Origin of the sequence: Rhodococcus sp. ARC_M6 (assembly GCF_022810305.1) — a bacterium.
Lineage (GTDB): Bacteria > Actinomycetota > Actinomycetes > Mycobacteriales > Mycobacteriaceae > Rhodococcus_F.
This window is the reverse complement of record NZ_JALGQH010000030.1, coordinates 1-56,430: the sequence shown is the minus strand read 5'-3', so window position 1 is coordinate 56,430 and position 56,430 is coordinate 1. Positions and strand designations below refer to the sequence as shown.

The 56,430-nt window shown below is 61.0% G+C and carries 56 protein-coding genes and 2 tRNA genes (1 of these 58 only partly in view); 36 read left to right on the top strand and 22 right to left on the bottom strand.

Annotated elements, in window-relative coordinates; all coding sequences use genetic code 11:
• Positions 1-769 carry the 3' portion of a cholesterol oxidase substrate-binding domain-containing protein gene (locus tag MTX36_RS24055; RefSeq protein ID WP_243622149.1) on the top strand. The gene continues 974 nt to the left of window position 1, outside the view, so the window shows 769 of its 1,743 coding nt (coding positions 975-1,743); its start codon lies off the left edge, out of view; the stop codon is at positions 767-769.
• Between the two features lie 50 nt (positions 770-819).
• On the opposite strand, the gene MTX36_RS24050 is transcribed toward MTX36_RS24055, so the two are convergent.
• The 5 genes from MTX36_RS24050 to MTX36_RS24030 form a co-directional block, all read right to left on the bottom strand.
• Positions 820-1,335, bottom strand: coding sequence for a pyridoxamine 5'-phosphate oxidase family protein (locus MTX36_RS24050; RefSeq protein WP_243622148.1), 516 nt, complete (start codon positions 1,333-1,335; stop codon positions 820-822).
• Positions 1,335-2,180 (bottom strand): heme ABC transporter ATP-binding protein, encoded by an 846-nt coding sequence (locus tag MTX36_RS24045; protein ID WP_243622147.1) that lies wholly within the window; start codon positions 2,178-2,180, stop codon positions 1,335-1,337. The genes MTX36_RS24050 and MTX36_RS24045 overlap by 1 nt, the downstream gene beginning before the upstream one ends.
• Positions 2,180-3,184, bottom strand: coding sequence for an iron ABC transporter permease (locus tag MTX36_RS24040; protein ID WP_243622146.1), 1,005 nt, complete (start codon positions 3,182-3,184; stop codon positions 2,180-2,182). Before MTX36_RS24040 ends, MTX36_RS24045 begins: the two co-directional genes overlap by 1 nt.
• A gap of 44 nt (positions 3,185-3,228) precedes the next feature.
• On the bottom strand, positions 3,229-4,200 hold the full coding sequence (locus MTX36_RS24035; RefSeq protein WP_243622145.1) for an ABC transporter substrate-binding protein: 972 nt from the start codon (positions 4,198-4,200) through the stop codon (positions 3,229-3,231).
• Positions 4,201-4,409: 209 nt separating this feature from the next.
• Positions 4,410-5,441: an ABC transporter substrate-binding protein gene (locus MTX36_RS24030; protein ID WP_243622144.1), complete on the bottom strand. Its 1,032-nt coding sequence runs from the start codon at positions 5,439-5,441 to the stop codon at positions 4,410-4,412.
• Between the two features lie 168 nt (positions 5,442-5,609).
• On the opposite strand from MTX36_RS24030, the gene MTX36_RS24025 reads away from it, so the two are divergent.
• The 3 genes from MTX36_RS24025 to MTX36_RS24015 all read left to right on the top strand — a co-directional run bounded on the left by MTX36_RS24025 (position 5,610) and on the right by MTX36_RS24015 (position 10,132).
• Complete coding sequence (locus tag MTX36_RS24025; protein ID WP_243622143.1) at positions 5,610-7,181, top strand: acyl-CoA synthetase; 1,572 nt, start codon at positions 5,610-5,612, stop codon at positions 7,179-7,181.
• 60 nt (positions 7,182-7,241) lie between these two features.
• Positions 7,242-8,741, top strand: coding sequence for an SIR2 family protein (locus MTX36_RS24020; RefSeq protein WP_243622142.1), 1,500 nt, complete (start codon positions 7,242-7,244; stop codon positions 8,739-8,741).
• 89 nt (positions 8,742-8,830) lie between these two features.
• Positions 8,831-10,132 carry a wax ester/triacylglycerol synthase family O-acyltransferase gene (locus tag MTX36_RS24015; RefSeq protein WP_243622141.1) on the top strand — a complete coding sequence of 434 codons (1,302 nt, stop codon included), beginning with the start codon at positions 8,831-8,833 and terminating at the stop codon, positions 10,130-10,132.
• On the opposite strand, the gene MTX36_RS24010 is transcribed toward MTX36_RS24015, so the two are convergent.
• From MTX36_RS24010 to MTX36_RS24000, 3 genes are all read right to left on the bottom strand, one after another.
• Positions 10,129-10,452 (bottom strand): hypothetical protein, encoded by a 324-nt coding sequence (locus MTX36_RS24010; RefSeq protein WP_243622168.1) that lies wholly within the window; start codon positions 10,450-10,452, stop codon positions 10,129-10,131. The genes MTX36_RS24015 and MTX36_RS24010 overlap by 4 nt on opposite strands.
• Before the next feature lie 129 nt (positions 10,453-10,581).
• A tRNA-Pro gene (locus MTX36_RS24005) sits at positions 10,582-10,655 on the bottom strand.
• Positions 10,656-10,709: 54 nt separating this feature from the next.
• On the bottom strand, positions 10,710-11,678 hold the full coding sequence (locus tag MTX36_RS24000) for a metallophosphoesterase (RefSeq protein ID WP_243622140.1): 969 nt from the start codon (positions 11,676-11,678) through the stop codon (positions 10,710-10,712).
• Positions 11,679-11,735: 57 nt separating this feature from the next.
• On the opposite strand from MTX36_RS24000, the gene MTX36_RS23995 reads away from it, so the two are divergent.
• Positions 11,736-12,212: a GatB/YqeY domain-containing protein gene (locus MTX36_RS23995; protein ID WP_243622139.1), complete on the top strand. Its 477-nt coding sequence runs from the start codon at positions 11,736-11,738 to the stop codon at positions 12,210-12,212.
• Between the two features lie 69 nt (positions 12,213-12,281).
• Here the strand turns inward: MTX36_RS23995 and MTX36_RS23990 are convergent, their stop codons facing one another.
• A complete protein-coding gene (locus MTX36_RS23990) occupies positions 12,282-14,591 on the bottom strand; it encodes a transglycosylase domain-containing protein (RefSeq protein ID WP_308198247.1) in 2,310 nt (769 codons plus the stop codon).
• 293 nt (positions 14,592-14,884) lie between these two features.
• Here MTX36_RS23990 and MTX36_RS23985 point away from each other — a divergent pair, with 293 nt between their 5' ends.
• Positions 14,885-15,211 carry a WhiB family transcriptional regulator gene (locus tag MTX36_RS23985; protein WP_243622138.1) on the top strand — a complete coding sequence of 109 codons (327 nt, stop codon included), beginning with the start codon at positions 14,885-14,887 and terminating at the stop codon, positions 15,209-15,211.
• Position 15,212: 1 nt separating this feature from the next.
• Here MTX36_RS23985 and MTX36_RS23980 read toward each other — a convergent pair whose 3' ends face one another.
• Both MTX36_RS23980 and MTX36_RS23975 read right to left on the bottom strand, forming a co-directional pair.
• On the bottom strand, positions 15,213-16,367 hold the full coding sequence (locus MTX36_RS23980; protein ID WP_243622166.1) for an ArsA family ATPase: 1,155 nt from the start codon (positions 16,365-16,367) through the stop codon (positions 15,213-15,215).
• Positions 16,368-16,396: 29 nt separating this feature from the next.
• The gene (locus MTX36_RS23975; RefSeq protein WP_243622137.1) at positions 16,397-17,413 is read right to left on the bottom strand and encodes an ArsA-related P-loop ATPase; all 1,017 of its coding nucleotides are present in this window, start codon (positions 17,411-17,413) and stop codon (positions 16,397-16,399) included.
• Between the two features lie 53 nt (positions 17,414-17,466).
• Between MTX36_RS23975 and MTX36_RS23970 the strand changes: the two genes are divergently transcribed.
• From MTX36_RS23970 to MTX36_RS23930, 9 genes are all read left to right on the top strand, one after another.
• Positions 17,467-17,631 carry a hypothetical protein gene (locus MTX36_RS23970; RefSeq protein WP_094270908.1) on the top strand — a complete coding sequence of 55 codons (165 nt, stop codon included), beginning with the start codon at positions 17,467-17,469 and terminating at the stop codon, positions 17,629-17,631.
• Between the two features lie 5 nt (positions 17,632-17,636).
• Entirely contained in the window at positions 17,637-18,107 is a 471-nt protein-coding gene (locus tag MTX36_RS23965; protein WP_243622136.1) for a RidA family protein, read from the top strand.
• Positions 18,107-18,892 (top strand): MBL fold metallo-hydrolase, encoded by a 786-nt coding sequence (locus tag MTX36_RS23960; protein ID WP_243622135.1) that lies wholly within the window; start codon positions 18,107-18,109, stop codon positions 18,890-18,892. The genes MTX36_RS23965 and MTX36_RS23960 overlap by 1 nt, the downstream gene beginning before the upstream one ends.
• A 101-nt stretch (positions 18,893-18,993) precedes the next feature.
• Positions 18,994-20,469 carry a 2-hydroxymuconic semialdehyde dehydrogenase gene (locus MTX36_RS23955; protein WP_243622134.1) on the top strand — a complete coding sequence of 492 codons (1,476 nt, stop codon included), beginning with the start codon at positions 18,994-18,996 and terminating at the stop codon, positions 20,467-20,469.
• A gap of 53 nt (positions 20,470-20,522) precedes the next feature.
• Positions 20,523-21,293, top strand: coding sequence for a 2-keto-4-pentenoate hydratase (locus MTX36_RS23950; protein WP_243622133.1), 771 nt, complete (start codon positions 20,523-20,525; stop codon positions 21,291-21,293).
• Positions 21,290-21,742: a RidA family protein gene (locus tag MTX36_RS23945; protein ID WP_243622132.1), complete on the top strand. Its 453-nt coding sequence runs from the start codon at positions 21,290-21,292 to the stop codon at positions 21,740-21,742. Before MTX36_RS23950 ends, MTX36_RS23945 begins: the two co-directional genes overlap by 4 nt.
• A complete protein-coding gene (locus MTX36_RS23940) occupies positions 21,739-22,260 on the top strand; it encodes a 3-hydroxyanthranilate 3,4-dioxygenase (RefSeq protein ID WP_243622131.1) in 522 nt (173 codons plus the stop codon). The genes MTX36_RS23945 and MTX36_RS23940 overlap by 4 nt, the downstream gene beginning before the upstream one ends.
• A 3-nt stretch (positions 22,261-22,263) precedes the next feature.
• A complete protein-coding gene (locus MTX36_RS23935) occupies positions 22,264-23,277 on the top strand; it encodes an amidohydrolase family protein (protein ID WP_243622130.1) in 1,014 nt (337 codons plus the stop codon).
• 142 nt (positions 23,278-23,419) lie between these two features.
• A complete protein-coding gene (locus MTX36_RS23930) occupies positions 23,420-24,766 on the top strand; it encodes an MFS transporter (protein ID WP_374230529.1) in 1,347 nt (448 codons plus the stop codon).
• Positions 24,767-24,813: 47 nt separating this feature from the next.
• On the opposite strand, the gene MTX36_RS23925 is transcribed toward MTX36_RS23930, so the two are convergent.
• From MTX36_RS23925 to MTX36_RS23905, 5 genes are all read right to left on the bottom strand, one after another.
• On the bottom strand, positions 24,814-25,740 hold the full coding sequence (locus tag MTX36_RS23925; RefSeq protein WP_243622129.1) for a LysR substrate-binding domain-containing protein: 927 nt from the start codon (positions 25,738-25,740) through the stop codon (positions 24,814-24,816).
• A gap of 51 nt (positions 25,741-25,791) precedes the next feature.
• Positions 25,792-27,075 (bottom strand): carboxylesterase family protein, encoded by a 1,284-nt coding sequence (locus MTX36_RS23920; RefSeq protein WP_243622128.1) that lies wholly within the window; start codon positions 27,073-27,075, stop codon positions 25,792-25,794.
• Between the two features lie 354 nt (positions 27,076-27,429).
• Positions 27,430-28,164, bottom strand: coding sequence for an alpha/beta fold hydrolase (locus MTX36_RS23915; protein WP_243622127.1), 735 nt, complete (start codon positions 28,162-28,164; stop codon positions 27,430-27,432).
• Positions 28,165-28,450: 286 nt separating this feature from the next.
• Positions 28,451-29,125 carry a Crp/Fnr family transcriptional regulator gene (locus tag MTX36_RS23910; RefSeq protein ID WP_094270921.1) on the bottom strand — a complete coding sequence of 225 codons (675 nt, stop codon included), beginning with the start codon at positions 29,123-29,125 and terminating at the stop codon, positions 28,451-28,453.
• Between the two features lie 206 nt (positions 29,126-29,331).
• On the bottom strand, positions 29,332-29,595 hold the full coding sequence (locus MTX36_RS23905) for a hypothetical protein (RefSeq protein WP_243622126.1): 264 nt from the start codon (positions 29,593-29,595) through the stop codon (positions 29,332-29,334).
• 80 nt (positions 29,596-29,675) lie between these two features.
• On the opposite strand from MTX36_RS23905, the gene nth reads away from it, so the two are divergent.
• From nth to MTX36_RS23885, 4 genes are read left to right on the top strand one after another with little or no spacing between them, the layout of a single operon-like run.
• Positions 29,676-30,461 carry an endonuclease III gene (gene nth, locus MTX36_RS23900; protein WP_374230528.1) on the top strand — a complete coding sequence of 262 codons (786 nt, stop codon included), beginning with the start codon at positions 29,676-29,678 and terminating at the stop codon, positions 30,459-30,461.
• A 6-nt stretch (positions 30,462-30,467) separates the two neighbouring features.
• Positions 30,468-31,121 carry a TlpA disulfide reductase family protein gene (locus tag MTX36_RS23895; protein ID WP_243622125.1) on the top strand — a complete coding sequence of 218 codons (654 nt, stop codon included), beginning with the start codon at positions 30,468-30,470 and terminating at the stop codon, positions 31,119-31,121.
• Positions 31,118-31,837, top strand: a complete 720-nt coding sequence (locus tag MTX36_RS23890; protein ID WP_243622124.1) for a CoA pyrophosphatase — start codon at positions 31,118-31,120, stop codon at positions 31,835-31,837. Before MTX36_RS23895 ends, MTX36_RS23890 begins: the two co-directional genes overlap by 4 nt.
• Positions 31,834-33,024: a MarP family serine protease gene (locus tag MTX36_RS23885; RefSeq protein ID WP_243622123.1), complete on the top strand. Its 1,191-nt coding sequence runs from the start codon at positions 31,834-31,836 to the stop codon at positions 33,022-33,024. The genes MTX36_RS23890 and MTX36_RS23885 overlap by 4 nt, the downstream gene beginning before the upstream one ends.
• Before the next feature lie 3 nt (positions 33,025-33,027).
• Here the strand turns inward: MTX36_RS23885 and MTX36_RS23880 are convergent, their stop codons facing one another.
• Genes MTX36_RS23880 through nhaA form a run of 3 tightly spaced genes read right to left on the bottom strand, consistent with a single transcriptional unit; the run spans position 33,028 to position 35,715 of the window.
• Positions 33,028-33,960 (bottom strand): alpha/beta fold hydrolase, encoded by a 933-nt coding sequence (locus MTX36_RS23880; RefSeq protein ID WP_243622122.1) that lies wholly within the window; start codon positions 33,958-33,960, stop codon positions 33,028-33,030.
• A 10-nt stretch (positions 33,961-33,970) separates the two neighbouring features.
• Complete coding sequence (locus MTX36_RS23875) at positions 33,971-34,480, bottom strand: phage holin family protein (protein ID WP_243622121.1); 510 nt, start codon at positions 34,478-34,480, stop codon at positions 33,971-33,973.
• Entirely contained in the window at positions 34,477-35,715 is a 1,239-nt protein-coding gene (gene nhaA / locus MTX36_RS23870) for a Na+/H+ antiporter NhaA (protein ID WP_243622163.1), read from the bottom strand. The genes MTX36_RS23875 and nhaA overlap by 4 nt, the downstream gene beginning before the upstream one ends.
• A 252-nt stretch (positions 35,716-35,967) precedes the next feature.
• Here nhaA and MTX36_RS23865 point away from each other — a divergent pair, with 252 nt between their 5' ends.
• Positions 35,968-37,356 carry an MFS transporter gene (locus MTX36_RS23865; protein ID WP_279394956.1) on the top strand — a complete coding sequence of 463 codons (1,389 nt, stop codon included), beginning with the start codon at positions 35,968-35,970 and terminating at the stop codon, positions 37,354-37,356.
• A 52-nt stretch (positions 37,357-37,408) separates the two neighbouring features.
• Here the strand turns inward: MTX36_RS23865 and acs are convergent, their stop codons facing one another.
• Positions 37,409-39,340 carry an acetate--CoA ligase gene (acs, locus tag MTX36_RS23860; RefSeq protein WP_243622119.1) on the bottom strand — a complete coding sequence of 644 codons (1,932 nt, stop codon included), beginning with the start codon at positions 39,338-39,340 and terminating at the stop codon, positions 37,409-37,411.
• Positions 39,341-39,542: 202 nt separating this feature from the next.
• Here acs and MTX36_RS23855 point away from each other — a divergent pair, with 202 nt between their 5' ends.
• Positions 39,543-40,295 (top strand): oxidoreductase, encoded by a 753-nt coding sequence (locus MTX36_RS23855; protein WP_243622118.1) that lies wholly within the window; start codon positions 39,543-39,545, stop codon positions 40,293-40,295.
• A gap of 387 nt (positions 40,296-40,682) precedes the next feature.
• Here the strand turns inward: MTX36_RS23855 and MTX36_RS23850 are convergent, their stop codons facing one another.
• Complete coding sequence (locus tag MTX36_RS23850) at positions 40,683-41,501, bottom strand: HAD-IB family hydrolase (protein WP_243622117.1); 819 nt, start codon at positions 41,499-41,501, stop codon at positions 40,683-40,685.
• A gap of 324 nt (positions 41,502-41,825) precedes the next feature.
• Here MTX36_RS23850 and ssd point away from each other — a divergent pair, with 324 nt between their 5' ends.
• Genes ssd through MTX36_RS23815 form a run of 7 tightly spaced genes read left to right on the top strand, consistent with a single transcriptional unit; the run spans position 41,826 to position 46,442 of the window.
• Positions 41,826-42,929 carry a septum site-determining protein Ssd gene (gene ssd / locus MTX36_RS23845; RefSeq protein WP_243622116.1) on the top strand — a complete coding sequence of 368 codons (1,104 nt, stop codon included), beginning with the start codon at positions 41,826-41,828 and terminating at the stop codon, positions 42,927-42,929.
• Positions 42,926-44,110: a TadA family conjugal transfer-associated ATPase gene (locus MTX36_RS23840; protein WP_243622115.1), complete on the top strand. Its 1,185-nt coding sequence runs from the start codon at positions 42,926-42,928 to the stop codon at positions 44,108-44,110. Before ssd ends, MTX36_RS23840 begins: the two co-directional genes overlap by 4 nt.
• Positions 44,107-44,895: a type II secretion system F family protein gene (locus MTX36_RS23835; RefSeq protein ID WP_243622114.1), complete on the top strand. Its 789-nt coding sequence runs from the start codon at positions 44,107-44,109 to the stop codon at positions 44,893-44,895. The genes MTX36_RS23840 and MTX36_RS23835 overlap by 4 nt, the downstream gene beginning before the upstream one ends.
• Positions 44,892-45,479, top strand: coding sequence for a type II secretion system F family protein (locus tag MTX36_RS23830; protein WP_243622113.1), 588 nt, complete (start codon positions 44,892-44,894; stop codon positions 45,477-45,479). Before MTX36_RS23835 ends, MTX36_RS23830 begins: the two co-directional genes overlap by 4 nt.
• A gap of 56 nt (positions 45,480-45,535) precedes the next feature.
• Positions 45,536-45,739 carry a DUF4244 domain-containing protein gene (locus MTX36_RS23825; protein ID WP_243622112.1) on the top strand — a complete coding sequence of 68 codons (204 nt, stop codon included), beginning with the start codon at positions 45,536-45,538 and terminating at the stop codon, positions 45,737-45,739.
• Positions 45,739-46,095, top strand: a complete 357-nt coding sequence (locus MTX36_RS23820) for a TadE family type IV pilus minor pilin (RefSeq protein ID WP_243622111.1) — start codon at positions 45,739-45,741, stop codon at positions 46,093-46,095. Before MTX36_RS23825 ends, MTX36_RS23820 begins: the two co-directional genes overlap by 1 nt.
• The gene (locus tag MTX36_RS23815; protein ID WP_243622110.1) at positions 46,092-46,442 is read left to right on the top strand and encodes an Rv3654c family TadE-like protein; all 351 of its coding nucleotides are present in this window, start codon (positions 46,092-46,094) and stop codon (positions 46,440-46,442) included. The genes MTX36_RS23820 and MTX36_RS23815 overlap by 4 nt, the downstream gene beginning before the upstream one ends.
• A 4-nt stretch (positions 46,443-46,446) precedes the next feature.
• Here the strand turns inward: MTX36_RS23815 and MTX36_RS23810 are convergent, their stop codons facing one another.
• A complete protein-coding gene (locus MTX36_RS23810; protein ID WP_243622162.1) occupies positions 46,447-48,735 on the bottom strand; it encodes a DEAD/DEAH box helicase in 2,289 nt (762 codons plus the stop codon).
• A 459-nt stretch (positions 48,736-49,194) separates the two neighbouring features.
• Here MTX36_RS23810 and MTX36_RS23805 point away from each other — a divergent pair, with 459 nt between their 5' ends.
• The 8 genes from MTX36_RS23805 to MTX36_RS23770 all read left to right on the top strand — a co-directional run bounded on the left by MTX36_RS23805 (position 49,195) and on the right by MTX36_RS23770 (position 56,155).
• Entirely contained in the window at positions 49,195-49,398 is a 204-nt protein-coding gene (locus MTX36_RS23805) for a cold-shock protein (RefSeq protein ID WP_243622109.1), read from the top strand.
• 188 nt (positions 49,399-49,586) lie between these two features.
• Complete coding sequence (locus MTX36_RS23800) at positions 49,587-50,171, top strand: hypothetical protein (protein WP_243622108.1); 585 nt, start codon at positions 49,587-49,589, stop codon at positions 50,169-50,171.
• Between the two features lie 168 nt (positions 50,172-50,339).
• Positions 50,340-53,267, top strand: a complete 2,928-nt coding sequence (topA, locus tag MTX36_RS23795; protein WP_243622107.1) for a type I DNA topoisomerase — start codon at positions 50,340-50,342, stop codon at positions 53,265-53,267.
• Positions 53,268-53,303: 36 nt separating this feature from the next.
• Positions 53,304-54,533 (top strand): DNA polymerase III subunit delta', encoded by a 1,230-nt coding sequence (locus MTX36_RS23790; RefSeq protein ID WP_243622106.1) that lies wholly within the window; start codon positions 53,304-53,306, stop codon positions 54,531-54,533.
• A gap of 30 nt (positions 54,534-54,563) precedes the next feature.
• A tRNA-Thr gene (locus MTX36_RS23785) sits at positions 54,564-54,636 on the top strand.
• A 121-nt stretch (positions 54,637-54,757) separates the two neighbouring features.
• On the top strand, positions 54,758-55,327 hold the full coding sequence (locus MTX36_RS23780; RefSeq protein WP_243622105.1) for an RDD family protein: 570 nt from the start codon (positions 54,758-54,760) through the stop codon (positions 55,325-55,327).
• 37 nt (positions 55,328-55,364) lie between these two features.
• Positions 55,365-55,790 carry a DUF2752 domain-containing protein gene (locus MTX36_RS23775; protein ID WP_243622104.1) on the top strand — a complete coding sequence of 142 codons (426 nt, stop codon included), beginning with the start codon at positions 55,365-55,367 and terminating at the stop codon, positions 55,788-55,790.
• A gap of 167 nt (positions 55,791-55,957) precedes the next feature.
• A complete protein-coding gene (locus tag MTX36_RS23770) occupies positions 55,958-56,155 on the top strand; it encodes a hypothetical protein (RefSeq protein ID WP_094270944.1) in 198 nt (65 codons plus the stop codon).
• The last annotated feature ends 275 nt before the right edge of the window (positions 56,156-56,430 follow it).

Here is a 56,430-nt window from a genome sequence, read left to right as displayed (position 1 = left end):
CGGGCCGTACAACTATTTCTTCTCCGATGCGATACCCGAAGAAGTGACCACGCCGCTGGGTATGGTGGCCAAGGGACTGCAGGGCGCTACGCCGGTATTCGGAGCATCACAGTTCGGCGCTGTCGCAGCAGGATTGGTGCTCACCGATACCGACGACCTGTGGGGATGGTCCAAGGACGTCCTGTTCTACCTGCGGCACACAACTTTACGCGTCGTAGCCGGGGGCGGCGCCGTTATCACCAAGCGGTCCAACATTGGCCGCGTCATCCACGAGATGACGAGTTGGCTCAACGAGCGGATGACGCACTACGCCTCGCTGGGGCAGTATCCTGTCAACATGCCGTTCGAAGTGCGGTTGTGTGGTGTCGATGATCAATGCGACGTGATGGTCGACAGTGCCGGTGCGCCAGACCTTTCCGCAGTGCGTCCGCGTGCAGATCGCAGTGACTGGGATACCGCGATTTGGATGAACGTGGTGTCGATTCCCGGCACGCCGGGACTGTCCGCGTTCCTGCGCGAGATGGAAAGATGGATGGTGGCAACCTATTCCGGGGATTACGCCACCTTTCGGCCCGAATGGTCGAAGGGATGGGCATTCACCGAAAACGCGGCGTATCAGGACGACGAATTCCTCACTCGCACAGTTCCCGCCACCTTTGAAGCCGGTGGCGACGGAAACTGGGACTTCGCCCTCGCGACCCTCGACAAGTACGACCCGCATCGAATCTTCAGTAACTCGTTCATCGACCAGTTCATGCCCCGAAAATGACTGTTGCCCAGCTCGACGGAGAGCTGGGCAACAGTTCAAAAAATGTTGTGTCAGTTGCTTTCTGCAACGGCAGGCTTCTTGTCGATGACAACATGGTCGAAACGACTGCCGTCGAAGCTCACGTCGAAAGCCTTGCCGAAACCGACAACGTAGCGTCCCTTTTGCGGCGTCAGACGGAAGAGGTGGAAGTCCAGGGTGCGAAGCAGGTCGACCATCTTGGCGTTCGTTCGGGCTCCGAGCCTTTCGAACACATCGTCGTGGCCTTCTTCCACGCACTCCGTGACGATGCAGTCGAAGCGAGCTCGTTCAATGCCGAAGAGATTGGCAGATTCGCTTTCGCCGCCGTGGATCAAGACGCAGGCAGTCTCGGCATTGTGCAGGTAAGTGTAGTGATCCGCGATCTCGCTCACGTAGACGTAGAGCGAATCCTCTTGAATGGCAAAAGGAACGATCGACAGGAACGGTTCGCCGTTTTCGTCCTTCGTCGAGATGACAACGGTTTTGCGTTCGGAGAGAAAGGCGCGGTAGGCGTCCAGAGCCTTTACATGTTCTGCATCGGACAGCATTAGTTCTCCTCGGGTGTGTACATCGGGATGGCGGGCTCGGCGACATTCCATTGCCGTCGAACCAAGTGGATTCGGGGGCGGGCGGTGAGGGGATGCTCCTCCACCTCGGCTTCCATGCCGTACACCTCACGAATCAGATCGGGAGTCAGCACCTCGCCGGGTGTGCCCTCGGCAACAACCTGTCCCGTCGAGAGGGCGACTATGCGATCACTGAACGTCGACGCCTGATTGAGGTCGTGCAGCACCATCAACACGGCAATTCCCAACGTGCGGTTCAACGATGTGACCACCTCGAGAACCTCATGCTGATGAGCAATATCGAGGTACGTCGTAGGCTCGTCGAGGAGCAGAACCTGGGGTCGCTGGGCAAGCACCATTGCGAGCCACGCCCGCTGCGCTTCTCCGCCGGAGAGTTGCGAGACAAGACGATCCGCCAGCTTCTTGAGCTCGGTATGAGCTATCGCCCAGTCGACTGCTTCGCTGTCCTCTTCGGTGGGCCGCTGATACCAGCGATGATGAGGGTGCCGCCCGTAGCCGACCAGTTCGCGCACCGTCATATCCGTCGGCGCCGTGTTCTTCTGGTTGAGCATTCCGATTGCCCGGGCGCGCCGACGCAAAGACCACGACGACATGTCGGATCCTTCGAGGCGAACCACTCCGGAGCGAGGAGCGAGCTGACCGCTCAGCGCTTTCATGACGGTCGATTTTCCCGACCCGTTGGGGCCGATTAGGGTGACAACCTCGTTCGATCCCACCGTCAGCGAAACATTGTTCACCACACGGGTTTCGCCGTAACAAACACTCACGTCGCGCGCTTCGAGCAGAGTCACTGCACTCTCTCGCATCAGATCCCCTGCCTGCGCATGAGGTAGAGAAAGTAAGGGGCTCCAATTGCCGCCATGATGATTCCGGCGGGAATCTCTGTGGGACTGAAAATGGTTCGGCCCATTGTGTCGGAGACCAAAACCAGCAGAGCGCCGACCGCAATACTCATCGGAATGAGCACTGCGTGATTCGATCCCACGATCATTCGGGCGATGTGCGGTACGACCAAGCCCACGAAACCGATGATCCCGACTGCGGCCACCGCGATCGCGGCCAGGAATACGGCGACCAACGACAGCATGATGCGGGTGAGGTTGACGCCTTCACCCAGGTTGCGCGCGACGTCGTCACCCAATCGCATGATGTTTGCCGAACGAATGCACAGAAGAGAGATCAGCAGCCCAATTATGGTGTAGGGCAGGATCATCCAGACCGAGTTCATTCCTTTCGCGGCGAGACTTCCGTTCATCCACTGGATTGCTGCGGGAAGTCGATCGCTGTAGCGAAGCGACAGGAAAGCAATGAACGCACCGGCAAGGGCGTTGACTGCGACTCCGGCCAGAATGATGTTCAGTGGCTTGATCCCTTCACGGCGCCAAGCCAAGGCGTAGACGATTGTTGCAGCAATCGCGCCGCCGGCAAAGGCTGCAAAGGGAATCATCGAGCTGTAACTCGGCGCGGCCAGCAGAATGACGAGAACGAGAGCCGCAGCGCCGCTGGTGACTCCGGTCAGTCCGGGATCGGCCAACGGGTTTCCCATCACCGTTTGAAGCAGTGCTCCTGACACCGCAATGCTGGCCCCCACCAACAGTGCGAGCAGAACGCGCGGCAACCGCACATCCCACAGAATTGTGCTGAGGGAGGCGCTGTCATTGCTGCCCGTCAAAACCGCGATGATCTCGGCGGGGGAAATCTGCACACTGCCGAGGCCGAGGCTGACCAGCGCAACTACTCCGAGCAGGATCCAAGCCGTGGGGAGTGCCCACTTCGCGCGCTGGCGAGTAGGCGCTGACGGACTGCTCACGGGTACGGCAGAGCGAGAGCTCACCGGAGGTGAAGTGGAAGTGGTCACGGGTAAAGCAGTCCGGTGAGTGTGGGGACGGCCTTGTCGAGCTGGCCGACCGAGGTGTAGCCGAAGGTCGCGTAGTCCAGTACGTGAATGCGATCATCGGCGTACGCAGGCAGGCTCTTCCAGGCAGCGTTCTTCGCGACCTCGGCGTCGAAGGCCGCTTGTCCCTCGGCGACATTGCCCGATCGCAGGACCAGGACCACGTCCGGCGCTGCCGCGATGATGTTCTCCAGATTCACGGCACTGTAGGTTTCCTTCACCCCGAGCGCCGACACCGCAATGTTGTCGGCCCCGGAAAGCTCGATGAGGCTACCCATGAACGAGTTGTTGTTCATCACCATGAAGGAATCCGTGGCGCCGATCAGAACCAGAACCTTCGGAGCATCGGTCGCGGCACCGGCTGTTGCAAGCGCTGACTCGTTTGCAGTCATCGATGCGAGAATCTTGTCGGCTTCGGCTTGCTTGTCGAAGGCTTCGCCCAACACCTCGACGGCGAGCTTCAGATCGCCGAAGCTGTCGGTCTCGAGGAACGCAGCCGGCGTGGTGGTGGAGGCCAAGCTGGCTTCGATCGTGCTGCGCGAGGTTTCCGCAGCGATCACCAGATCGGGGGAAAGCTTGATGATCTTTTCCACATCCGGCGCCATGGTCGAGCCGATGCGCGGCACATCGTTGAGAGCGGCGGGAAGCTGCTGCGTCGTCGTCGACGGAACACCGGCGACCGGAATTTCCAGCAAAGTGAGAACCTCAGCCAGAGGAACAGAGGCCGCTACGACGGTTTTCGGCGGAGTTGCGGGGAACTGGGCGACCAACGCATCAACTGCGGCGGCGTTCGCTGCCGAGGATGTGGTTGTGGTCGCCGATGCGGCAGCAGTTTCCGCGGTCACCGGAGTATCGGTTCCGCAAGCGGTCGCTCCGCTGACAAGAGCCAGGCTGACAAGTAGTGACGCTATCGACGCGGGACGGTATCGCACAGCAGTGCACTCCTTGGTGGGAAACGAGGCCAGGAATTAAGTCAGCCTAACCACAGTGAGGTTAGGCTAAACAGAGCGTCCAGTATTGTGCCTTAAATTGTCAAATCGGAAGTAAAGGACAACCGAACGCTGGAACGGTGCTCGCTTCGAGAAAGCACGACCGCCGCTCGACTCCCGAGAGTCGAACGGCGGCCTTGTCTTCAGTGGAGCTACTTGCCGAGCTTTGCCTGCAGGTCGTCGAGAACCAGGCCGGCACCGGTCGGACCGAGGCCCAGGAACCAGGTCTCGTCGCTCACCTCGGTGGCGCGACCTTCCTTGACGGCATTCATGCTCGCCCACAACGGTCCGGCGACCACGGTTGCCTGACCGGTATCGGCTGGTTTCCCGTAGCTGGAGTAGAAGATTCGATCACCCTCGGCTTCGGTGATGGTTTCCGGGCTGACCTCGACTGCGAGTTCGTCGATATCCTGAACGGCCGGGCGGGGGAGTCCGACGTCCTTCAGGATGACACCGATGAAGGACAAGTTGCCGTAGAGGCGCAACTTGCCGGACATGAAGCGGACCAGGGAGATGGTCGGTGAACCGTCGATCGACTCACGAACCTGATCGGCATGTGCCTGGTAGCCGTTGAGGACCTGCTGCGCCTTCGTTTCCTCACCCAACGCGTCGCCGGCAAGGATGAAGTTTTCCTTCCACGGGAATCCGGGACGGATGCTGAACACTGTCGGAGCGATCGCGGACAGCTGTGGGTACAGCTTGTCCTGGCGCAACTTGCTACCGAGAATCAGATCGGGCTTCAGTGCTGTGATGGCCTCGAGATTGAGATTGTTGGTCGTACCCACATCAGGGACACCCACCAACTTGTCGGCGAGGTACGACGGCTGGCCCGCCGCGCTTTCCGGGCTGGCCATGCCTACCGGGGTGATTCCGAGCGAAAGTACTTCGTCCAATTCGCCGCTGTCGAGGACGATGACGCGCGACGGCTTGGCGTCGAGGGTGGTCTCGCCCAATGCGTGCTTGACGGTGCGAGGGAATTCCCCGGGTGCAGCGTCACTGCCGAGCTTCGCCGTTTCCGAGTCGGCGGTGCTGAACAGCTGGCCGCCGGTCGCGACGTCGGTATTTCCGTTCGCGTTGCTACCGGCGTCGGAAGTTCCGCAGGAGGTTGCGGCAAAAACAGTCGCCAGGGCGACCATGGCGATGCGGACCGAACGTCGGTTCCGGAGCGGAGAGCGTAAGTACATTAGGTTAGGGTAGCCTTTCGGCAAAATTGACTCGCAATTGCATCGAGTACATGATTTCTCCCGTTGGTCGGACATCCTGACGCAATTCACCGTCACTGCGTCAGCGAACGTGTTAGCTTCGCGAAAGACCTGTGCAAGTAAGCGAAGACGCATGTAGTGAGGAATCCGATGACCCTGAACGTGGCCGATCTGTTCGAGGCTGTGGCCGATGCAATTCCTGATCGCACGCCGCTGATTCTCGAGGGTCAACGTTTCACCTATCGAGAACTCGAACAACGGGCCAATCGATTGGCGCATCACCTTCAGTCCGTTGGCGTCGAACCGGGACAGCACGTCGGAATTCACATGCGGAACTGTGCGGAATACGTTGAGGCGCTTCTGGCTTGCATGAAGATCAGGGCCGTTCCGATCAACGTCAACTTCCGCTACACCGACGTTGAACTCGAGTACGTCTACACCAACTCGAAGATGGTGGCACTGCTGGTCGAGAGCGAGTTCGCACCGCTTGCGCGGGCAGTCGTAGCAAAATGCCCAGCGATTCAGAACATTCTTGTCGTGGGGGACGAGTATGAGAGCGCCTTGGCTGCGGCGTCGGACGTACGGGATTTCGGTCCTCGCTCCGGCGACGACCATTTTGTCATCTACACCGGTGGCACGACGGGCATGCCCAAGGGTGTTGTCTGGCGCCAGGAAGACTTCTACCTCGCGGCTCTCGGCGGCGCGAACTTCGGTGGTCCGCCGCTTCTCAGTGTCGAAGAAGTGGTCGCTGCAGCCGTTGCGAACACCAATCCTGTTGTGCTCCTGCTTATTCCGCCTCTCATGCACGGCGCCGCCATCTACTCACTTCTCGCAGCGTTCCTGATGGCAGCGCCACGAGTGCTGACGCGAGGCTTCGATCCGGCTGACGTACCCCGTCTCATCGAAGCTGAGAAGATCTCCGGAATCACGGTTGTCGGCGACGCCATCGCCCGTCCCATCGCCGATGCGATTGCGGCATCGGATGGCAAATACGATCTCTCGACGCTGAAGATGATCGGATCCGGCGGCGCACTGTTCTCCTTGAACCTCAAGGAAGAATTGAAGGCCCGGTTCCCCGGGTTGGTCATCAAGGATACATTCGGTGCTTCCGAATCCGGCCATGACGGCGTCCTCGAATTCGGGGAGGACGGAATTCGACGAATTCGCTCCAACCCCAACATGATTCTGGTCGACGAAGAGTTCCGCCGCATCGAGCCGGGATCCGACACCGTCGGCTACATCGCGAGGGTAGGGCATGTTCCTCTGGCCTACTTCGAAGATCCGGTGAAATCAGCCGCGACATTCCCCGTCATCGACGGCGTCCGGATGGCTGTGCCCGGAGACATGGGCACGATCGAAGCCGACGGTTCGATCGTGCTTCTCGGCCGCGGTTCCATGTGCATCAACTCCGGCGGGGAGAAGATTTACCCCGAAGAAGTGGAGCAGGCACTGAAAACCCATCCGGCGGTTTTCGACGCTCTGGTTGCCGGCGCACCCGATGCGCGATTCGGTGAAAAAGTGGCGGCTGTCGTTCAGGTCCGACCCGGTTTCGAAGACGTAGAACTGGGTGCACTGTCCGAGCACTGCCGTATTCACGTTGCGGGGTACAAGATTCCGCGTTCCATAGTTCTGGTTCCGACCATCCTGCGCTCCCCGAGCGGTAAAGCCGACTACCGCTGGGCGAAGGAAACCCTCGCGGGGGAGATTGTCGCCGGCGTGTAACTTCTGCCTAGGAGCTCGTGAAGTACCACTGCATCGAGTGACGGAGTTGGGGAGTCGCGTATGGCTGAGAATGATGCGAGTGCCGGTCATGTGTTTGTAGTCCGAGGCCGACTCGAATCGGTGGACTGGGATGCTGCAGTGGTATCGACGAGTGGCAGTTTTGTGCCACGTGATCATTGGTGGCCAGTCCTCGGTATCACTGGGCCCGTGGACCAGGCGCCGCCTGGCGCCGGTCGAATTCGGTCATTTCCGAAGGATGGGCGCCCCGTTTGGTTGTTGAACGTCGCTTCGCGGATTTCGGTGTCCTGGCTGGTGGACGGTGTTCACGATGTTCTCGACGCGATTGCGGCAACCGGAATCGAGCCCGGTGGTCGTCGAATCAAGCCGCTGATCGCGTTGCCGACCTTTGGCGTGGGATTGGGCGGGCAGGGAATGGTTCGCGGTCAGGTCATCAAGGCATTGGTTGAGGCGGCAACTTCATGTGCGGCGAAGTACGACTTCGATATCGTCTTTGTGGTCGCGAACAATTCCGACTATGCCGCCTATCAATCGGTTCGGCGTGTCCACCTGCGTAATGTCGGTGTGCCACTGCATGTTCAGGAACTTGCCGACAAGTTGCAAGCGGGAGATGTTTCACTGCTACTGGGTGCCGGAGTCAGCATTCCTGCGGGCTTACCGACGTGGGACGGGCTTCTCGAGACGATTCGAAGCGATGTTCTTCCTGAGATGAGCACCGAAGATTTCGCGCTCTTGGGGGTTTTGGATCGCGCGCAACTGTTGTCGAAGTCGATGGAGCCGGACCAACTGGGCGAGCGCGTCGCCGAGTTGACGGGTGATCGGGATGTCAAGCCGACGTTGGCGCACTGCCTGCTGTCTTCCCTTGCAGTCTCGAAAGTTGTTACTACAAACTATGACTCGCTATACGAGAAAGCCTTTGAATCAGCACACGGCGCAGGTTCGATAGCCGTACTCCCTCGAGGTGAGGTTACTGCCGATCGGCCCTGGATTCTGAAGTTGCACGGCGATATTTCAGACCCGTCCAGCATAGTGCTGAGTCGACGAGACTTCGTCAGGTATGACGCTGAACGGCGTCCGTTGGGATCAATTGTTCAGTCCCTCATGGCTACTGGTCACTTGATAGTTGTGGGAGCGTCCATGACAGATGACAACGTGCTTCGCTTGGCTCATGAAGTCCTTGCGCTCAATGAGCGGCATAGTCGTCAGCGCTCGTTGGGGACTGTGATCACGCTGCGGAATGACACGTTGCGGACTGCGCTGTGGCGGGGCGATTTCGACTACGTCGCCGCTTCGAAGGCCGAAGACGATGCCACTGCGGCGCGCGATCTGGAGATCCTACTCGACAGCGTGTCGATTCTGACCAGCGTGGACGCCCCGTATCTCTTGGATACGAACTACCGGGGTTTACTGGACGGCGACGAGGTCAAATTGGCTGACGCATTGCGCGACGCCTCAAAGATCATCGGCAAACTGCCATCCGAAAGTCGAGATCGCTGGCGAACTCTGGAGTCTGCGCTTATCGAGTTGGGCGCTAAACCGTAGGCGGTTTCGTGTAGCTAATTCGCGGTAGCAATGGGGAGCGTTTATGGTCTATTTGCCCCATTGCTGTTTACCGTGTCGGAGATGCAACTATGCCTACGAACCAACTGACTTCGGTTGATTTCGAATTGATTGCTGCCAATGTCGTGAATCGATCGACGGATGTTCTGACGATCTTCTTGTTCGATTCGGGAACTTCGATTCCGTTGGGTAAGTCGGAACTACTCGATTTTCTCGGAGATCGAGCGTCGAAAATTCCTGAATTGCGATGGACGCTGACCAGGGTTCCCGGCAGATTAAATTTTCCGTACTGGATCGACACGAAACCGTTCGACATCGCCGACCATATCGAGGACAACACCGAAATATCTTCGTGGGACGGTACTTTTGAATACTTCAGCGAGATTGCCGCACAGATCGTCGACCCCTACGAAAGTCTGTGGCGTCTGCACGTCGTCCGAGGCATTCGTGACGCGCCTGGTGTGCAGGGCGAGGCCACTGCGGTGATTCTGAAAGCGTCACATGCGATGGGTGACGGTCGTGTGTACAACGTCATTGTTCAGGATCTGTTTTCGTCGAAGCCTCTTCCAGAGTTTGTTCCGGAACTGACGGCGCCGAACCCCTGGTGGTCGTCGGTCAAAGGGTTGCTCTGCACTCCGCGGCAATACATCCGCGCATTTCGCGCGTTACCGGAGACGAGAAAACACGATGCCCCAATTTCTGGCGGCGGGGCTGTGACATTTTCGGGCCAGCGGTCGGCTGCAGCAATCGCGCTTGACCTGAGGCAGATCCGAGACGTCAAGGGGTTCTGGCCCGGAGCGACGGTAACTAGCGTCGCTCAGACGATTATTTCCCTCTCGTTGGAAGAGCATTTCGGCGACAAGAGTCCACGGTCAATGCAAGTGATGGCTGGAGCGCCAGTCGACGCCGATGTGCGCGGCCAGAACCACATGGGTTGCTATCACATCGATTTGGCGATGGACAAAGAAGATCCCGCGGACCGAATCGTTGCCATCACGGAAAATAATGTGAAGGGTAAAGCCGGATTTCCCGATGCTTTCCGAGCGGTACGCGCGCTGCAATACGAACTTCCGGCAATCGCTGTCAACCCGAAGCTGGCGAGCGAGCCAAAATTGGGAACAGTGGCGAGCAGCGTCAATCGCGGCCCGGCCACCATGACTTTGGGTGATTCCACAATCGTGCTGACCGCATCATTTCCGTACGTGTCTCCGCGGAGTCCGTTCAACCACGGAATTTATTCGGTCGGTGATGTGCTCACGATTTCGGTGATGAGCGGCACTCCGGATGCCGGCGATATCCGTGAATATGCGGCGATTCTGGAGAAGAACGCAGCCCGCGTGTTGGCGTGTCTGGAGAAGCAGAAGACTGGCTAAAGCCAGGGCTCGATCGGCTTTTTCACCCACATGATCTTCTCGTCGGGATGCGCTCGCTGCGCTTCCGGCCTATCGGGGTGCGTCGACGCCCATTGATCCTTCTCGTTGACGAGCCCTGCCGCAATGGTCCAGGTCTCGCGGGTGCTCGGGGGGTTCGCGTCCGCCGCCCGAGCGAGTTTGCGCAACCGATCGTCGGGCATGTCCAGCAGTTCGGCGCCGGTGATCCCTCGATCCCACGCAAACTTGGCCAACCCCAGCGCCTTTTCTCGGCGACTGCGGCTGGCTATGTCGTTGTGTGCGAAGTCCTCGTTCTTGCTCACTGTCACCAACTCCTCGAGTGCACGGTAGCGCACCCGAGAATGCACCTCAAAAGTGTTCCAACCGGCGTTCACAACAAAAGAAGGCACCTTCTCCTTGCGGAGAAAGTGCCTTCTTCAAGTTCTTCACTGTCGGGGTGGCGGGATTTGAACCCACGACCTCTTCGTCCCGAACGAAGCGCGCTACCAAGCTGCGCCACACCCCGTGTCGAACCTCGGTTAGCTTACAGCACGAAGTTGGCAGGTATTAAATCCGCTGGTCAGTTGCGTAAAACTGGTGCTTGTGACTGCGCATCGCTGCGTGCGGACGAGTGCTCCGGTTCGCGCCTCGGCGCAGGAATCAACGTCAACAAAGTTGCCTCGGGACGGCAGCAGAATCGCACCGGTGCCCACGGCGACGTTCCGATTCCCGCGGAGACGTGCAATTGGGTGTGAGCGCCCCACTTGGACGGACCCTTGACCCGTGAACGGTCCAACTCGCAGTTGGTCACCAAAGCGCCGTAGAACGGCAGGCAGAGTTGCCCACCGTGCGTATGGCCGGCGAGAACCAAGTCATAACCGTCGTCCGCAAACCGATCGAGTACGCGAGGTTCCGGGGAGTGCGTCAAACCGAGTTTCAGATCAGCCAGGGGATTGGGCGGCCCGGCGATGGTGTCGTAGCGATCACGCTTGAGATGTGGGTCGTCGACGCCTGCCGTAGCGATCTTGATGCCCGATACTTCGAGTTCGCGTCGTACGTGCGTCACGTCGAGCCAGCCGCGTTCGGTGAAGGCCGCCCGCAGGTCTCCCCAGGGCAGCGGATCTCCGGTGATGCGCTTCTTCTTGTCGAAGAGGTAGCTCAGCGGGTTCTTCGGCTTCGGAGCGAAGTAGTCGTTGCTGCCGAAGACAAATAGGCCGGGACGTGCAAGAAGGTCGCCGAGTGCCTGAACAACTGCGGGGACACTGCGCTGATGCGAAAGGTTGTCACCCGTGTTCACGACGAGGTCGGGATCGAGGCTCTCGAGTTCGCGCAACCAGTTCTGCTTCAACCTCTGATTCGGCATCATGTGGAGATCACTGAGGTGGAGAACCCGCAGCGAGGACGAACCCGGTGCGAGTACAGGCATTGTCACCTCACGCAATGCAAAAGCATTGCGTTCGATGCCGGATGCGTACCCGATTCCGAGTGCAGCGACGCCCGCGGCACCAAGTGCGGTGCGGGTCAGGTTGGTGCGGAACTGGTCAGACACCAGTCAAGGATATAACTAAGAGGACGGACGGTGCGGTGTGCGCGTAGCGTTTCACCCATGTCCGACACGACAGCAACGCTCAAAGACACCCTCCGTACCGACATGGTCGCATCCATGAAGGCAAAGGATCCGCTCCGCACCGCCACCCTTCGGATGCTCATGGCAGCAGTCCAGACCGAAGAGGTTGCAGGCAAGGAAGCCCGGGTTCTCACCGACGAAGAAATCATCAAGGTCCTTGCCAAGGAAGCGAAGAAGCGCGGAGAAGCCGCCGAAATTTACACCGAGAACGGCCGCGGTGAACTTGCCGCGAAAGAGCGCGCAGAAGCTCAGATCATCGACGAGTACCTACCGACGCCGTTGACCGACGCAGAACTCGTCGACGTCGTCGATACCGCGATGGCTCAGGTATCCGAGGAACTCGGTGAGCGTCCGGGAATACGTCAGATGGGCCAGGTCATCAAGGCGGCCAACGCTTTGGCCAAGGGCAAGGCGGACGGCGCACGTATCTCTTCTGCCGTGAAGTCGCGTCTGTAAACATCACTTGCAATCGAGAACGGCCGCTTTCCTCCTTGTGAGGAAAGCGGCCGTTCTTGTCAGGCGTGACTACCGAGGTGGTGTCTCTGCTGGTGGTGACTCGGATGGCGGAGCATTCGGGGCGGGCGCTCGCACCGATCCGTCACTGATGTAGATCGTGATCGTGGAACCGGGTACTGCCGAACCGGATGGTGATGCGCTGGTTACCGTGCCGGTTTGCACACTGGAGGCGGTTGTCACCGGGTTGACGGTGAAGCCGGATTCCTGCAGTCGGGACGTTGCTGCAGACTGGCTCAGTCCGACTACTTCAGGGACCTGCCCGTTCTGAGATCCGCGTGCGTACTTCGGATCGATCGGCGGCAAAGCCGTCGGGCCGAAGTTGTTTGCCACCGGCATCATTGCCGCGAACCAACTTCGCGCAGGTTCGGTACCGCCGTACAGGTTGCCGCTGCCACAGGGACGTAGCGGGCTCGAGCAGATTTCACCCGGTGTCGGCGAGTCGCCGAAGATGTAGACGGCGGCGGCAAGATTGTTGGTGAATCCGAGAAATGCCGACGACTTGTGCGTCTCGGTCGTACCGGTCTTGCCGGACATCGGCAGGTTCCACCCGGCACTGCTCGCAGCGCCCGCAGAAGTACCGGCGCCGACGTCGTCACGGCTCAAGGCATTGGCGAGAGTATCGGCCAGGCCGGGCTCGACTACCTGCTCGCAACCCTGCTCGGTGACGGTGATCGGCTTGCCACTGCGGTCGACGACGGAGTCGATCGGACTGGGCGGGCACCACTTGCCGTGCGACGCCAAAGTTGCCGCGACATTGGACAATTCAAGTGGGTTGATCCATGTGGGGCCAAGTGTGAACGAACCGAGGTTCTGGTCCTTCTGGAAGTCGGCCATGCTGCGTTCGTCGAACCCGGACGTGTTGGGCTCCGCGTACGAGCGCATACCCAGACGCACGGCCATGTCGACGGTCGGTGTCACACCCGTATCCACGATGAGCTTCACGAATGCGGTGTTGGGGGACTGCGCAAGAGCGTCCGTCACGGACAGCTTCGCTGGGTAGTTGCCGACGTTCTCGACGCAGTACGTGGACACCGGGCAACCGGCCGCACCGCCACTGCCGAAGCCCTTGGCGTCGAATCGTCGGGGAACATCGAGGGTGGAGTCGATGCCGAGGCCCTTTTCCATAGCGGCGGCAGTGGTGAAGACCTTGAATACCGAACCCGCTCCGTCGCCGGAGAGTGAATACGGCTGAGCCTGAACAGTTTCACTGGCATCGGCGTCGAGACCGTAGGTTCGGCTGCTGGCCATCGCGAGAACCTTGTGCGAATCCTGGCCCGGGCGAATCACGCTCATGACATTGGCGATGCCGTCGAGGTTGGCCTTCGCGTTCGCGTTGAGGCCGGCTTTCGTGGTCGCCTGAACCGTCGGGTCGAGAGTGGTTTTGATGAGGTAGCCGCCCTCATTGATCTGGTCGCGGCTGATGCCCGCGTCCGAGAGGTACTTGAGTGCGTAATCGCAGAAGAATCCGCGGTCACCGGCCGCGATGCATCCGCGAGGCAAGCTGTTCGGGGTCTCGAGGACACCCAACGGCTCTGCTTTGGCCGCCCGGAATTCGTCGGCGCGATCGGGAATGTTGGTGATCATCGTGTCGAGCACAGTGTTGCGACGCTCAGTGACACCCTTGACGTTTGTGTACGGGTTCAGGGCCGAACTGGACTGAACCATGCCGGCGAGCATCGCGGCCTGCGGGACGCTCAGATCTGCGGCGTTGACTCCGAAGTAGGTCTGCGCAGCATCCTGGATGCCGAAAGAACCGTTGCCGAACGGCACCAGGTTCAGGTAGCGGGTCAGGATCTCGTCCTTCGTGAGTTCCTTGTCCAACGTGAGTGCCATACGAATTTCACGGATCTTTCGAGCCGGAGTCGTTTCGATCGCCGCGCGGCGTTCGGCATCGGTCTTCGCGACGACCAACAGTTGGTAGTTCTTCACGTACTGCTGATCGAGGGTCGACGCGCCCTGCTGAACTTCACCGGAGGTGGTGTTGGTCAGGAACGCGCGCATAGTTCCCTGCCAGTCGACTCCCTTGTGGTCGGGGAATCGCCGGTCCTCGATGGAGACGATCGCCAACTTCATGTTGTTGGCGATCTTGTCGCTCGGGACTTCGAACCGTCGTTGGTCGTACAGCCAGGCAATAGGAGTGCCGGCTGAATCGACCATCGTCGAGACCGCGGGAACCGTACCTTCGACCAACTCCGCCGAGACGTTGTCGACGGTATCTGCGGCTCTGTTGGACGCGAATCCGAGTCCACCAGCCACGGGGAACATCACCCCGGCAACGAGTATCCCGGCCAACGCGGAGCTTCCGGCGAGCTTCGCCACTGTTTTTGCAATCGACACGATCTACAGAGTACGTGTGCCCACCTAGTGGACACGGTTCTAGAAATTTTTTAATGCACAAAACGTCCTGAACACCCGGTTTGTACTGCCGTACCAAAAAATACGGTTATCCGTCTTGCGTGTAGGCGCTTCTTTACCTAAATTGTGTGAACGATGTGATCGACGTAACACCCGATCACGAATGTGTCTCAGCTTTCGTCGTGATAATCGCGAAGTCCGAGATGTTGCGCTGCTCGCCCCACGGCGACGGTCAGACTTTTGAAAAGGGGACCAGAATGTACACAGCCACCCCGAGTAGCCGTTTGGACGTCGAGCAAGCAGAGGCTCGCATTGCCTGGGTAACCCAGGCGCGCTGCCGCGAGGTAGACCCCGATCAGCTATTTGTCCGTGGTGCTGCGCAGCGCAAGGCAGCAACTATCTGTCGGCATTGCCCGGTCCTCATGCAGTGTGGCGCCGACGCCCTCGACAATCGCGTCGAATTCGGGGTTTGGGGCGGCATGACGGAGCGTCAGCGACGCGCTCTCCTCAAACAGCACCCCGACGTCGACTCCTGGTCCGAATTCTTCGAAGGCCAGCGTCAGCAGCATTCTGCCGTCGTTTGAACTAACCCTTGCGGGTGAGCTGATCCCCCACGGCGCGCAGCGCTTCGAGGTCGGAAACCTCGAACGGCAACGACGGCACACCGATAAGCGGAACCCGCGGATGGGCTGCGGTGAATCGGCTGAGCAACCCCACCTCGCGCTTTGCAATAACCGCGCGATGAGCGTGGATACGCAAGACCGCCGCCGTCAAAGCCTCCGCGTCGGTCGGATTCTCCTTGGCCTCGAGCTTGTCGGCAGCCGTCACCGCATGATCTGCCGGTAGAGCCGTCAGGGTCGGGTGCGTTCGGTTCAAGACCAACCCCGCCAACGGCATCGAATCACCAGCCAGCCGATCGACAAAGAATGCAGCTTCCCGCAGCGCATCGGGTTCCGCAGCAGCGATCACCAGAAAATGGGTGCCGGGCTGGCGAAGGAGTTCGTAGGTCTTGGTGGCGCGCTCTCGGAAACCGCCGAACATCGAATCCAGCGACTGAACGAACGCCGACGCGTCGGACAGCATTGCGCTGCCCACAATCGTCGAGACGCCCTTGAGTGCCAATCCCATGGCACCCGCCACCAGCCTGGTCAGGCCGCGCCCGGGCGCGGAAAGAAGGCGGATCATGCGTCCGTCGAGGAACGTACCGAGCCGCTGCGGAGCGTCGAGGAAATCGAGTGCGTTCCGTGACGGAGGTGTATCGACGATAACGAGGTCCCATTTGTCGTCCGACGCGAGCTGCCCCAACTTCTCCATCGCCATGTATTCCTGAGTTCCGGAGAACGATGTGGCAACGGTTTGGTAAAAGGGATTTGCCAGGATCTGCTCGGCCTTTTCCGGGCTGGAATGCTCGATCACCATCTCGTCGAACGTGCGACGCATGTTCAGCATCATCGCGTGCAACTCGCCGGTGGCATCCGGTCCGAGCTTCACCGGTTGCGGTGTGTTGCCGAGTTCCTCGACACCGAGTGCCTGCGCCAAACGCCTCGCCGGATCGATCGTGAGGACTACGACGCGTCGACCCTGCTCCGCTGCCCGCAGCGCCAACGATGCTGCCGTCGTGGTCTTCCCGACGCCGCCCGCGCCGCAGCACACCACGATTCGCGATGTCGGATCGTTGATGATCGCGGAAATGTCGAGCACCGGGGCATTGCGACGCCCGGTGCGGCCACTGCTGTTCATGACGTTTTCGGCGGATTCACTGGTTTCGGTCATCGGACGCCCTGTTCCATGAGGTACTCGGCCAACTCGTACAACCCGCCCAGATCGACGCCGTCGGCAAGTGCCGGCAATTGCATCCGCGCTCCGTCGATCTCGCTCAATTTCTCCGCACTGGCTCCCTGAGCCTCGAGCACCGACGCATGCTCGATCGTTTCCGTCAGCAGGCCGGCGAAGTCGTTGTCGGACAGATCCAGACCGACAGCTGAGAGCGTCGACCGGATTGCGTCCGCAGCGATGTTTCCGGCAGCAGCCTCGGCCAGGGTGCCTTCGGGTAGGAACGTGGGGCTCGCGCGATTGACGATGACGGCCCCGAGATTGAGATCGTCGCGTGCCAGTTCTGCTGCGGCATCCGCGGTTTCCTGCACAGGCAGGGCCTCGAGCAAGGCAACCAGATGCACCACGGTCTCGGGTGAATGCAGCAACCGCACAACACCCTCACTCTGCGAATGCACCGGTCCGCCCTTCGCCAGGTCAGCCATCGCCTTCGTGACGTCCAGGAAACTGCCGATCCGGCCCGTCGGCGGAGCGTCGACGACGACGGCGTCGTACACCCGCTTGCCAGTCCGGTCGGTGCGGATCACGCACTCCTTGATCTTGCCGGTGAGCAGCACGTCCCGCAGGCCCGGAGCGATGGTGGTGGCGAACTCGATGGCCCCGAACCTACGCATCGCGCGTCCAGCGAAACCCAGGTTGTAGAACATCTCGAGGTATTCGAGAAAAGCGGTCTCGATGTCCACAGCCAGGGCCATGACGACGCCACCGCCCTCGGCGGCAGCGACCTTGGTTTCCTGAGGCGGCAGCGGCGGCACGTCGAAGAGCTGCGCAATTCCCTGGCGACCCTCCACTTCCACCAGCAACACGCGTCGACCACCTTCGGCCAACGCGAGCGCCAACGCGGCAGCCACCGTCGACTTACCGGTTCCGCCTTTGCCCGACACAAAATGCAAGCGGGCCTTCGATGCAGACTCAGGCCAGGTCTTGCTCAGCTCATCTTGGGATGCAACCACACCGCGAGCCTATAAGTCTGGGACCGAACTTGTGCGCGGGATAGGCTCACCGCATGAGTGAAACGACTTCCTGGGAATACACCGTTACCCCGCTTCTGGTCCACAATCCGAAGGCCATCCTCGACAACTGGGGCGTCGACGGATGGGAACTGGTTACCGTACTGCCGAGCGCGTCGGGCGAGCAGCACGTCGCGTACCTCAAGCGTCCGAAGGGCTGAAGTACATGAGTGAGACCACACAGACCTGGTCAGCACGCCTGGCCGAGCTCGGAATCGAACTTCCCGCCGTTGCCGCTCCCGTTGCGGCGTACGTCCCGGCGGTTCGTACGGGCGATCACGTTTACACGTCCGGGCAGTTGCCGTTCGTGGACGGAAAATTGTCGCTGACGGGCAAACTCGGTGCGGGCGTGTCGGAAGCAGACGCAAAGGTTGCCGCGCGTGTCTGCGCGCTCAACGCACTTGCTGCTGTCGACGCACTGGTGGGTATCGACAATGTCGTTCGAGTCGTCAAGGTCGTCGGCTACGTTGCGTCCGCCGAAGGATTCACCGGTCAGCCCGTCGTGATCAACGGTGCGTCCGAATTCTTCGGTGAGGTCTTCGGTGACGCGGGCATTCACGCCCGTGCTGCTGTTGGTGTTGCAGAACTTCCCCTCGGTGCAGCCGTCGAGGTGGACATGATCGTAGAAGTTCGCTGATGGCAACGGTTCACCCCGCCTACGCGCAGCTTCGCACCGTCACCGACATCGCGTCGGTCATGCTCGAGAACAACCCGGGCATGATGACGCTCGACGGCACCAACACATGGATTTTGCAGCTACCGGGCAATGCCGAATGTGTTGTCGTCGATCCCGGTGACAACGACGAAGAACATCTGCAACGGGTCGCCGGATCGGGTCGGGTTGCATTGACCTTGATCACGCACCGGCATTTCGACCACACCGGTGGGGTGGGCCGTTTCTACGAATTAACCTCGGTTCCAGTGCGTTCCGTGGACCCCGAGTTTTTGCGTGGTAGCGGTACGACGCTTATCGACGGCGAAGTCATCGAGGTTGCCGGGCTGAGATTGCGTATCGTCGCAACTCCCGGTCACACGGCGGACTCCGTATCGATCGTGATCGAAAACGATGGCAGCGTGCTCACCGGCGATACCATCCTCGGTCGCGGCACAACGGTTCTCGACGATTCCGACGGCGATCTGGGGGATTACCTCACCTCGCTGCGCGCACTCATCGAACTCGGTGACGGGCGAACAGTATTGCCTGGCCATGGTCCGGAGCTGCCTGATCTGCAAGAGATTTCGCAGCAGTACCTCGCGCATCGCGAGGAGCGACTCGATCAGGTGCGGGCGGCGTTGGTGACGCTCGGCGATTCGGCGCCTGTCAGAGATGTTGTCGAACACGTCTATTCGGATGTGGACCCCAAGCTCTGGCCGGTGGCCGAGAAATCCGTGAACGTGCAGCTGGCATATCTACGTCGCTGAATCTCCGCTTTGCAATCCTGCCGCTCGATATGCCAATTCTGGTATATCTGGCGGCAGTTTTTGCATTTGTTTGACATGGGATGCAGGTCAATAGTTGGTCCATGACCACACACTGCGACGGATGGATCCGCAACTACGTGGATGGCGCGTATGTCGAACCGGACGAATCATCGAGCTTCGAGCAGGTAGACCCGGCAACGGGCCGCGTCCTCGCCCGGGTCCACGAGGCCGACCGCGCACTGGTTGATCGGGCTGTGACCTCGGCCAGGCGGGCCTTGGACAACGGCTGGGCGAGTACACCGGTGGGAGAGCGCACGGCACTGCTGCGCCGTGCGGCCGACCGGATCGAGGAGCGGTTCGAGGAATTTGTTGCTGCTGAGATGGCGGATACCGGGAAGCCCATCACACAGGCCCGGTCTTTGGATGTCGCTCGCGCCGTATCGAACTTTCGGGCATTCGCCGACATCGTGGCTGCGGCCGGGCAGGAATCGTTCATCACGGACCTGGCAGGAGGCAAGCAGGCGCTCAACTATGCGATCCGTAAGCCGCTCGGCGTCGTTGCCGTCATCGTGCCCTGGAACCTGCCGCTGCTTCTTCTGACGTGGAAAGTTGCACCGGCCCTCGCCTGTGGAAACTCCGTGGTGGTCAAGCCGTCCGAAGAGACTCCGGCAACCGCCTCCCTTCTCGCAGAGGTACTCGAAGAGGTGGGCCTGCCGGCCGGCGTGTACAACGTCGTTCACGGCTTCGGTGCCAACTCGGCCGGAGAGTTCCTCACCACACATCCCGGTATCAACGGTGTCACCTTCACCGGATCATCGGCAACTGGATCTCACGTCATGAAAACCGTTGCGCCACGGGTTCTCCCGGTCTCCTTCGAGCTGGGTGGCAAGAACGCCGCAATCGTGTTCGACGACGTCGACATTGACGAAGCGCTGACCGGCCTCACCAAATCGGTGTTCACCAACACCGGGCAGGTCTGCTTGTGCACCGAGCGGGTTTATGTGCACCGCAACATTTTCGACGATATTGCCGGTGGGCTCGTCGAGCGCGCGCAGGAATTGCGTCTTGGCGATCCGATGCTCGACGCGACCACAACCGGTCCGTTGATCTCGCAAGCTCATCGCAAGAAGGTCCTCGACTACTTCGAGATCGCGCAGCAAGAGGGAGCGAAAGTTCTCACCGGTGGCGGCATTCCAGACCTCGGCGAAGCGCTGGCCGGTGGATCCTGGATCGAACCCACACTGTGGACCGGCCTGACCAACAAGGATCGCGCCGTGCGGGAGGAAATCTTCGGACCCGTTGCCGCGCTCATTCCGTTCGACACCGAGGCAGAGGCTATTGCTTTGGCCAACGACACCGAATACGGGCTGGCCGCATCCGTGTGGACCAACGATCTGCGCCGCGGACATCGCGTTGCCCAGAAGATGAACGTCGGAATCTCCTGGGTCAATACCTGGTTCACCCGTGAACTGCGGTCTCCGTTCGGCGGATCGGGTCTTTCCGGGATCGGCCGCGAGGGTGGAGAATCCTCGCTGCACTTCTATACCGAACCCACCAACGTGTGCGTGCAGCTGTGAATATCGAAGCCCCCAACAGATCCACTCGAGTCCCGAGAAATGAGCGAGTCGTGATGACAACCCCCGAAGACACCATATCTGCGCTCGCGCGTCGTCTCGACGATGCACAGACCAGTTGCACCGACACTCCGAGCCTGGCTGACGATGACAACATCGACATCGACGACGCGTACAAGATTCAGAACGCTCTCCTCGAAAGGCGTATCGGGCGAGGGGAATCCATTGTCGGCGTCAAACTCGGATTCACCAGCAAAGCCAAGATGGCCCAGATGGGTGTCTCCGAGGTTATCGTCGGCCAACTGACCGACGCGATGACAGTGGAGAACGGCAGCGACGTGGACCTGTCGTCCTTCATTCATCCCAAGATCGAACCTGAAGTGGCGTACCGACTGTCGAAGGACGTCGACCTCGATGATCCGAATACCGACATCGAATCCTGCGTCGACGCGGTGGCTTCGGCGATGGAGATCATCGACTCGCGATACCGCGATTTTCGATTCACCTATACCGATGTCGTCGCCGACAACACCAGTGCTGCCGGATATGTAATCGGGCCGTGGCAGTCGCTACAGGATGTCTCGGATCGAGTTGTCCGTATGAAGGTCGGTAGTGAGGAGGTTGTCGGTTCGACATCTGCGATCCTCGGCGATCCGGCACAGGCGCTCCACGCCCTTCTGGACATCGCCCGCCGACGCAGAATCCCGTTGCGCGCCGGACAGGTTATTCTGGCCGGCGCCGCCACGGCGGCAATCCGACTCGATGAGGAAACAGCACAGTGCAACGTTGCGGGGTTGGGAACCGTTTCGGTGCGAGGTGTCCGATGAGCGGGGCTCAGGTCATCGAGAAGCTAGCCAAGCCACGTGGAAAGTTCCCTCACGTCAAGGTAGTCGGAGATTTTGTCTACGTTTCCGGTACCAGTTCTCGGAGGCCGGACAACACGTTCGTGGGTGTCGAGGTCGATGAAATGGGTACGACGTCGCTCGACATTCGGGCGCAGACCCGTGCCGTTATCGAGAACATTGCCGCGATCCTCGCCGAAGTCGGCGGTGAACTGGGCGATCTGGTCCAGGTCACCTCATATCTGGTGTCCATGAACGACTTCGGCGGATACAACGAGGTATACGCCGAACTGTTCGACGAAAACGGCCCGACGAGAACGACTGTGGCTGTTCATCAACTGCCCCACCCACACCTTCTCATCGAAATTTCCGGCGTGGCGTACGTGCCCGCCTCCCGACGCTCAGCGTCCGTAGATACGGAGAATGCATCATGACCGCGATTCCGCCCGTCATCGATTTCAAGAAGTGGATCGACGACAACCGGCATCTGCTGCAGCCACCCGTCAACAATCAGACGATGGCGCTGGGAGACGACTTCATCGTGCAGGTAGTCGGTGGACCGAACCAGCGGACCGATTACCACCTCGACCCGTACGAGGAATGGTTCTACCAGCTCGAAGGTGATATTCACGTCAACGTGATGACGGAAGACGGACCCCAGCGGGTCGACATTCGGGAGGGTGAAACTTGGCTGCTGCCAAGAAATCTCCCGCATTCGCCGCAGCGGCCCACTGCGGGTTCGATCGGCCTTGTCATCGAGCGCGTCCGCGTCGAGGGAACGCTGGAAAAGTTCCAGTGGTACTGCCTGGAATGCAATCACAAGATTCACGAGGTGGAACTTCAGGTGCGCGACATCGTTGCCGACCTCCCACCGGTCTTCGTCAAGTTCTACGAGAGCGAAGAAGCGCGCACGTGTGAAAACTGCGGCACGCTGCATCCAGGCAAGGGCTGACACATGGGCGACATGATCGATGTTCATACCCACTACGTGCCCAAAGGGTGGCCGGATCTCTCGGCGGATGCAGGTCCGGAGGCTCCGTGGATGAAGGTGGAGTCCGAGACCGAAGCCATGATCATGATGGGTACCAAGGAGTTTCGACGAGTTCAGTCCGATGCCTGGGACGCCGAGGTGCGCCTTCGCGACATGGATGCGGACGGGGTGCACACGCAAGTTGTCTCGCCGACACCCGCATTCTTCAATTACGGCCGCACTGGTGAGCAGGCGGCCAGAATCTCGAGGATCTTCAACGATCTTGCACTCGAGATCGTAGAACCTGCGAAGGATCGGCTTATCCCGTTCTGCCAGGTTCCGTTGCAAGATACCGATGCGGCCTGTCGCGAACTCGAGCGTTGCATTGCGAACGGGCACCGCGGAGTCGAGATCGGCAATCACGTCGGCGATCTCGATCTCGACAGTGAGGGGGTCGTGACATTCCTGCAGCATTGCGCTTCGCTGGACGTGCCGGTCTTCGTGCATCCGTGGGATATGGCCAACTCGCCGCGTCTTGATCGTTGGATGGCGCAGTGGCTCACCGCGATGCCGGCCGAGACGCATTTGTCGATACTCGCACTGATCCTCGGCGGCGTCTTCGACAAGATCGATGATCGGCTGAAGATCGGATTTGCACATGGCGGTGGATCTTTCGCATTCTGGCTCGGCCGGATGGAGAACGCCTGGCACGGCCGAAATGACATCATCGGGACGTCGGAGTATCCGCCCTCGCATTACCTGGGCAGGTTCTACGTGGATTCTGTCGTCTTCGATGAGCGTGCGCTGAGATTGCTGGTGGACACGGTGGGGGTGGACCGTGTGATGGTGGGAAGTGATTACCCGTATCCGCTGGGTGAACGCCCTGTCGGAAATGTTGTTCGTAAGAGTGAGTTCTTGGATGATGCTGCACGACAGCTAATTTCGCGGGGGAATGCCGAACGGTTCCTCGGTTTGTCGGGTATGCCTGTTTCGGTATAGCTAACGAGAGATTTGGCATTTGTGAGTCATGTCTCGGGCGCGCACAATTCAACAACAACGATCGACGACGCTCGTGAACCACGGTCGGCGACAGAAGATTCCACCATCCGCCTGCCGCCCATCCAATCGATAGGTATCCGCGATGACCCAAAGCGTAACCAGTGACGGAAAGCCGTTGCCGGAGAAAGCTGCCCGCAGCAGAGTTGCCATGGCAACCCTCGCCGGCACAACTCTTGAATGGTACGACTTCTTTCTCTACGGAACAGCCGCAGCGCTGATCTTCAACAAGCAGTTCTTCCCGAGCTTGAGTCCCACCGCCGGCACTTTGGCTGCGTTCAGCACGTTTGCCGTCGGCTTCATTGCCCGACCGGTGGGTGGCCTGGTGTTCGGACACTTCGGTGACCGCATCGGCCGTAAGGCGACACTCGTCGTCTCACTGGTGATGATGGGGGTCGGCTCCACTTTGATCGGCCTGATCCCGAACTACGATTCCATCGGGTTCTGGGCCCCCGTGCTATTGGTTCTGATGCGAGTCATTCAGGGCATCGGACTGGGCGGCGAAGGTGCCGGGGCGACACTGATGTCGATGGAACATGCGCCGGCCGGTCAGAAGAACCTGTATGCAGGCTTCCCTCAAATGGGTACACCAGCCGGACTTGTTCTCGCCAACGGACTTTTCCTCAGCATCAGCGCAATGATGTCGGACTCGGCCTTCGCTTCGTGGGGATGGCGTATTCCGTTCCTGCTCAGCTTCGTTCTGGTTGCGATCGGACTGGTGATCCGCCTACGAGTTACCGAATCACCGTCGTTCGCGGGAATCATGGAAAAGAACGAAATTGTACGCTTCCCGCTACGTGAGGCGCTCAAGGTCGGTTTCCCTCGTCTCTCGCTCACATTGGCTGCCTGCGTTGCGAACTCGGCAGTGGCGTATGCCTTCATGGTGTTCACCCTTGCGTACGGCACCCAACATCTGGGATACGACAAGCAGTTCCTGGTTCTCAGTGTCACTGCCGCGGCAGTCGTGTGGTTCATTTCGATTCCGATCTGGACCAAGGTGGCAGACAAGTACGGGCGTCGGCACATGTTCATCGGCGGATCAGCCGCAATCCTGTTGTGGTGCATTGTTTTCTTCCCGCTTCTGAACACCGAGAACAAAGTTGTCGCCGTCGTCGCCTTTATCGGGATGGGTTTGATCATCCCGGTGACGCACTGCGTCCAGGGTGCCATCATCGCGGATACCTTCCCGGCGAAGGTGCGTTACTCCGGCTCGTCGTTGATCCTGCAGAGTGGTGCGATTCTGGGCGGCGGATTGGCTCCGATGATCGCGACGGCACTGCTCGACGCCACGGGTTCCTCGGTCGGAGTGACCTGGTATCTGGTCGCAATGTGTTCGATCAGTCTGGCCGGCGCGATCGCACTGTTCCGGGTGGTGCCGGATTCATCGCGTGGGTTGCAGCACGATGAGGTTCGTGTGTCCGAAAACGCTTGAGAGATTTCATGATCGAAGGCCCGCTCCCTGGGATGGGAGCGGGCCTTTCATGGATGCATGAGTTCTGTGGCGAAGGCGCGCAACGTGGCGATCAGCGCTTCTGCGGACGGACTCGATGTCCTAGTGGCAGAAGTCGTGATACCTACACTGTGACCGATCGGATCGAGAGTGATCGGAAGCGTGGTCAGACGAGCGTCGTCGCGGGGAATCAGGCTCGGAAGTACGGCAATCATGTCGGTCTCGATCAGCAGTTGTCGAACTGTGAGGAATGATGTTGCCTCGACGCGGTTCTCGGGCATCGGAAGGCCGTTGCGGACGAAGAACTCTTCCAGTTCGCGGCGGAGGACAGTTTCGACGCCGGGCAAGATCCAGGGAAAGTTGCGAAGATCTTCGAGCTGTATGTCTTCGCGCGCGGTCAGTGGATGATCAACGCGGGTAACAAGTTCGACTGATTCAGCGTAGAGATTACGCCTTACTGCGGTGCCGTCGGTCGGTGAGGTGAGCCGGCCGACAATCAGGTCGATTCGGCCGGCCTCGAGATCGGTGAGCAGTTGTTCGGGGGTACTTTCTCGGACGATCACTGTGAGTAGTGGATGATGGACCTTCAGTCGTGCAATAGCGCCGGGCAGCAACACATTTGATCCTGCCAGGTGCGTTCCTACGATGACGGTTCCACGGTTTGCGTCGGCAAGTTCCACCACGTGTCGGCCGGCTTCGGTGAGCTGCGCGATGACAGCGCGAGCGTGAGCCGTGAAGGCCTCGCCGAAAATCGTCGGAGTGATGCCGCGTGGCCCGCGATCGAAGAGTGAGACGCCGAGAATCGACTCGATGTCGTGCAGGCTGCGAGTTGCCACAGGCTGCGTGATGTGAAGTGCAGCGGCGGCACCGACCACGCTGCCCTGACGACTCAAGGCGTCGACCAGCAAGAGGTGGCGGAGTTTGAGTCGCCCGTCGAGGAGCTTGGGCATGTCCATGTCGGCAATCCTAGCTGGGATTGCCGCTGACGGACAGATGCTCGAAGTTGCTCAGGCGAAGGTGATTCCGATCGGATTCTCCGGTGTGTACGTCATCCATGATTTTCCGCCGTCCGGACTTCCGTTATGTACAAACGAAATCCAGAGCTGTCGAATCCGGCGACCCAGCTCGTCGACAGTCGACCACTCGGCGTTGCCTAGCATTGGTGAACCCTGCCAAGCCTTTTGGGATCCCAAGACGAACGGGAGATCGATGCAGTGTGGGGCGCCGAAAGCGTTCTCCTCGGGAGTCCAATCGAAACGATACGTGTACACCGAGGCTCCGGCAGCCGCAAACATATCGGCCAATTCCACAGCGGTATCGGCAAACATGTTCTGCGTCAACGCTTCCTCTTTGTCCCGCGACGGGTCGAGTGCCACGCGCAGAAACGCCGATCCTTCGTCGTGTGTGTAGCCGATGATGGCGTCCGGGGCATCGGTGAAGGTGCCTGATTCCTCGGGGAGCGGCGCTACTCCGGAGACAGGAGCGAACGGTGGTTGAACCACATTGCCGGATCGCTGTCCGAACTCGATCGCTGTTCCACGAAATGCCTCCAGCATATCGGCGAGGGGAGCGGTGTTCGGATCGCCGCCGAGTATCCGCGCAAAAACTTTGCCGTTCTCGACTGCTGCCGAGTGTGAAAAGTTGAAGTCCAGACGTGGACTGCTGTGCAATACGACTCTGCGGATTCCGGCGCGGGAGGCATTGCTGCTCAACAGGTTCACTATCGAATGTGCACCAGCAGACTGGCCGAACAGGGTGATCGAATCAGGGTCGCCGCCGAAAGTATCGATGTTGGTCCGTACCCATTCGATCGCGGCGATCTGATCGTGGACTCCGAGATTGCCTTCGCTGACTCCGTCGAGGAGGAGATATCCGAGAACCCCGACTCGGTAGTTGACCGAGACCACTACGACGTCGCCTTCCGTTGACAAGGCGTCGCCGTCATACCAGGGAAGGGCGCCACCGCCGCTTGAGTATCCACCTCCGTGCAGCCACACCATCACAGGTCGTCGCCCGGTCAACGACGGCGTGGTGACTGTGACCGTGAAGCTGTCCTCGCTCTGCTCTGGTTCGGGAACAGGTGGCCCCATGACACGTTCGAGTCGTGAGGGAGGTTGCGGAAATACTGTTCCCGGTGCGGTGGCATCAAAAATTCCGATCTGCGGTTCGACCGGTTCGGGTCGCTGGAATCTGGCGGCGCGTGCATATGGAATTCCGCCGAAGTACAACGAACTTTCGCGTCGGACTCCACGGAACTGTCCCGAAGTCGCGCCGGCGATTACCACGGACATGCATCCCCTAGCGTTGTATCTGCGTCTTGTCTGATGTCAGCATGCCACCACATGACAGCGACACAAATACCTTTATGGTCGGACGATATGCACTATTGCGAAAGAGCATCCAACAGTCGATGTTCGAGGCGCTCCGCCAATCTGGAATACACGGCCTCGTCAGCCAATGCGCGCGACACCACGATTTCTCCTCGGATTGGTACAACCTGAGCTGGAAATGAATCAGGCCGCTCCCGCAAGATATGGGAGCGGCCGAAAGTTCGAGCTGGGAAATTTTTTCGCTCGTACCAACAGGATTCGCCGCTACCTTCCTCCCGAAGTAGGAAGCGTCGGATCCGCGAGGACAGGTGGTTTTCAGTCGCGTCCAGCCTCGACTATTTTGATTGCAAGGGCGTCTGGGTTGGTGAAGATGACTTCGTGGCTTCCGGGCATCTGTACGATCCTGCAGAGGCCGAGGCGACTTGAAAACCTTGGGTGCCAAGCGAGTTCGCCGTGAGGCATCGCGGTGTCATCGGTGCAGTTCAGGTATGAGGCTTTCAACTGTCCAGTGGCGATGAGATCGTAGAACTTCGTCAGGTCGAGTTTGTCTTCCAGCATGGTTACCGGTGTCGGGCACAACGTTTCATACGCGCGCAAGGCTGTGTCGTGATCAGCGTCGTTCAAGAATGCTTCTCGCCACACGTTCCAGGGGAGTGAGAACATGCCGTTCGTGGTTCCGGCCTGGACCATCTCACGATAGTGCGCCGGGGATTCATCGTTGATGCTACTGCCACTTTCGAGGACAAATGCATTCCAGTACACGAGACGGCGAATTCGGTTGGGAACTGCCTCCGCAACTTTGGAAATGATGGTGCCACCGAAGCTGTGTCCGACCAGGACAAAGTCGTCGATGTCTCGATCGTTGATGTACTGAACAATCGAGTCGACGCCATCCGCATGCGAAACCTCGGGGTTCGCTTCGCCGAAGCCCGCGACGGTCGGGGTGTACACGAGATGACCGGCAGCGAGGAGATTCTTGGCAACAGGTTCCCAGTGCTCGCCGGTATGCCAAGCTCCGTGGACCAGTACGAACGTATACGGCTTGGACACCGCTTCCTCCTGTTGTTCGGGTCGGTAGTTGTCGGGTGTCTTTCTGAACCACTACCTTGACGATTTGGCTGGTTGCTGTTGAACACAGCAACCATTTCACGGATCCTTCGTCAAGGAGTCGGGTTTGTGTGCAATGCACCGAGGTGCTGCCGGTTGTCGCCTTCCGGAGAAGAATTCTTTTGCGAGCGCCGACAGGGTTCGTGATAACACACCGAAACGCACGTCGAAACGACTTCGGCCGCCCCCACAAGAAGTGGGAGCGGCCGAAAGGTCGAGCTGGAAAAACCTAGCGTGCGCGACGTGCGAGACGCTCGGAATCCGAGATCAGAACACTCTTGCCTTCGAGGCGCAGCCATCCGCGGTGTGCGAAGTCGGCCAGCGCCTTGTTGACCGTCTCACGGGAAGCACCGACCAGCTGGGCGATTTCTTCCTGAGTGAGGTCGTGGGTGACGCGCAGCGCGCCGCCCTCCTGAGTGCCGAAGCGCTGTGCAAGCTGCAACAGAGCCTTGGCGACACGGCCGGGAACGTCCGTGAAGATCAGGTCGGCAAGCGAGTTGTTGGTACGACGCAGGCGGCGAGCGAGAACACGGAGCAGCTGCTCAGCGATCTCGGGACGCTGCTGGATCCACGCCTTGAGTGCGTCACGGTCCATGCTCACAGCACGGACCTCGGTGACGGTGGTGGCTGTCGAGGTGCGGGGACCCGGATCGAAGATGGACAGCTCGCCGAACATGTCGGACGGGCCCATGATTGTCAGCAGGTTCTCGCGGCCGTCGGGTGAGCGTCGACCGATCTTCACCTTGCCGGACACGATGATGTACAGGCGGTCGCCTGGTTCACCCTCGTTGAAGATGACATGTCCACGGGGGAAGTCGACGGGCTGCAGCTGCTTGGTCAGCGCCGCTACCGCTGAGGGCTCGACTCCTTGGAAGATGCCGGCTCTTGCCAGGACGTCGTCCACGTGCGCTCCTTGTTGGGATTTGTTCGTTTGTGGTGTCGCTTATTTCACTATCTACCTTTGTACCTGCACAATCCGTGCTCAATGCAACAGGTACGGCACCGAAGTCTACGTCCCGGGCGGCCGGGACGAGTGATTGATGCCACGTAAGGGCCGAAAATTATCCTGACAGCGGAAGAATTGGCTAGTTTGTATCGCCCTCGATCAGCTCAGCGGCTGGGGCGATCATCCCGGCCGCTGCCGAGTTGACTGCTGGTGCGGCGCCCTTTCCGTTGCAGGTGGAATCGTGCGAATGCGTGCGGGAATCCGTCGTTGGCCAGCGCTGCGACGTCGTCCTGGCTGGCCTGATCCAGGAACTCGGCCACTTCGTTTTCCCGAACCGAGAGTCGACGCAGTCGCCGTTCGACCCTCTCCATCGCCAAGGCGAAGAGCATCAAGAGCACTGGGAAGAGGATCACAGCGAGTCCTTGCATACCGGAAAGTAAACACGGCCAACATCTCGGAATCGACACGACAAAATGTCGTGTCGGGACATATCCGTACAGTTGTCTGAGTGCAGACCACCCCAACCGAGCGTTCAGAGTCACCTCGGCGACGGCGGTCCACCGGCACTGGTGGTGAAGAATCCCATCTGGCGTTGGTACGTCGCGCACGTCGGATGAACCGGCAGCTCGCGGTGGCATTCCCGCACGTGTACTGCGAACTCGATTTCACGACGCCCCTCGAGCTGGCAGTGGCAACCATCCTGTCGGCACAGTGCACTGATGTTCGCGTCAACATGGTGACGCCGGCGTTGTTCGCCCGGTACCCGGATGCTCGTGCCTACGCCGAAGCGGACCGGCTCGAACTCGAGGAGTACATCCGGTCCACCGGCTTCTATCGGAACAAGACCACGTCGTTGATCGGGTTGGGCCAAGCGCTGCTCGAGCGTTACGACGGCGAAGTGCCGAACAAGCTCAAAGATCTGGTGACGCTGCCGGGAATCGGACGTAAGACCGCCAACGTCGTCCTCGGAAACGCGTTCGACGTCCCGGGAATTACCGTGGACACCCATTTCGGTCGACTGGTTCGCCGTTGGAAGTGGACGGACGAAGAAGATGCCGTCAAAGTCGAACATGCCATCGGAGCGCTGATCGAACGTAAGGAATGGACACTGCTGTCACATCGCGTCATCTTCCACGGACGACGCGTCTGCCACGCCCGGAAACCAGCGTGTGGCGTGTGCGTCCTGGCCAAAGACTGCCCGTCGTACGGGCTCGGGCCGACAGACAAAGCGGAAGCTGCCGCTCTGGTCAAGGGGCCGGAGACTGAGCACCTGCTCGCTCTGGCCGGGTTGTGATCGCTGATGTCCAGTGCTGCTCGGTGGTCCCTCGTTGCGCTTGCCCTGGTCGCCGCGCTCGTCGTCGCGATCTGGCCACGCGGGGGAGATGACGCCCCGAACGTGTCCGGCGGCTCGTCGACTTCGGCTTACCGTCCGCCCACGTTCACTCCGTCCTCGGAATCGCTCGGCCAACTTCGAGAGCAGGCCGGATTGGCGGCTTGCCCGACACCGGTTTCCCCCGCTCCGACTGGAGCGGCGTTGACCGGAATCACCCTCGACTGCATCGCCGACGGCAGTTCTGTAGATCTCGCAGCCGCAGTGGCCGGCAAACCCACGCTCGTGAACCTCTGGGCGTATTGGTGCGCGCCATGCGCAGAAGAACTGCCTCACCTCCAGGAATTTGCGGATCGTGCCGGGCAGAGTGTCAATGTGTTGACGGTGCATTCCGATCCGAATCAGGAGAACGCATTGACACGACTCATCGACTACTCCGTTCGACTGCCGGGTGTTCAGGACGGCGACGGGAAGGTGCGGATCGCACTCGGTGCGCCCCCCGTTCTGCCGGTCTCGGTACTTATCCGCCCCGACGGAACCGTCGCAAAGGTGTTGCCCCAACCGTTCCGCAGTGCGGATGAGATCGCTGCCGCAACGGCGCAGTATTTGGGAGTTGTCGTATGAACGCACAGGTGCCCGAATGGTTGCGTGCAGTTTCCAGCACCGAACCCACCGATCCACACCGTCTCAATCCTGTTCTGAACCGGCATGCGCCCCGAGGCGCGCACACGCGTCCCGCTGCGGTCCTGGTTCTCTTCGGTGGACCTCGCGACGCTGATCCGCTGTGCCTCGGTGGGCTGCCCGAGGGCGCGGACGTACTGCTCACTCAACGTGCGTCGACGATGCGTCAGCACAGTGGCCAGGTCGCGTTTCCCGGCGGCGCCGCTGATCCGGGTGACGACGGTCCCGTCGGCACTGCCCTGCGTGAGGCGCAGGAAGAAACCGGCGTCGACCCGAGTGGAGTTCTCCCGCTGACGGTGTTGCCCGAAATCTTCATTCCCCCGTCCGGATTCGATGTGACTCCGGTGATCGCCTACTGGGAGAACCCGATGCCCGTGGGCATTCAGGACTCCGGTGAGGTCGGCCGAGTGGCGCGGGTGCCCCTGCGCACGCTCCTCGATCCTGACAACCGCTTCCAGGTTCGCCATCAGGCCGGATATCAAGGCCCGGCGTTCCTGGCCGACGGCATGCTCGTCTGGGGGTTCACCGCGGGCATCCTGGCCGCACTGTTCGCGGTGTCCGGCTGGGAAATTCCGTGGGATACCGACGACGTGAGGGATCTGGACACGGCGCTCGCCGAAATCGGCGAAGACATCGAAGATTCGGCGGTGCCCCGATGACCGGTTCGCGGTGGGTAGACCTCGCCATCGTGCTGGTCGCGCTCATCGCGGCCACATCGGGATGGCGTCAGGGCGCGGTGGCGTCGGCGTTGGCGTTTGTCGGAGTGATCCTGGGTGCTGTCGCCGGCATCCTCCTGGCACCGCACGTCCTGGTGCACGTCAGCGAGGGCAAGCTGCGCATTCTGGCCGGCATCTCGTTGATCGTGGTGCTGGTGATCATCGGCGAAGTATCGGGAATGGTGCTGGGCCGAGCTGCGCGAAGTGGCATGCACAGTCCGGTCGCGCGATCAGTCGACAGCGTGATCGGCGCCGGGTTGCAAGCAGTTGCCGTAGTGGTCGCGGCGTGGCTGCTGGCCATCCCGTTGACGTCGTCGTCGCAGCCGAACGTGGCGGCCGCCGTGCGCGGTTCGAACGTCCTGGCCGGTGTCGACGACCTCGCGCCGCAGTGGCTCCGGCAGATCCCGACAGAGTTCTCGGCGCTGCTCGACACGTCAGGACTGCCCGACGTGATCGGCCCGTTCGGACGCACCCCCATTACCGAAGTTGAACCTCCCGACGCCAGCGTTCTGGCCAGCCCGCTGGCCGCGCAGCTGCGGCCGAGCGTTCTGCGCATCAACGGTGTTGCGCCGAGTTGTCAGCGTGCGCTCGAAGGATCCGGGTTCGTCGTGGCGCCGGAGCGCGTCATGACCAATGCCCACGTTGTTGCCGGTACCGAAAGCATCACCGTCGACACCCTGACCGGCCCGTTGCCGGCAGAGGTCGTACTCTTCGATTCCTCCGTCGACATCGCCATCCTTGCGGTGCCCGGGCTTGACGTACCGGTTCTGCCGTTCGCTTCGAAGCCTGCGCAGACCGGGGACAACGCCCTGGTGCTCGGTTACCCAGGCGGCGGTCCCTACACAGCCAGCGCAGCGCGAGTACGTGAGGTCCTCAACCTCAACGGACCGGACATCTACAAGGCCGGCACCACCAAGCGTGAGGTGTACACCGTTCGCGGATCGATCCGACAGGGCAATTCCGGTGGACCCATGGTCAACGACCAAGGTGAAGTGCTGGGCGTCGTGTTCGGTGCTGCTATCGATGACAGTGACACCGGTTTTGTCCTCACCGCGAACGAGGTGTCGCGTCAACTGGGGATGGCCACCGGTGCGTCGACGCCCGTCCCTACAGGCGCCTGCATTCTCTAGGAGCTAGTCGGCGGTAAGGAAGTCCCGCAGCGCGTCGTTGACTCTCTGCGGGGCTTCCCAGTGGGCGTAATGGCCGACTCCCGGGATTGCGTGAAGCTGTTCCTCCGGTGCCCAACGCTTGTTGCGCCGAACCGTGCGTGTCAGGACGTACGGATCCAGGTCGCCGTGAATCTGCAGAATCGGAATGCGGAGCACCTGATCCATCAGTCGCATGAATCTGCGACCTTCATGGCGAAGTTGGCTGCGGAAGGCCCAACGCTGATATTCCAGCGTCGAATGTGCGACGCCGGGAATCCGGATCGCGGACCGTAATTTGGTGACGACGTCGTCGAATTCCGCTTGCTCCGACCACGCCGGACCTGAGCGTGCACGCACCAGTCGCTCCACCTCGGCGCCGTTGTCGGCAGTCAGACGCTTTTCCGGCCGGAACGGAATCTGATAGGTCAGGAACGACGGAACGAGCGCTTTGCGCTGGTACCGGTCGCGGATGATCGCTTGTTTGAGTGCCAGGGGGTGCGGTGAGGAGATCAACGCGATCGAGCGCACCAACCGTGGATGCAGGATGGCAGTCGCCCAGCACACCAGCCCGCCGTCGGCGTGACCGATCAGCGTGGCCTTGCCGTATCCCATCGCCCGGATAAGCCCCGCCACATCGCCGGCCAGCGTCCAGCCGTCGTAGCCGCGGGGTGGTTTGTCGGAGTCGCCGTATCCGCGCAGATCCAATGCAACCACTCGGAAGCCCTGCGCCGACAGCGCAGTCAGTTGATGGCGCCAGGACCACCAGAAGTCGGCAAATCCGTGTAGGAGCACCACCAAGGGGGCATCCGGATCGGCGTCGCCGACTTCGACGACGTGGAACCGGATGCCGTTGGCGTGAATATCCCGGTGAATCCAGGGGCCGTCGAATCTGACGGTGGATGGATCTGGGGCTGACACAGCGGTTTCGTTACCTACGTGCGTTGAATTCGACCGACGGCTTGACGTCGTCGTGGCTACCGGGAAGGACACTCTTGGCGGCCCGGAGCGATTCGATCGTCTTCTCCGGAGCCCGGAGTTTCCGTACACGCATGTAGCCCAGCAACCCGAGCAGTGCGGTCGTCAGCACCATGATCAGGAACACGATCAAGAACGCAGCCCAGCGATCGAGCCACTGGCTGAGCAGCTCTGCCAGGAAGAAAAAGAAGAAGAAGGAACTGAACAGCAGAACGGTGAATGCCAAGATGAAGAACACACTGCCCTGCAGGCCCTTCTTGACCTCGCCGGTGACCTCGGCCTTGGCGAGCTCTACTTCTGCCCGCACCAATGTCGAGACCTGAGCCGTCGCATCCCTGACAAGGGCGCCGATGCTGGCTTCGCTCGGCGTGCGGGCGTCCACATCGGTCAGTGGAATGGAGGACACCGTGTTCGGCACTCCGTCTCCGTTGAAGCGCTGGCTCTCTCCGTTGGTCAAGCTCACTTGTCGACCTCTCCAGGTAGTTCTCTCGCGTCCGTAGCGATGGCAGCGGACTCCTCGTCGCGAGCCGCATGAAACCGCCCACGTCGCCACAGCAGCGCTGATCCGATCAGCGACGCCAACAACGATGTCACGAGAACTGCGGCCTTCGCTATTTCGGCCTCACTGCCATCGCCGACCCCGTCCAATGCGAGGTCTGCTACAAGCAGGCTAACGGTGAACCCGATGCCGCCGAGAACTGAGAGGGCAAACATGTCCCGCAGTTCCAGCGTCTTCGGTTTTGTGGCTATGCCCAATTTGATCGCGAGCAGGGAAATTCCGAAGATTCCGACGGTCTTTCCGACAAGGAGGCCGACGACAACGGACTGCCCGAAGGGTTCGGTGAAGATGTCGCCGAGCACTGCGCCGTTGATGGGGACCCCGGACGCGAACAGTGCGAAGACGGGAACACAGAACCCGGCCGAGTACGGCTGGATGCGATGTTCCAGGCGAGTTCCGGGCGCATACTCTTCGTCCGGGTCACGACGAACCCGCGTGAGTAGGCCGAGTGCGACGCCGGCGAGCGTGGCATGGATGCCGGCCTCGTGCATCGAATACCAGGCCAGAAGCGCAAGCGGAACATAAAGGAACGGTGTTGTGATGCGTTTGTGCTGGGCATAGGCATAGACGGCAAGTGCCGCCACAGCGGTGAGCAACCACAGCATTGCGATCGACGCGGTGAACAGTACGGCGATCAGGATGATCGCCAGCAGATCGTCGACTACGGCAAGGCTGAGCAGAAACACCCGCGCGCTGGTCGGAATGCGGGAACCGGTCAAGGCCAGGATTCCGAGGGCAAAAGCAATATCGGTGGCAACCGGGATGGCCCACGCCTTTTCCATGCCCGGGGTACCCCAGCCGATGGATGCCGCGATGATCGCCGGAACGAGAACTCCGCCACACGCGGCGATGATCGGAAGCATGGCGGCTTTGCGGTCGGCGAGTTCCCCGACGACCAGTTCGCGCTTGAGTTCGAGGCCTGCCACGAAGAAGAAGATGGCAAGCAGACCATCCTGTGCCCAGGTGCCGAGACTGAGGTCGAGGTGGAGCGCCGACGGCCCGATCTGGAAGTCGCGCAATGCAAGGTAACTGTCACCCCACGGCGAGTTGACCCAGATCAGGGCGATGGCAGCGGCGACCAGAAGGATGGACCCGCCCACTGTTTCGGTGCGGAGGTAGCGGGACAACTCTGACCGCATTGTGGAAATCACGCGAGGATACGACCTTTGTTCGGTGTGCAGACATACGGACGCTGCGGACATATGGACGTGAAAAATCACGTGCCGACCAGACTTCCCGGCTCACCTTTTACGAAATTTTATCGCGGATCGGTCTCGGAACCGAATTTGCGTACGAAATGGCGCCCGTGTTGAATTCCTACGGATTGGGATTCATCCCACCAATTGGACAACCGTTGTATAGCTGCAGGAGCATCCCGAGTGAGTACGTCACTGAATAAGAACCCGCCGACGCCTGAGGGTGGTGACACAACCGGCGTTGACACAGTCGGTGGTGTGCCTCGCAGTCGAATCATCGTCGCCAGCACGATCGGCACGTCGATCGAGTTCTACGATTTCTACATCTATGCCACTGCTGCGGTCTCGGTGTTCCCGCATCTCTTCTTCCCCAAAGGCAACGACACCACCGCACTCCTGGCGTCGCTGGCGACGTTCGGTCTCGCGTTCGTAGCGCGTCCGCTCGGCTCGATCCTCTTCGGTCACTTCGGCGACCGGGTGGGCCGCAAGGCGACATTGGTCGGCTCGCTCCTGACGATGGGCGTCGCGACGTTCCTCATCGGTGTGCTCCCGACCTATGCACAAGTCGGTTTGCTCGCACCGGCACTTCTTGCGCTGATGCGTTTCTGTCAGGGCCTAGGCCTCGGCGGTGAGTGGTCCGGTGCAGCATTGCTTGCAACCGAGACGGCAAAGGAAGGCAAGCGGGCCTGGGCGGCCATGTGGCCCCAGTTGGGTGCGCCCATCGGCTTCTTCCTCGCGAACGGTCTGTTCCTGACCATCTCGCTGATGATGGACCATGACAGCGCCAACCCCGACCTCGACGGAGCCTTCCTCTCGTGGGGTTGGCGAATTCCCTTCCTGCTCAGCGCAGTAATGGTGATGATCGGCCTGTACGTGCGACTTCGTCTCGAGGAAACTCCGGTATTTGCGCGCGCAGTCGAGCGCGGCGAGAAGGTCAAGACACCACTCGCCGAGGTATTCAAGACCAGCTGGCGTCAGCTGATCATCGGTACCTTCGTCATGCTCGCCACCTACACGCTGTTCTACCTCATGACCACGTGGGTGCTCAGCTACGGAATCGCGAAGACTCCCGCCGAAGGTGGCGTCGGAGCGGGCTTCAAGTACACCGATTTCCTTGTGCTGCAGCTGATCGCAGTGGTCTTCTTCGCTGCCGCAGTGCCGGTATCGGGTTGGCTGGCCGACCGTTACGGCCGACGCATCACGCTGCTGGTCATCACGGGCATGTTGATGGCATTCGGTCTCACGTTCGGCCTTTTTCTGGAGTCCGACGGCATGAGCGACGGCCGGATGCTGGCCTTCCTCGTTGTCGGCATGATCCTGATGGGTCTGACCTTCGGGCCGATGAGTGCTGTTCTCCCGGAACTGTTCCCGACCAACGTCCGGTACACCGGCTCGGGTATCGCGTACAACACGGCGAGCATCCTCGGTGCGGCAGTTGCACCGTTCATCGCGGTCTATCTGGTCGACCACTACGGCGTCGGCTGGGTTGGGATCTACCTGCTGGTTGCCGCGGCCCTGACGTTTGTCGCGCTGCTCGTCATGCGTGAAACGAAGGACGAGTCGCTGGACGATGTAGGGGCCTGAAACCTGCTGTGCGCCTTTATTAACCGTGGGCGGTTAATAAAGACGCACAGTGCTATTTGCCGCGAATTGCGTCGAATACCTTGGGATCCACGAGCGTTGAGGTGTCTCCGAGGTCGCGGCCTTCCGCGATATCGCGCAGGAGTCGACGCATGATCTTGCCGGAGCGGGTCTTCGGGAGCTCGGGCACGATGGTGATCTGACGGGGCTTGGCGATGGGGCTGATGTCCTTGGACACCTGTGCCTTGAGTTCCGCGATCAGGATTTCTCCGGTGTTTTCGACGCCCTCGCGCAGGATCACGTACGCGACGATGCCCTGGCCGGTGGTTTCGTCGGCTGCTCCGACGACGGCTGCTTCGGCCACACCGTGATGGTTGACCAGTGCCGATTCCACCTCGGAGGTGGAGATGCGGTGGCCGGAGACGTTCATGACGTCGTCGACGCGGCCGAGGACCCAGAGGTCGCCGTCGTCGTCGTACTTGGCGCCGTCGCCGGCGAAGTACCAGCCTTCTTCGGCGTAGCGAGACCAGTAGGTGTCCTTGAAGCGTTCCATGTCGCCCCAGATGCCGCGCAGCATCGCCGGCCACGGCTCGTCGAGAACGAGGTAGCCGTTTCCGCCGGCGCCGAGGATTTTTGCGTCGTCGTCGACGATCTTCGCGGAGATGCCCGGTAGTGGTGCCATCGCGGATCCGGGCTTGGTGGCGGTGATTCCGGGCAGCGGCGAGATCATGATCGCGCCGGTTTCCGTCTGCCACCAGGTGTCGACGATGGGTGCCTTGCCGCCGCCGATCACGTCGCGGAACCATCGCCACGCTTCGGGGTTGATGGGTTCGCCGACGGAGCCGAGGAGGCGGATCGAGGACAGGTCGTGGGCGTCGGGAATCTCGCGCCCCCACTTCATGAATGTGCGCACGAGGGTGGGGGCGGTGTAGTAGATGGAGACGTCGTACTTGTCGATGATCTCGAAGTGGCGGTGCTCGTTCGGGGAGTTCGGGGTGCCTTCGTAGACGACCTGGGTGACGCCGTTCGAGAGTGGGCCGTAGACGATGTAGGAGTGTCCGGTGACCCAGCCGATGTCGGCGGTGCACCAGTAAACGTCTTGTCCGGCTTTGTGATCGAAGACGTTGTGGTGGGTGTACGACGCCTGGGTGAGGTAGCCGCCGGAGGTGTGGATGATGCCCTTGGGCTTACCGGTGGTGCCGGAGGTGTAGAGGATGAACAGGGGATGCTCGGCATCGAACGGTTGAGCTTCGTGTTCGGGGGAAGCTGTAGCGACAGTTTCGTGCCACCACAGGTCGCGGCCTTGCGTCCAGGCGACGTCGATGCCGGTCCTGTTGACTACCAACACGTTGTGGACGGATTGCGCGCCGGCGACGGATTCGTCGACGGCGTCTTTGATGGGGGCTGCAGATCCGCGGCGCCATTGGCCGTCGACGGTGACGACGAGTTTGGCTTGGGCGTCGTCGATGCGTGAGCGCAGGGCGGTGGCGGAGAATCCGGCGAAGACGACGGAGTGGGTCAGGCCGAGGCGGGCACAGGCGAGCATCGTGACGATCGCTTCGGGGATCATCGGCATGTAGATGGCGACGCGGTCACCGGCGACGAGTCCGAGGTCGGTGAATGTGTTTGCCGCTTGGCTGACTTCGGCGAGGAGGTCGTTGTAGGTGAGGTCTCTGCTGTCGCCGGGTTCGCCTTCGAAGTGGATTGCGACGCGGTCGCCGTTGCCGGCGAGGACGTGGCGGTCGACGCAGTTGTAGGCGACGTTGAGTTTTCCGCCGACGAACCATTTGGCGACGGGTGCGTCGGTCCAGTCGAGGACGTCGGTCCATTTTTCGTGCCAGTGCAGACGTTCGGCTTGGTCGGCCCAGAAGCCGAGACGGTCGGTGTCGGCGGCAGCCTGGAGTTCCGGTCCGGCGTTGGCGGCCGCGGCAAATTCTGCGCTGGGCGGGTACGCCTGCGGGACGTCTGTTTCGGCTGCACTGGTCATGATTGACGGCCTTCTTTCGCTTCGGATCGGTAGTACATCGCTTCGTGTGAGGGTAGTCACAAGAGCTGTCAATCGCACCGTTGCATCACGTTGCAACTCCTTGTCCTGCGACAATCGGTCGAATCGATGCGACGGGTGGTTGCCGACGGCGACAAGCGGGCGGCTACTTTTCGGGTGTGGCCGACGGGTACCGTCGTTGATCGTGACTGATCCCTTGCAGCCCCTCGTAGATCTCCCCGGCGTTCTTGCCGCCGCTGATCATGCGCGCGACGCGCTCGGTGAGGTACATCGGCACAAAACCAACAGGCGGGGTTGGCCCACGACGGCTGCCGAGGCGGCAGTTCGCGCCGCCCGCGCCTCGGCCTCCCTGGCCGGCGGATCAACTGTGCTGCCGGCCGAGGGTCTGGCGGGAGATCCGATTCTGGCCGGCGCGTTGCGGGTCGCCCAGGCGCTCGACGGAGACAGCCTTCCGTTGATGGAAGCGACGTGGAAGCGAGCACCGTTGCAGGCGTTGGCGCGTTTGCATCTTCTGGCGGCCGCAGACCTGGTGGAGGATTCCGACGAACTCGGGAGGCCTCGATCGGATCGCGGAGTGGGGGAGCGCCTCGACGCCCTGGCTCAACTCGTCACCGGTGGTACGTCGGCGCCGGCTCCGGTTCTTGCCGCTGTTGTTCACGGTGAACTTCTGGCATTGAGTCCGTTCGGCACTGCCGACGGAATTGTGGCGCGGGCGGCGTCTCGTCTCGTTGCGGTGTCGTCGGGACTGGATCCGCACAACCTCGGTGTCCCGGAGGTCAGTTGGTTGCGTAGGCCGCAGGCGTATGCGGACGGTGCTGCGGGGTTCGCGTCCGGTCGGACCGAAGGTGTCGGCAGTTGGGTGATTCTGTGCTGTGGTGCTCTCGAAGCCGGCGCTCGCGAAGCCGGGTCGATTGCTGATGCCGCTGCCGCTGGCTAGTTCCACCACTAACTAGGTGCACGCACAAAACGGGCGGCGCTGCCGATAAATCGACTTCGCCGCCCGTTAGCACGGACTGCTCGTTACCAAGCGTGCTCGGTGGGTTGTGTGGGTGGCCTCGGCGAGGGATCGCTCTTCTGAGTTTGTCTCCGCAACCTGTGCGGAGTCCTCGCTCAAACTGAACGAATCTCGCAGGCCCACAACGCTTCTGCCCTTATAGTGGCTTGTGCTCCGCGTGGGTGCCCTAGTGCCCGTGCTGGGAATTTCAGTTGGGGAAACGGTCCTTCTCTTCCGAGCCGTTCCTGGCCTTCCGTTCTTCCGTAACTCCTTTGTACTCTGTGTCGCCGCTCACAGCAAGTGGCAATTCTTGTTTGTGGGCTTCGGATTTCAGCGTTTTCGGCGCAACAGTGCAAACGTCACAACCCCGGCGGTCAAGGCCCCTATCCCCACTGCCGCCGTAGTTGCGACCGTAGTGTTCGACTGCGCCGACAACCGTGCCCGCAGTGATACCGGATTCGAGAAAGTCAGTATGGGCCAACCGTTTCCGGCCGCGGCCTTACGAAGCGCGCGGTCCGGGTTGACTGCCGTAGGATGTCCGACGGCCTGGAGCATCGGCAAGTCGGTTACGGAATCGGAGTAGGCGTAACTTGAACCGAGGTCGTAGCCGTACCGGTCCGCGAGTCGTTCCATAGCTTCCACCTTGCCGGGGCCGTAGCAGTAGAACTCGACCTCGCCGGTGTAGTGCCCGTCGGTTTCCTTCATGGCCGTCGCCACAGAGTGAGTTGCCCCCAGCGCCCGCGCGATCGGAGCCACGATTTCCTCTCCGGAAGCGGACACCACGATGACGTCGTGCCCTCGCAACTTGTGGTCGGCGATCAGGTCTGCAGCCTCGGCATAGACGAGTGGGTCCACGATGTCGTGCAGAGTTTCTGCGACGATCGATTTCACCTGTTCCACATCCCACCCGGCGCACATTGCGGTGAGGTGTTCGCGCATCCGTTCCATCTGATCGTGATCGGCACCGGAGAGCAGAAACAGAAATTGGGCGTAACTGCTCTTGAGGACGGAGCGTCGGTTGATCAGTCCCTGAGCGAAGAACGGCTTGCTGAAAGCCAGCGTGCTGGATTTGGCGATGACGGTCTTGTCGAGGTCGAAGAAAGCGGCAGTCCGCCCGGTTGTCAGTCCATTCGCAGGCTTGTCGGTCACAGCTACCGAGGATAGTCCGACAGACGGTTCGTATGTGCTTCGAAAGCGTGGGATTCTGCGGCGAAATCTCTGAATCAGTGCTGCTCAGGCTTGCATTTTTCGGATTGCCGCGGTGTAGGGTTAGCGCAGTTCGATTCGTTCGGACGAGTTCAGCCCAACCCCCCGGGGCTGAACTGATGAACGACCCCCGCCTCCCCCCAGGCGGGGGTCGTTCCCTTTTCCGGTCGCGCACCCCGGCGTGTGAGTTATCCACAGTCCGCGAGTTGTCCACAGAGTTCTTCGGGTGTCTGTCGTTTCCGGGCGATCGAGAACAGGCTCTTGCCCATGAACTCGATGGCAGCAGCAGCGGGCCCAGGGCCGACCGGCGCGGATGTCCTGGTGATGGTCGACGATCCGATGATTCTCGCCAGTGTGCGACGCGTGGCTGCCGCGATTGATCAGGCAGTGGACGAAGCGATACATCCGGTCTCGCGGCAGCAATGGAATCGGGCGTCGGCGGTAGTTCTCGACGTGGCGAGTGCCAGAGCTTGTTCGAGTCGCAACCCCAGACGTTCGCGTGTATTTATCGTCAACGAGGGCGAACCCACGATCGACGAGTGGAAGTACGCCACCTCCATCGGGGCTCAGGCCCTGTTCACGTTGCCCGCCGACGAGAATGCGTTGGTCGCCGTGCTGGCCGAGCATTCCGCAAGCCGCGGCGACGGCACAGTCGTGGCAGTTGTCGGCGGTTGTGGTGGAGCAGGGGCTTCCGTGAGTGCCGCCGCTATCGCCTTGACGTCTGCTGCTCGTCACACACCGACATTGCTTGTCGACGTCGACGCCCTCGGAAGCGGCGCGGACGTCTTGCTCGGTATCGATTCTGTTCCGGGGTTGCGTTGGTCGGCGTTGACGGTCGAGGGTGGCCGGTTGTCGCCGGAAGCGCTTCGCGATGCACTTCCCGCGTTGGGAAAGGATCTGCGCGTGCTCGCGTGCAGCAGGCGGGAAGTTCGCGGTCCTACCGTCACGGCTGTGGGGGCGGTGCTCGACGCCGGACGGCGGTCGGGCGGCGTGGTTGTGTGCGACGTTCCGCGCGATCGAAGCCCGGTGGTCGAAGCGATTCTCGAAGCATCGGACTTCGTGGTGATGGTCGTCCCGGCCACGGTGGCGTCATGCGTCGCGGCCGAGAAGGTGGGAGTGTGGGCGGCGGAACATAATTCGAATATCGGGCTGCTGGTGCGGGGTCCGGCTCCAGGAGGTCTCCGCGGGGTCGATGTCGCGAACATGCTCGGATTGCCGTTGATTGCTGTCATGCGTGGGCATCGATCGCTGGCATCGATGCTCGAGCGCGGCGGGTTGGAATTGACGCGTCATTGCCCTTTGAGTGTTGCTGCCGGCGCCGTTCTGGACGCGATTACCTCAGGGGCACGCATCTGGGGCCCCGCAGCATGAGTGGCCTGGTCACGGCGGACTTGCTCGAGCGAGTCCGTGAACGATTGACGGCGTCGACAAGCCTGGAGCCGACAGCGGCTACGGTGGCTGACGCTGTCCGCGCCGAATCCTCAGGGGTGCTGGGTGATACCGACTTGCTGGAGGTGCTGCGAATCCTCCAGACCGAACTGACCGGCGCGGGCCCGCTCGAATCGCTGTTGCACGAACCTGGAGTTGCCGATGTTCTGGTGACCGCGCCGGACGAGGTGTGGGTGGATCGAGGTGTCGGGCTGGAGCGAACCGCGGTGAGATTTGCCGACGAGGCCGCGGTACGACGCCTAGCGCAGCGGTTGGCTTTGTCGGCGGGTAGACGACTCGACGACGCGCAACCGTGGGTCGACGGCCGTCTGCACGGTGTGGGTGACGGTCACTTCGGAGTTCGGTTGCACGCTGTTCTCGCACCTGTTGCGCAGGGCGGGACCTGCTTGTCCTTGCGCGTGCTTCGGCCGGCGACGCAGGGTCTCGACGCACTGTGTGAACGCGGCGCGATCGAACCGGGGGCCCGAATGCTGCTCGATCGAATCATTAGGTGCCGCTTGGCATTTCTGGTGATCGGTGGCACCGGCGCCGGAAAAACTACTTTGCTGTCGGCGGTCCTGGGCGCTGTCGATCCCCGAGAGCGGATCATCTGTGTCGAGGATGCCGCAGAGTTGGCTCCGCCGCATCCCCATGTCGTCCGGTTGGTTGCACGTGCGCCGAATGTGGAGGGTGTCGGGGAGGTGACGGTACGCGATCTCGTACGCCAGGCACTGCGGATGCGACCTGACCGCATCGTGGTCGGAGAAGTTCGTGGAGCCGAGGTCATCGACCTTCTGACAGCCTTGAATACGGGTCATGACGGCGGCGCCGGAACCATCCATGCCAACTCTCCGGAGGAGGTGCCGGCCAGGCTGGAGGCACTGGCAGCGTTGGGTGGGATGGACCGAAATGCGTTGCACAGTCAGCTTGCAGCAGCAGTCCAGGTGATCCTGCACGTTCATCGCAGCGCTGACGGATCCAGGCGACTCGAACAGATCGGCGTAATCGAGCGTGGTGTCGACGGCTTCGTGCGTATCAACGAGGCCTGGCCGACGGTGGGTCCGGGCCGCGATCAACTCGAGCGACTGTTGCGCCTTCGTGATCGAGAGAGCCTCATCCGATGAGCGTGACATTGTTGCTGTGTGCGTTGTCCGTAATGGTTGCGCCGGTGGCGGATTCGCGTACAAGGCTTGATCTCCTTGTTGATCGGTCTACATTCGCATCCCGGAAAGTGCCAGGGGTTCTGCCGGCGGCGGTTCTGGTGATCTTTTTGGGTTGGGTGTTCGGCGGGTTCTCGGCGATAGTGGGCGTCGGGGTGATCTGCGGAACGACCATGCTTCGTGGCCGGCGGAAGAAAGCAACCCGGTCGAGAGACTCGGAACTTTCTGTCCTGCTTGCAGGCTTGGAGATTCTGATCGCGGAGTTGCGGATCGGTGCGCATCCGGCTTCTGCGTGTGCCGTTGCCGGTGAGGAGTGTGCGGGTGAGGTCGGGGAAGTGTTTCGACGGGGTTCTGCCCGGGCTCGATTGGGCGGCTCCGCTGCTGACGCGTTCGGAGTTGTCGGCTCGCTGGTCGAGCGCGAGTTGGCGCGAGTCGGATCAGTATGGTCGGTGGCCGAAGACCACGGGTTGGCTCTCGCCGATCTGCTTGACGCTGTGCGGACGGATATGTTGGGTCGCAGACGCTTTCGCCAGCGCACCGAAGCAGGTTTGGCCGGCGCGAGAGCCACGGCATCGGTCCTTGCGGGACTTCCGCTTCTCGGTATCGGATTGGGTGAACTGATGGGTGCGTCCCCGTTGACTGTGCTCTTCGGGGGAGGTGCCGGCGGAATGATGCTCGTCGCGGGAACCGTGTTTGTTTCCCTGGGTCTGCTGTGGACCGACAAAATCACCGCGAAGGTCAGCTCATGATGTGGCAGGCCGCTCTGATGGTTGGTTGCTCGCTCCTTGTCGTTCCGAATGCCCGCACGTCTTTGTCCCGGACTGCGGAGATCTTTCGTGGGGTCGAGGATGTCGTTCCCGGCTCGCAGATGCACGTCGACAACATCGATCCCCTTGCGGTGGCGGCAAGTTTCGATCTGCTGGCAGCCTGTCTGCGGGGAGGGCTTCCGGTCGCGGAGGCTGTTGCCGCGGTTGCCGTTACGGCTCCGAGCCCGATGGCCGACACGCTCCGCCGGGTGGCAGACCTATTAGCGTTGGGTGCAGATCCGGATGTGGCCTGGAGCGAGGCTGCACTTGATCCCGGCACGGAATCGCTTGCGCGGTTGGCTCGTAGGTCTTCGCGTTCCGGTACGTCGCTCTCGGTCGCGATGACTGAACTCGCAGATCGAAGCAGAGACGAGGCGGAGGATGCCTCAGCAGCATCAGCGGAACGCGCCGGTGTGCTGATCAGCGGGCCGCTCGGGCTGTGCTTTCTGCCTGCCTTTCTCTGCCTCGGCATAGTGCCGGTAGTGATCGGATTGGCAACTTCGGTGCTCGGCGACGGATTGATCTGACGCAGAGCTCAATTCTTCCGCGGCAGAACAGCTGTCGCGGTTTACAGGAGGGGAAAATGATGTCCGAAATGATGGGTAGGTTGTCCGCCCGGTTGACGCTGCTGGTTGCCGATGACGACGGAATGTCCACGGCAGAGTATGCAATCGGGACTATCGCGGCTGCGGCGTTCGGTGCAGTTCTCTACTCAGTGGTCACTGGTGATTCGATTGTCACAGCTCTCACCGGGATCATCGACAAAGCACTCAAGACAGCTGTGTGATGTTGTCCACGAGAAGTATTCGTAGATCCGACGACGGTGCGGTCACAGTCGAGGCTGCGATCGGTCTTGCCTCGATCATCACTGTGGTGGTGCTGTGCATCGGAGCGGTGTTGGCCGTGTCGATGCAAGTTCGGTGCGTGGATGCTGCTCGTGAGGCGGCAAGACTGACCGCGCGTGGTGATCGCGACAATGCGATCACCACGGCGCGTCGTATCGGTCCTTCCGACGCACGAATTTCGGTACAGATCGTTGACGGATTTGTCGTGGCGGTGGTGAGCGCAGACAGCGCGTTGCTACCGATGGTGAACATTTCAGCGGAGGCGGTGGCGTCGGTCGAACCAGGGGTGAGCGGATGAGTATCCGGTCCGACGACGGTGTTGCAACAGTCTTTTCATGCATTGCGTTGGCGGGAATCGTGGTGGCTACCGGCGGGTTCCTGCATGTCGGTTCGGCAGTTGTCGCCCGCCACAGTGCCCAGTCCTCGGCAGACCTTTCGGCGTTGGCCGGCGCGGGAGCGCTCGATCGTGGCGGCGACGCCGGGTGTGAGAAGGCCACTGAAGTTGCCGTGCGGATGCGGACTGTCCTCGCGGAATGTGTGATCGAGGAATGGGATGTTGTTGTCCGGGTGCGGGCGCCGGTGTTGTTGTCGGCCTTCGGCATCGGCGACGCCGAGGCATCCGCTCGGGCCGGGCCGTCCGGGTAGGTGCTCAGTTGATGGTGTCGAGGACCGCCGTCAGAACTCGTATGGCACCGTCTTTGTCGAGTGGGTCGTTTCCGTTGCCGCACTTGGGCGAGTAGACGCACGACGGGCAGCCGTGGGAGCACTCGCAGGAGGTGATCGCGTCGCGGGTGGCGGTGAGCCAGCGGGAGAGCTCACTGTGCCCGCGATCTGCGAATCCCGCGCCGCCGGCATGGCCGTCGTAGACGAAGACGGTAGGCAGGCCGGTGTCGGCGTGTACCGCAGTCGAGACTCCGCCGATATCTCCTCGATCACAGATCGCTACCAACGGCAGAAGTCCGATCGCGGCGTGTTCCGCGGCGTGGAGTGATCCCGGGAACCGTTCCGGGGTAACACCGACGGATTCGAGGAGTTCTGGCGTGATCGTGTACATCACGGCCCGCGTCTGCAAAGTATGTTCGGGCATGTCGAGTTCGATCGAGTCGAGGACTTCGCCGGAGTTCAGGCGACGTAGGTAGCCGACAACTTGATGCGTGACCTCGACCCGTACGAGCGATACGGCGATGTCGCCGTAATTCTTGTGCTCGAGCTGTTCGGTGACGGTGATTTCGGTGGTTTCGCGCGCTGACGTGGTCCAGTCGGGGTTTTCCGCGTGAACGAGGGCAAGCCCGACTTCCAAGTCCAGTTCGTCGACAACGTACGACTCACCTTGGTGGATGTGCACTGCACCCGGATGAACGGTGGCGGGCGCGCGTCCGGCGTCGACAGTTCCGAGCATTCGGCCGGATTGACCGTCGACGATGGCGACTTGGGTGCCGATGCCGCCGCGAATATCGAGGGAGCCGTGTGGGTTGGAATCCGCTGTGACGAACCAGCCGTGTTTGCGTTGCCTGATTTTGCCCTGCTCGGCGAGTGCGGTCAGGACCTCGAGTGCTCCGAAAGCCTCGACCTCGGCTTCTGATAGAGGGAGTTCCATTGCAGCACAGAGAAGCTGAGGTCCGAGAACGTAGGGATTTCCGGGATCTGTGACGGTAGCCTCGACCGGTTTCTCGAGAATCGCGGCGGGGTGGTGAACGAGGTAGGTGTCGAGTGGATCGTCACGGGCGATCAAAACGACCAACGATCCTTCGCCTCGTCTGCCGGACCGGCCTGCTTGTTGCCAGAACGACGCCACGGTTCCCGGAAAGCCGGCTACGACAACGGCGTCGAGACCGGCGATGTCGACGCCGAGTTCGAGGGCGTTGGTGGTCGCGGCTCCCAGCAGCGTGCCGTCCGCGAGAGCTGCTTCGAGTTCTCGGCGATCTTCCGCGAGATATCCGGCGCGGTACGGTGCGACGCGTTCGGCTAGATCGGTGTCGACTTCGGCGAGTAGACGTTTGGTCGCCAGGGCGGTCAGTTCGGCGCCGCGCCTCGAACGAACGAAGGTGAGAGTTCGAGCGCCTTCGATCATCAGGTCTGCCATGATCCGGGCTGCTTCCGCGCCGGCAGGACGACGTACGGGGCTGCCGTTCTCGCCGGTGAGTGCCGGTACGAGTGGCGGTTCCCAGAGTGCGACGGTGCGCGGTCCGTGGGGTGATCCGTCGTCTGTGACTTCGGCGCAGTGAGCGCCGATCAGCCGTGAGGCGGCTACGCCGGGGTCGGCAGTGGTAGCACTGGCCAGGATGAAGGTGGGTTCGGCTCCGTACCGGGCGGCGATGCGGCGCAATCGGCGGAGAATGAGGGCGACATTGGATCCGAAGACGCCACGGTAGGAGTGGCATTCGTCGACAATCACGTATTTCAGATTGCGGAAGAAGTGTGCCCATCGTTGGTGGGTGCGGAGCAGTGAAATATGCAGCATGTCGGGATTGGTGAACAGCCATCGCGAGTTCTCGCGCGCCCAGGTACGAAGTTCCGTCGATGTGTCCCCGTCGTACGCGCTCGGGTTGGTTCCCCGTAGGTCGGCGTCGAAGTCGGTGAGGGACAGCACTGCTCGTAGTTGGTCGCTGCCGAGCGCTTTGGTGGGGGAGAGGTACAGCGCGGTAGCGAGCGGGTCCGACGCCATCGCAGTCAGAACCGGAAGTTGGTATGCCAGTGACTTGCCCGACGCTGTTCCGGTGGCAACGACGACGTGTTTCCCTTGATGGGCAAGGTTGGCAGCTTCGCTCTGATGAGTCCAGGGGGCGGTCACGCTGTGCTCGCGCAACGTTCGTACGACGCTGGGGTGCAACCACTCCGGCCATTCGGCGAACCGTGCGCGGCGGGCAAGTAGCTGCGCCGTGAAGGTCAACGGATCTTCGTTTCCCGTGACACCCGCTACGATGCGGCCGAGAAGCATCTGTCCGTAGGTTTCGCCAGGGGTCCCGCCGGGATCAGGAATTGGGGAGGCTGCGTTCACGTGACTCTCCGGGATCGGCGTTCGGGGTGTCCCGACAGTGCGAAACTGCCGTTACCTGCAGTTTTGATGATACGCATCGGTTCAGGATCGTGTCGGCGTGGGGTGCTGACTGCGACCTGCGGGATTGCCGCCGGCAGACGGTTTTTCTCGTAGCAAATTTTTAACCTATTTCTACTGTTCTGTACGCGCAGAACATGGTTGACTGACAACCGGTCGCAGCTTCTGTGTTCGTAGGCTTGAGAAAGTGCACGCTCGCAGAATCGTTGTTGCGAGCGCGGTGCCTTGCCTTTCCTGCGAGGATTCAAGCTTGGGGGAAACAAAAGTACGGCGGTCGGAACCGGCCCGGTGAATTGATAAGGGCAGTTCATCGAATCCGGTGTTAGAAAGAGAAGGAAAAGCATGGCACAGGGCAATGTGAAGTGGTTCAACGCTGAAAAGGGCTTCGGCTTCATCGCTCCCGAAGACGGTTCCGCAGACGTCTTCGTTCATTACTCCGAGATCCAGGGCAACGGTTTCCGTACCCTCGAGGAGAACCAGCGCGTGGAGTTCGAGGTCGGCCAGGGAACCAAGGGGCCTCAGGCGACCGGCGTTCGCGCAGTCTGATTCTTCCGCTCGTATCTTCGGGCGAATAGTTTTAGGCAGGATCGTCCCCCATCGTTGCGCTGCAAGGTGCGTAGCGGTGGGGGACATTCCTTTTCGTGTTGTTTCCCGCTGTCGGAAGTTGATTCTTCAACTCGCCTGCGAAGCGTCCGTCTATGCCGCAGCGGTCTTCGTGCCCTACGTTGCACTCTGTGAGCCAACTGTCCTTTTTCTCTGCCGAGTCGATTCCTCCGGCCGTGACCGACCTCGCCGGCATGCTGGCCGGACCCGGTCAGGTAGTGACCACCGAGGATCGTGCCCGGATCTCCATCGTCGTGGATCGAGACTGGCGAGCGCAGGCCGTCGCGGAACTCATCGCGCAATGCGGACTGGGCGCGGAGGTGACGCGCAGCGAAGAAGGCAGCCCGCTGGTGCGTACGCAGTCGACGCCGGCATTGCTGCCGCTGTCCGTGCAGTGGACCAAAGGCGCCGTGAAGTCGGTACCGGCTGGTTGGGTCCCGAACTCGCGTCAACTCCGGGTCTGGGCCGTCGCCGCCGGGCGTCTGGAAGAGGACGGTGATCGCTTCGTCTTCGGTCTCGACCCGCATGCCACCAACACCCATGCGCCGTTGGCGCAGGCGTTGATGCGGGTGGGTATAGCGCCCACTCAATTGGGTAATCGGACACCGGGTCCGGGGCTTCGAGTTTCCGGGAAGAAGAGACTGACGAAGCTTGTCGAATACCTCGGGGATGCGCCCCGTCACGTGGACGTCCAGTCAGCTTGGCCACATGTCTGATGGTTCCCATACTGTACTGATCTGCACGAATGTGTTGTGGGTATGTCACTCTGTAAAGGGCGGCACGGGGTATAAATTGCTCCAGACGTCTAGTTCTCAGTACTGCCGACGGCAGTAGATCGTCATTGCCGACGGCAGTGATCGTCCAAAGGAAGGTTCGGGCAGCAGGTGGCTAAAGCGGACAACGGCAGCGGTCAGGGAGCGTCCGGTAACCCTCGTCGCCTCGTGATCGTCGAGTCACCGACCAAGGCGCGCAAAATCGCTCCCTACCTCGGTAAAGATTACGTAGTAGAGGCGTCGGTCGGTCATATTCGTGACCTGCCGCGCGGTGCAGCGGATGTTCCGGCCAAGTACAAGGGCGAGTCCTGGGCCCGCCTCGGCGTCAACGTCGACAACGATTTCGAGCCGCTCTATGTCGTGAGCCCGGAGAAGAAGGGCAAGGTCGCCGAGCTCAAGGCGCTCTTGAAGGACGCCGACGAGCTATTCCTCGCAACTGACCCTGACCGCGAGGGCGAGGCCATTGCCTGGCATCTTCTCGAGACCCTGAAACCCAAGATTCCGGTTCGTCGAATGGTCTTCCACGAGATCACCGAGTCGGCAATTCGTGCCGCCGCCGATGACACCCGCGAGTTGGACACCGACCTCGTCGACGCCCAGGAAACCCGCCGTATCCTCGACCGTCTATACGGTTACGAGGTCAGCCCGGTTCTCTGGAAGAAGGTCATGCCGAAGCTTTCGGCTGGTCGCGTTCAGTCTGTGGCAACCCGTGTCATCGTTCAGCGTGAGCGTGAGCGCATGGCGTTCAAGTCGGCTTCGTACTGGGATATCTCTGCCACGCTCGATGCCGGCGCCGACGCCAGCCCGCGCAGTTTCGGTGCTCGTCTTGTCACTGTCGACGGTTCACGCGTCGCTTCGGGTCGCGATTTCGGACCCGACGGAAAGCTCAAGGGCAGTGCAGTCACCGTGTTGGACGAGGCCGCTGCGCGTCGTCTCGCGGAAGGACTGCAGGGCGTTGACCTGACGGTTTCCTCCGCTGAGGACAAGCCGTACACCCGCAAGCCTTACCCGCCGTTCATGACATCGACGCTGCAGCAGGAAGCCGGACGCAAGCTTCGTTTCACGTCCGAGCGGGCCATGCGTATCGCGCAGCGGTTGTACGAAAACGGCTACATTACCTACATGCGTACCGACTCGACGACGCTGTCGGAGTCTGCGATCACTGCTGCTCGTACGCAGGCCGCGGAACTGTACGGCCCGGAGTACGTCCACCCGACGCCACGGCAGTACACCCGCAAGGTCAAGAACGCGCAGGAAGCGCACGAGGCGATCCGTCCGGCCGGTGACGTTTTCCAGACCCCCGGGCAGTTGCATTCGAAGCTCGATACCGACGAGTTCAAGCTGTACGAACTTATCTGGCAGCGCACGGTCGCTTCGCAGATGGCCGACGCTCGGGGAACAACGCTGACGTTGCGGATCTCGGGTACAGCAGGCACGGGCGAGGACTGCACGTTCTCCGCTTCGGGTCGAACCATCGTGTTCGCGGGCTTCCTCAAGGCTTACGTCGAGAGTGTCGACGAAGAGGCCGGTGGACAGTCCGACGACGCAGAATCCCGACTTCCGGTGCTGGTCAAGGGTCAGGATGTCACGGCAACCAAGCTCGATCCGGACGGTCACAGCACCAATCCGCCGGCGCGATACACCGAAGCCAGCCTCATCAAGACGCTCGAAGAACTCGGCATCGGTCGTCCGTCGACGTACTCGTCGATCATCAAGACAATCCTCGACCGCGGTTACGTCTACAAGCGTGGCAGTGCGTTGGTCCCGGCCTGGGTCGCCTTCGCGGTCATCGGGTTGCTCGAAGCGCACTTCGGCCGTCTGGTCGACTTCGACTTCACCGCCGGCATGGAAGACGACCTCGACGCCATCGCCGGTGGACGAGAACAGCGCGGCAACTGGCTGAGCAGCTTCTACTTCGGCGGCGAGACCGGCGCTGAAGGTTCGGTGGCCCGCGAGGGCGGCTTGAAGAAGATGGTCGGTGTCAATCTCGAAGAGATCGACGCCCGCGAGGTCAACTCCATTCGTTTGTTCGACGACGCGGAGGGCCGTGATGTTCACGTGCGTGTCGGACGTTTCGGTCCGTACCTCGAGCGCATGGTCCAAAATCCGGACGATCCCGAAGGCGATCTGATCTCGCAGCGGGCCAATCTTCCTGATGATCTGCCGCCGGACGAGCTCACTCCCGAGTTCGCGGAAAAGCTGTTCTCGACGCCTCAAGAGGGCCGCAAGCTGGGTGTCGACCCACTGACCGGCCACGAAATCGTCGCGAAGGAGGGCCGTTTCGGTCCTTACGTCACGGAATTGTTGCCTGAGCCGCCAGCTGAACCGGAACCGGACATCGTTCCCGTGCCTGAGCCTGAAGAGATCAGTGCCGGCAGCACTAAGACTGCGGTGAAGAAGGCCGCAGCCAAAAAGGCTCCCGCGAAGAAGGCTGCGAAGAAGGTTGCCGGTCCCAAGCCGCGCACCGGTTCGTTGCTCAAGTCGATGGACCTGGCAACCATCACGCTCGAAGACGCGTTGCGACTCCTCTCGTTGCCGCGCGTTGTCGGTGTCGACCCGGAGTCGAAGGAAGAGATCACCGCGCAGAACGGCCGCTACGGTCCGTATCTGAAGAAGGGCACCGATTCCCGTTCGCTTGCGGACGAGGAGCAGATGTTCACGGTGACGCTCGACGAGGCGCTCAAGATCTACGCCGAGCCGAAGCGTCGTGGACGTCAGGCGTCGGCTACTCCGCCGCTGCGTGAGCTGGGTGTCGACCCGGTGAGCGAGAAGCCGATGGTGATCAAGGACGGCCGCTTCGGTCCGTACGTCACTGACGGCGAGACCAACGCCAGCTTGCGTAAGGACGACGAGGTCGAGTCGATTTCGGATGCTCGCGCGTCTGAATTGCTGGCTGACCGTCGTGCCCGCGGACCGGTGAAGAAGAAGGCTGCTGCCAAGAAGGCTCCGGCCAAGAAGGCCGCTGCCAAGAAGACGGCTGCAAAGAAGGCTCCGGCCAAGAAGGCCGCTGCAAAGAAGGCCCCGGCGAAGAAGGACTGAGCCGGACTCGTCGGTACCGGCGGTTAGGGTTTTTGCATGAGTATTGAGGTGGCCGAACGCGGTGTGTTCGGCCGGCTGGTAGGCCAGCACGACGTCGAGCAGAGTTTGCGAGCCGCCGCGCTGGCCGCCAGGGGCGATTCGACCGGTTCCGATATGAGTCATGCGTGGCTGTTCACGGGCCCGCCAGGGTCCGGGCGTTCCGTTGCGGCGCTCTGCTTCGCCGCAGCTTTGCAATGCACGTCAGATGGCGCACCAGGATGCGGTGAGTGCCATGCGTGTACAACGACGATGGCCGGAACTCACGGTGACGTACGACGGATCGTTCCTGTCGGCTTGAGCATCCCGGTCAAAGAAATGCGCAAGATCGTCAATATCGCGTCTCGCCGGCCAACCACCGGACGCTGGCAGATCATCGTGGTGGAGGATGCAGATCGGTTGACCGAGGGCGCTGCAAATGCGCTTCTGAAGGTTGTCGAAGAGCCACCGGACCGTACTGTCATCCTGCTGTGTGCGCCCACGACGGACCCCGAGGACATGTCGGTCACATTGCGGTCGAGATGTAGGCACATGCCGTTGGTGACTCCTTCTGTCGAGTCGATTGCGCAGGTGTTGGTCGAGCGCGACGGGCTTTCTCCCGAGCAGGCGGCGTTTGCCGCGTCCATCAGCGGTGGACATGTCGGTCGAGCACGGCGTTTGGCTACCGATGACAGTGCCCGCGATGAACGGTCACGGTCATTGCGGCTCGCCTTCGACGCTGCTTCGGCATCTACGGCCTACAAAGCGGCCGAGGCATTGGTCAAGTCGATCGAATCGGAAACCAAGGCGCTCTATGCCGATCTCAAGGAACAAGAGCTCGAGGAACTGAAGGTCTCGCTCGGTGCCGGAGGTACTGGCAAGGGCACCGCCGGTGCTATCCGCGGATCCGCCGGATTGATCAAAGAACTCGAAGATCGACAGAAATCTCGCGATACCCGAGGGCGTCGTGACCTTCTCGATCGGACGCTGATCGACCTTGCCGGCATGTACCGGGACGCGTTGTCTTATTCGCTGGGATCGTCGTCGACGGCCACTCATCCGGATAAGACGACAGAAGCCGCTCAGCTGGCTGCTCGCACTTCGCCCGAAGGGCTGTTGACGTGCATCGAGGCGGTCCTGGCATGTCGTGAGGCGGTCGATTTCAACGTCAAGTTGCAATGGGCACTCGACGCGATGGTTGCCCGTATCGGAGAGGCTTTCCGACCCCCGTTTTCGCGTTCGGGGGGTTGACCAGTTAGACTCGCCCTCGCCGAAAGGCACGCTGCCTTAGCTCAGTCGGTAGAGCATTTCACTCGTAATGAAAAGGTCGAGAGTTCGATTCTCTCAGGCAGCTCGGTCAAGAGCCCCACACCCGTAATCTTGGGTGTGGGGCTCTTGCCGTTTGTACGTACGCAAACGCGCCGACCGGTTTATCCTGATCTTGCGCACGCGCGCCTGAGCAGGGAGAGACCGCGATGTCGGACCAGAATTGGGGATCGGGCCAGCCGCCGCAGTACGGACAGATGCCGCCGATGTCGCCGCAGGGATACCTTCCCCCGCAACCTGCCTATCCCTACGCGTCGTGGATTTCGCGAGTCTGGGCATATTTGCTCGACAACTTCGTCGTGCCGTTACCCGGCGTGATTTTGATGATCGTCGGTGCGGTGATCGCGTTCTCCGGCGCCGAAGTCACTACCTATGACACCTATGACACGTATGAATCGAGCAACATCGACGGCGTGAACGGTGCCGGAATCGCTGTCATGGTGGTCGGCGGCCTGGCAATTCTGCTGATCGAGGTGTGGAATTACGTATTCCGTCAAGGAAATACCGGCCAGACGCTCGGCAAGAAGTGGCTGGGAATCTCGGTGGTCCGCGAATCCGATGGTGTTTCATTGGGGCCGGGGATGGCACTTCTGCGATGGATCATGGTGTCGATCCTCGGCGGGGCGTGTTTCATCAACTACCTGTGGCCGCTCTGGGACGCGAAGAGTCAGTGCTGGCACGACATGGTTGTTCGTTCGGTCGTCATCCGCGTGCGATAGGTACAAGTGTCGGGCTCCTGCTTCTACAGTGGAGCGTATGAATGCCGAGACCTCCGCAGTGCGAGGCTGGCGGGCGCTTTCAGCGCCGGCCGGTGTCGCCGCCGCAGGGGTCTCGGCATTTGCACTTCTGCACCTCCGAGATCCGCACAATGCGGGGAGTTACGGCATTTGTCCTCTGTATGCGGTGACGGGCCTCTGGTGTCCGGCGTGTGGAGGTCTGCGGGCAGTCAACGATCTGACCAACCTCGATATCGGTGCGGCAATGTCGAGCAATGCCCTGATCGTCCCGCTCGTTCTAGTACTGACAGTGGCGTGGGTGCGCTGGGCGGAGCGCAGATGGAGGGGGACGGCCGATCGGATGATCGTCCTCAATCCCGTTGCGACCATCGTCGTGCTCGGAACTCTTGTTGCGTTTACGGTTGTGCGGAACACCCCTTGGGGAAGCTGGCTCGCGCCGGCTTGAACGGAAGATGAGGTCGATATGGCAATGCAGGTCTTTTCGCTGATTGTGCTGCTCGGTGCATTGATCGTTTTGATTCCGACAGCCAGGCGGGTCTTCGGCAAAAAGAAGGACGACGAATAGGCAAGTAGGCACTCGACATCGCTGCACTGAAGGAACATGCTGGCGGTATGGCTGATTCGTTGAAGGCCCGGGTGCGCGAGAAGTTGCTGCGGCAACTCGCAGAGGATGGCCGTCGCCCGATTCGAGAGGCAGAAGGCGACGATTCAAGGTTGCTCGCGGTGACTGACGATCTCGAGGCCCTCGAACAGGCAAAAGAGGGCGATCCGATCGTCGAAGAGTTGGCGCAGAGGTACTGGGTTCCCTGAAGTTTACCGAGCGCAAGCCTGTGAACAGGCGATTTGTTATTTCGATGAACACTCGCGTAACTTATTCCAAGTCAGAGCGACACGGACACCGACTCCCGCCTCACAGCGAGAGACACGAGGTTGGACGAAGTGCCTGACAAAATCTACAAAATCCGAAGCAGTTTCCATCCTGTATGGTTGTGCTTCACCTCCAGTTCACGACGACGATCAGCCCGGTTTGCGCCGGCGCAGAGAATCCGATAAGCTGGAAAAGTTGCCCCAGAGCAGCCGGCCAG

What these genes read in the sequence shown, in the direction of transcription:
- MTX36_RS23770 (WP_094270944.1), top strand. Translation starts at nt 55,958, where the DNA reads ATGGCTGATTCGTTGAAGGCCCGGGTGCGCGAGAAGTTGCTGCGGCAA.
- MTX36_RS23920 (WP_243622128.1), bottom strand. Translation starts at nt 27,075, where the DNA reads ATGTCCGTGGTAATCGCCGGCGCGACTTCGGGACAGTTCCGTGGAGTC.
- MTX36_RS23895 (WP_243622125.1), top strand. Translation starts at nt 30,468, where the DNA reads ATGTCCAGTGCTGCTCGGTGGTCCCTCGTTGCGCTTGCCCTGGTCGCC.
- MTX36_RS23970 (WP_094270908.1), top strand. Translation starts at nt 17,467, where the DNA reads ATGAGTGAAACGACTTCCTGGGAATACACCGTTACCCCGCTTCTGGTC.
- MTX36_RS23820 (WP_243622111.1), top strand. Translation starts at nt 45,739, where the DNA reads ATGTTGTCCACGAGAAGTATTCGTAGATCCGACGACGGTGCGGTCACA.
- acs (WP_243622119.1), bottom strand. Translation starts at nt 39,340, where the DNA reads ATGACCAGTGCAGCCGAAACAGACGTCCCGCAGGCGTACCCGCCCAGC.
- MTX36_RS23960 (WP_243622135.1), top strand. Translation starts at nt 18,107, where the DNA reads ATGGCAACGGTTCACCCCGCCTACGCGCAGCTTCGCACCGTCACCGAC.
- MTX36_RS23840 (WP_243622115.1), top strand. Translation starts at nt 42,926, where the DNA reads ATGAGTGGCCTGGTCACGGCGGACTTGCTCGAGCGAGTCCGTGAACGA.
- MTX36_RS24025 (WP_243622143.1), top strand. Translation starts at nt 5,610, where the DNA reads ATGACCCTGAACGTGGCCGATCTGTTCGAGGCTGTGGCCGATGCAATT.
- nhaA (WP_243622163.1), bottom strand. Translation starts at nt 35,715, where the DNA reads ATGCGGTCAGAGTTGTCCCGCTACCTCCGCACCGAAACAGTGGGCGGG.
- MTX36_RS23885 (WP_243622123.1), top strand. Translation starts at nt 31,834, where the DNA reads ATGACCGGTTCGCGGTGGGTAGACCTCGCCATCGTGCTGGTCGCGCTC.
- MTX36_RS24045 (WP_243622147.1), bottom strand. Translation starts at nt 2,180, where the DNA reads ATGCGAGAGAGTGCAGTGACTCTGCTCGAAGCGCGCGACGTGAGTGTT.
- MTX36_RS23835 (WP_243622114.1), top strand. Translation starts at nt 44,107, where the DNA reads ATGAGCGTGACATTGTTGCTGTGTGCGTTGTCCGTAATGGTTGCGCCG.
- MTX36_RS24015 (WP_243622141.1), top strand. Translation starts at nt 8,831, where the DNA reads ATGCCTACGAACCAACTGACTTCGGTTGATTTCGAATTGATTGCTGCC.
- MTX36_RS23805 (WP_243622109.1), top strand. Translation starts at nt 49,195, where the DNA reads ATGGCACAGGGCAATGTGAAGTGGTTCAACGCTGAAAAGGGCTTCGGC.
- MTX36_RS23935 (WP_243622130.1), top strand. Translation starts at nt 22,264, where the DNA reads ATGGGCGACATGATCGATGTTCATACCCACTACGTGCCCAAAGGGTGG.
- MTX36_RS24020 (WP_243622142.1), top strand. Translation starts at nt 7,242, where the DNA reads ATGGCTGAGAATGATGCGAGTGCCGGTCATGTGTTTGTAGTCCGAGGC.
- MTX36_RS23775 (WP_243622104.1), top strand. Translation starts at nt 55,365, where the DNA reads ATGAATGCCGAGACCTCCGCAGTGCGAGGCTGGCGGGCGCTTTCAGCG.
- MTX36_RS23905 (WP_243622126.1), bottom strand. Translation starts at nt 29,595, where the DNA reads ATGCAAGGACTCGCTGTGATCCTCTTCCCAGTGCTCTTGATGCTCTTC.
- ssd (WP_243622116.1), top strand. Translation starts at nt 41,826, where the DNA reads ATGAACTCGATGGCAGCAGCAGCGGGCCCAGGGCCGACCGGCGCGGAT.
- MTX36_RS23890 (WP_243622124.1), top strand. Translation starts at nt 31,118, where the DNA reads ATGAACGCACAGGTGCCCGAATGGTTGCGTGCAGTTTCCAGCACCGAA.
- MTX36_RS23980 (WP_243622166.1), bottom strand. Translation starts at nt 16,367, where the DNA reads ATGAACAGCAGTGGCCGCACCGGGCGTCGCAATGCCCCGGTGCTCGAC.
- MTX36_RS23830 (WP_243622113.1), top strand. Translation starts at nt 44,892, where the DNA reads ATGATGTGGCAGGCCGCTCTGATGGTTGGTTGCTCGCTCCTTGTCGTT.
- MTX36_RS23985 (WP_243622138.1), top strand. Translation starts at nt 14,885, where the DNA reads ATGTACACAGCCACCCCGAGTAGCCGTTTGGACGTCGAGCAAGCAGAG.
- MTX36_RS24050 (WP_243622148.1), bottom strand. Translation starts at nt 1,335, where the DNA reads ATGCTGTCCGATGCAGAACATGTAAAGGCTCTGGACGCCTACCGCGCC.
- MTX36_RS23790 (WP_243622106.1), top strand. Translation starts at nt 53,304, where the DNA reads ATGAGTATTGAGGTGGCCGAACGCGGTGTGTTCGGCCGGCTGGTAGGC.
- MTX36_RS23940 (WP_243622131.1), top strand. Translation starts at nt 21,739, where the DNA reads ATGACCGCGATTCCGCCCGTCATCGATTTCAAGAAGTGGATCGACGAC.
- MTX36_RS23780 (WP_243622105.1), top strand. Translation starts at nt 54,758, where the DNA reads ATGTCGGACCAGAATTGGGGATCGGGCCAGCCGCCGCAGTACGGACAG.
- MTX36_RS23810 (WP_243622162.1), bottom strand. Translation starts at nt 48,735, where the DNA reads ATGCTTCTCGGCCGCATCGTAGCGGGTGTCACGGGAAACGAAGATCCG.
- MTX36_RS23815 (WP_243622110.1), top strand. Translation starts at nt 46,092, where the DNA reads ATGAGTATCCGGTCCGACGACGGTGTTGCAACAGTCTTTTCATGCATT.
- MTX36_RS23925 (WP_243622129.1), bottom strand. Translation starts at nt 25,740, where the DNA reads ATGGACATGCCCAAGCTCCTCGACGGGCGACTCAAACTCCGCCACCTC.
- MTX36_RS23825 (WP_243622112.1), top strand. Translation starts at nt 45,536, where the DNA reads ATGATGTCCGAAATGATGGGTAGGTTGTCCGCCCGGTTGACGCTGCTG.
- MTX36_RS24030 (WP_243622144.1), bottom strand. Translation starts at nt 5,441, where the DNA reads ATGTACTTACGCTCTCCGCTCCGGAACCGACGTTCGGTCCGCATCGCC.
- MTX36_RS23930 (WP_374230529.1), top strand. Translation starts at nt 23,420, where the DNA reads ATGACCCAAAGCGTAACCAGTGACGGAAAGCCGTTGCCGGAGAAAGCT.
- MTX36_RS23955 (WP_243622134.1), top strand. Translation starts at nt 18,994, where the DNA reads ATGACCACACACTGCGACGGATGGATCCGCAACTACGTGGATGGCGCG.
- MTX36_RS23945 (WP_243622132.1), top strand. Translation starts at nt 21,290, where the DNA reads ATGAGCGGGGCTCAGGTCATCGAGAAGCTAGCCAAGCCACGTGGAAAG.
- MTX36_RS23995 (WP_243622139.1), top strand. Translation starts at nt 11,736, where the DNA reads ATGTCCGACACGACAGCAACGCTCAAAGACACCCTCCGTACCGACATG.
- MTX36_RS23950 (WP_243622133.1), top strand. Translation starts at nt 20,523, where the DNA reads ATGACAACCCCCGAAGACACCATATCTGCGCTCGCGCGTCGTCTCGAC.
- MTX36_RS23965 (WP_243622136.1), top strand. Translation starts at nt 17,637, where the DNA reads ATGAGTGAGACCACACAGACCTGGTCAGCACGCCTGGCCGAGCTCGGA.